Genomic DNA, 56,975 nt, shown 5'->3' with positions numbered 1-56,975 from the left:
TGCCGACGACCACCCCCTCTACCGAGACGCCCTGGCGACGACCCTGTCGCGACACTTCCCCGACTGCGAACTGCTGCAGAGCGAAGACCTGCAGTCCACCCTGAATCACCTGCAAAACACCCCTGTCGACCTGCTGCTGCTGGATCTGAATATGCCCGGCAGCGAGGGGCTAAACGGCCTGGCGCAGATACGCAGCGACTACCCGGCGGTGCCGGTGGTGGTCGTCTCCGGCAGCGACAAAAATGCCGTGGTACAACAGGCGGCCGGCTTCGGTGCCAGCGGTTTCCTGTCGAAGACCGCAGAGCCCGGGGAAATCGCCCTCTGCATCGAGCGGGTGCTTGCCGGGGAGCAGTGGTTCAGCGAGGAGGCGCTACAGGGCGGCGGGGAAGTCGCACTGGCCGAACGCCTCGGGCGACTCACCCCACAGCAGCTGCGCATCTTCCAGATGATTGCCCAGGGGCTGCTGAACAAACAGATCGCCTACGAGCTGGAAATCACCGAGCCCACGGTAAAGAGCCATGTGACCGCGATACTGCGCAAACTGGAGCTGCGCGACCGCAAGCAGTTGATACGCGAGGCCCAGTCGCTGCTGCCCTAGCAGGCTGTTGAAAAAGGTCAGGGATGGCCTTTTTCAACAACCTGCTAGGGAACCTCTGATTAATTCGCTCCGAGGCTTTAAAGGCGCTCTACACCTGGGGGAGAAGCTCAAGTGATGGGGTGGACATTTCGAAACCGTCGGATACAGGGAAGTACTCGTGCGTTTTCGAAATGTCCACCCCATTGCTTGAGCGTCCCTGAACCCGCAACAGCGCTCACGCGAGTTAATCAGAGATTCCCTGGAGACCCGCGAATCTCTCCCTATTCCCGCAAAAGATTATTCGACGGCGCGCACAAATTCCGCGGCGTGCCGGTAGAATTTTTCACAGGCATCCGGCACGAGAGATTCCAGGTTCAGGAAGGCGTGGATCATATCGCCGAAGTGCAGCGATTCCGCCGCGACACCCGCCTCGCGGAGCTTGTGCAGATAGGCGATACCCTCGTCGCGCAGCGGGCAGAATTCCGCGGTGACCACCAGGGTCGCGGGCAGGTTTGCGGTAAACTCCCCGTACAGCGCCGAGGCGTCGCGGCGGTTTTCCGCCCCGCGGAAATAGTTGTCGAAATACCAGCCGATCTTCTCCTTTTCCAGCAGGTAGCCGCTGCCGTTTTCCTCGATCGAGGGCAGCTGCATCGTGTAGTCCAGGCTCGGGTAGATCAGCACCTGGGCCGCGACGCAGTGGCGCCCGTGCTGCAGCAGGCGGCTGGCAGCGGCGCAGAGGGCGCCACCGCCGGAATCGCCCATCAGGATCCAGCGGCCGTCGCTGGCGATATTTTTCCGCGCCAGCGCCGCGTCGAGGCCTTTCACGACCGCAAGCAGATCGCACAGAGCGGCCGGGTAGGGATTTTCCGGTGCCAGGCGGTAGTCCACCGACACCACCGTGCGTCCACAGCGCGCCGCGATGCGGCGGCATATGGGATCGTAAACGCTGACGCTGCCGGCCATATGGCCGCCGCCGTGGCAGTAGACGATACCCGGGCCAGGTGCGCAGTCCTCCTCGGCGGGCATATAGATACGCACCGGCACCGCGTATTGATCGCCGGGCACCAGGGTTTCGCAAACCGTCATTTCCGGCCCCGGCGCGACGAAGGTGCGCGTCAGGTTGGCGAGGCTCTCCCGCGCGCTGATCGGCGTCGGCTCAAATCCCGACGCCTTCAGTTTCGCCAACTGTTCGTTGACGCCGACCAGCCACTCGACGAGGTTTGGATTAAGCCGTCGCATTTTCTACTCCGTTTTCTATCTCGGCGGATTTTCTGCCGCTCTCCGGCAACAGGAAGGAGAACACAAACAGCGACGCGGAGCAGGCCACGGCGAAATAGGCCGCATATGCCGGCTCACCGCTGACGTCCGCCAGCCAGCCGGCAGCGACCATCAAGGCCGTCTCCACGCCGTAGGAAATGGACCAAAACATCGCGAAGGTCACCGTGATACGCGCCGGCGTCATCCCCGGCAGCTCCTGCGGCAGCGTCACCAGCGCGGTCATCGGCAGGAACATAAAGAAGCCGGCCAGGGCCGCGGCTCCGTAGGCGACGACGGGATTGCGGCTGGCCACCATCAGCGCGGCGAAAAGCACCAGCGCCAGGCCCGCATAACGCAGCACCGGCAGACGCAGCGGGTAGCGCTTGGTCACCACAATGCCGGCGACGGTGCCAACCATGCCGGCGGCAATCATCACCGCGGAGAGATGATTGCTGGCAACCGCGAAGCCGTCGATCAGCGGAAACAGTGCGAACACGGCGATATAACAGAAGAGTACGCCGCAGTAGGCCAGCGGCAGCCACCAGTTGAAGCCCTCGCGAATACCGCGACGCAGGCCGTAGTTTTCCTCCGCAGCGCCCTGCCCGCCGGCCAGAGGGAAGTTTTCCGCCGACAGCCACCAGAGCAGCGCCAGCGCCGCCACCATAACGCCGTAGAGAGCCACCACCGACGGCCAGCCGCCCATCCACGCCGCCAGCGCGCCGGTAGTCAGCAGTGCCACCAGGTTGCCGGTGTTAAAGGCGGCCGCGTTGATGCCGTTGATCAGCGGGCGCTCGCGGGCGGAAAAATAGTGCAACACCACCGGGTTGAAATACACGATCGCCAGCGCGCCGCCGAGCCCCAGCGCCAGCCGCGACAGCAGCCAGCTGCTGTAGTCACCGGCCAGAGCGCCGAGGCCGCCGGTGGCGATCAGCAGCATCGCCAGGGTAAACGCGCGCTTGGCCCCGAGGCGCATCAGCAGCATGGCCGCGGCCAGGTTGCCGACGATCTTCGCCAGGGTAATCACGTTGCTGCCCCAGGTGGCGTTGGTGAAGCCCTGCTCGCCGAAGTCCGCCTGAACCGCCGGCGTCAGTATGGCGCCGGATACCCAGGAGGCGGCGAACAGCGCATAGGCGGTGAACATCAGGGCTTCGAGAAAATATTTTTTCATTTTTTTGCTTCGATATTTGAGCGATGGAACTGGCAGGCTGCTGAAAAATACTTTTTCAGCAGCCTGCTAGGGTGCGCGGGCGGGACCCAGACCGCTATACGACCTTGGTCGCAGACGCCTGCTGTCGCTGCTTTTGCTGCGCCTGCAACAGCGCGCGCAGCGCCGCCGGGCGCAGGGGTTTCTGCAGGAACTGCCAGCCTTCGCGCTGGGCGCGGTTCTTGACCAGGTCGGTGTTTTCCGCCGAGATGATCACGCAGGGCACCGCCGCGCCCCAGCGCTCCATCAGCGCCCGCGCCAGATCTATACCATCGCAGGCGTCGTCCAGGTGGAAATCCATCAACAGCAGGTCGGGCCTTGCCAGCCGCAGCGCCTCGTCCCGGCCACTCGCGCACTCGACACTGCAGCCCCAGCCGCCGAGCAGCGCGCGCATCGCCTCCCGAATCGAGGGTTCATTGTCGACGCACAGCACCCGCAGCCGCAGCGCCAGCTGCGCGGGCGACAGCCGCGCGGGCGCCGGGGTTTGCCCGGGCGCTTCCTGTGTGCGCGGCAGGCGCACGCGGAAGACGCTGCCGCGCCCGGGGCGCGACGCCAGGTCGATGGGCGAGTCCAGCAGGCGGCACAGCCGCTCCACGGTAGCCAGGCCGAGGCCGTAGCCGTGCTCGCGCTCGACACCGCCGAGGCGGCAGAACTCGCGGAAGATATTGCGCTGCTGCGACGCATCGATACCGCAGCCGGTATCCCAGATTTCCAGGGAAACCGCGCCCCCTCTTTTGCGCGCGCCGATCAGCACGCCGCCGCGGCGCGTGTATTTGATCGCGTTGTCGAGCAGGTTCTGCACCACCCTGCGCAGCATTTTTTCGTCGCTCATCACCCACAGCCCGCTGCGCCGGTAGCGCAGCTCCAGATTGCGCGCCGCGGCGGCGAGGCGCGCCTGGTCCACCACCTCGGCCAGCACCTTGTCCAGCGCCGTGGGCTGGATACTCGGGTGAATGTCGCCGGCGTCCATGCGCGCTATCTGCAGCATATCGGTGATCAGCTGCTCCGCCGCCGCCAGCGCGCTGTCGGCACGGCTCAGCAGGTTGCGGCTGTCGTCGTCCAGCTGTCGCGCGCTGAGGGCGTCCAGGAACAGGCGGCTGGCGTTCAGCGGCTGCACCAGATCGTGGCTGGCGGCGGCGAGAAAGCGCGTCTTGCCGATACTCGCCGCCTGCAGCTGCTCGTTCAGAGTCTGCAGCGCCGCGGTGCGCTCGGCGACCTTCTGCTCCAGGGAGGTTTTCACCTCGGTCAGCTCGGCCAGGGCGCGCTGGTAATCCGACACATCCGCATAGGTGGTCACGAAGCCGCCGCCGGGCAGCGGATTGCCGCGGATCTCCAGCACGGTGCCGTCGGTGCGGTGGCGCTGCACCCGGTAGGCGGTGCCGGCCTTCAGGTGTTCGATCCTTTTCTGTACGTGCATCTCCACCGCGCCCGGCCCGCACTCGCCGCGACTGGCGTTGTAGCGCACCAGCTCCGCCACCGGCTGGCCGACGTAGATCATCGACGGCGGATAGCGGAACAACTCCACATAGCGCCGGTTCCAGGCCACCAGGTTCAGATTGGCATCCACTACCGAGATGCCCTGGTCGATATTGTCGATGCTGCTCTGCAACAGCCCGCGCCCGAACTGGTAGATGGCCGAGGCCTGCTCCAGGGTATCGGCGCCGGCGCCGCTGTGCTGGCGCACCAGGCGGCGCGCGCTGGTGCTGCCGACGATACCGGCGAGGATTTTCTCCACCGCCTCCCGGTAATCCCGGCTCGACTCCTCCTCGAGGCTGGCAAAGGTGCGCGCGGCCGCGTCGCCGCCGACAAAGAGGGCCAGCAGTTCGCGCAGCTGCGCCCTGTCCACCGGCGTGTCATCGGCACCGGCGCCGTGCGGGCTCCGCAGGGCCGCCCACTTGGACACCAGCAGCAGGGCCGCGCAGTTCAGGCCCAGGCCGAACACACAGGTGATCGACAGGGCGCTCCAGCGCAGGCCGAGCCAGTGCGCCAGCAGGTCCGCCTCGCCGACCGCCGCCGGCAGCGCCGACAGGGCCCAGACCAGCGCGCCGGCGGCGAGCCCGGCGACGACCCCGGCGGCGCGCGGGCGCGGCCAATGTTTGGGCCAACAGGCGGCGGCGATCATGGCCGGCGCCAGCTGCGCCACCAGCGCCAACGACAGCAGGCCGAAGGTGCCCAGGCGCACGCCGGCGCCAATGGCCTCGTTGACCGCGAAGGCGGCCAGCATGATCAGCGCGATGATGGCGCGGCGCACGCGGCGCAGATCCGTCCCCAGCGCGCGTCCGCTGCGGCGCGACTGCAGCCGCTGCAGCCACAGGGGCACCACCATGGTGTTGGCGATCATCGTCGACAGGGCGATAGTCGCGATGATGACCATGCTGGAGCCGGCGGAGAGGCCGCCGATAAACGCCAGCAGCGACAGCCATTCGGAACCGCCGTGCAGCGGGATACCGAGCACGAAGCGCTCCGGGTTGCCGTAGGGGCCGCCGTCCCCCTGGGGCAGCCACACGAGGCCGCCGTAACCCACCACCAGTATCGCCACCGACAGTATGCCCAGATACAGGGGGATCAGCTTCCTGACCGGCCCTATATCCCGTTCGCCGTCGCTCTCGATCATCAGGATATGGAACTGCCGCGGCAGGCAGAACATGGCCGCCATACCCAGTACCACCACGGCGAAATAACCGGTATCCGCCGGGCGGGCTTCCGCGAGCTGCGCTACCCGCTCGCTGGCGAGCGCCGCGCGCGCCAGGTCCGCGGCGCCGTCGAAGGCGCTGCCGAGCACGAACCAGGCCACGGCGACGAAGGCCCCCATCTTGACCAGCGCCTCGAAGGCCACCGCCAGCAGCATGCCGTTGCGGTGCACACTGCTGTCGATATGGCGGGTGCCGAACAGCAGCGCGAACAGGCCCAGGGTCGCGCTGACGATCGCCGCGACCACCGACGAATCAATGTCTCCACTGTCGGCCAGAAACAGAAAACTGTCCGCTACCGCGCGCAGCTGCAGCGCCAGATAGGGCAATACCGCGACCAGGGCGAGCAGGGCGACCGCCGCCGCCAGCCACTGGGAACCGCCGAACTGGGCGCTGATAAAGTCGGCGATGGAGGTGGAGCCCTGGCGCTTGCACAGGCGCACGAAGCGGGCCAGAAGCGGCGCGCCGACAATCAGCATCAGGCTGGCGCCGACGAACGTCGGCGGCAGCAGCCAGCCCTCCTCCACCGCCTGGGCCGGGGTGCCGAAAAACATCCAGGCGCTGGTGTAGGTGCCGGCCAGGGCCAGCAGCAGCGGTTTGATCGGGCGCAGGCGCGCCGCCGGCAACCGGTCGCCCCAGAAGGCGATGGCAAACAGCAGCGTCAGGTAGCCCAGCGCGACGGCGGCCAGGGTGGTCAGGCTAAACAAGCGGGTACACCGTTTTTATCTGCGTTATTCTTGCCTGAGACCTTACCCCAGCGGCTGTTTTTTGTCCTCCATCCCGGCCCGTCTCTCCGTCATACCTTGGTCTAGCAGGCAAATGGACCAAGGCCCGATAGAGTGGCAGCTACGAGACTTATAAAAACCATAAATTTGGTGATTGGAGAGAGCCATGACCAGAACGATAAAGAGCGCAACCAAGTTCCACCCCCTGGCCGCAGGCATCATGCTCGCCTGCGGCGCCGGCCTGACCCACGCCGAAGCCGCCCTCGAGGAAGTCACCGTGACCGCACAGAAGCGCGAGCAGTCGCTGCAGGAGGTGCCGGTGGCGGTGACGGCTATCGGCGAGGATGCGTTGATGCAGAACGGCATCAGCGACCTGACCGATATTCAGAAGCTGTCCCCGAATACCACCCTGCAGGTCGGCCGCGGCACCAACTCCACCCTGACCGCATTTATTCGCGGTATCGGCCAGCAGGACCCGCTGTGGGGTTTCGAACCGGGTGTCGGTATCTATGTGGACGACATCTATATAGCCCGCCCGCAGGGCGCAGTACTGGATATTCTCGATGTGCAGCGGGTGGAAGTGCTGCGCGGTCCGCAGGGCACCCTGTACGGCAAGAACACCATCGGCGGCGCGGTGAAATATGTCACCAAGAAAATGTCCGGCGACACCCGCGTTTCCATCGGCGGCGCCCTCGGCAGCTACAACCAGCGCGACCTGAAAGTGGCCGCCTCCACCGAAATCGCCGACGGCATTTACATCGGCGGTGCCATCGCCAGCTTCCAGCGCGACGGCTACGGCGAGAATGTGATTACCGGCGATGAGCAGTACAACAAAGATATTTTCAGTGGCCGCGTGGCGCTGGAGTTCAACCCGAGCGACACCCTGTGGATTCGCCTGGCCGCAGACCAGACCCGAGACGACTCCGCCCCCAAACACGGCCACCGCTTCGCCCCGGGCCTGGGAGGCGAACCACTTCTCGACAGCGTCTACGATACCGAATCCAATATGCTCTACGACAACAGGGTGGAAACCAGTGGAGCCTCCCTGACCGCCGAGTGGCAGCTGTCGGACAGCGTAACGGTGAAATCCATCACCGCCCACCGTGAGGGCGAAACCGAAACCGCGATCGATTTCGACAGCGTCAACCGTCCCGATTTCGATGTGCCGGCCTTCTACGAGGACGACCAGACCACCCAGGAATTCCAGCTGAACTGGAGCGGCGACAATGCGGATCTGGTCAGCGGGCTCTACTATTACACTGGCACTGCGGCCGGCGCCTTCGATGCGGTGCTGGGATATCTGGAAAATGTCATCGGCTTCCCATTGACCCAGCAGGTGGCCGGCTCGGTGGACACCACCAGCCTGTCCGCCTATGCCCACTACAACTGGCGCTTCGCACCCGACTGGAACCTGAGCCTGGGCGGCCGCTACACTCGCGACGAAAAGGATGCGGAGGTCTTCAAGGGCAACTTTATCGGCGTCTACAGCCCGCTGTTTGCCGGCAAGTACAATCCCGGCCAGCCGGCAACGGTATTCGCCGGAGCGCTAACCGACTACGAGAACAGCAAAAGCTGGAGCGAGTTTACCCCTCACCTGGGTCTCGACTACCAAATCGACGACGAGACCATGGTGTACGCCAGCTACAGCGCCGGCTTCAAGAGCGGCGGCTTCGATATGCGCGGCGACGCGAGCACACTGCCATCCACCGTCGACGGCTTCGATCCGGAAACTGTGGATACCTACGAATTCGGTATCAAGACAGACCTGTTTGAAAACCGCCTGCGCCTGAATGCAGCCGCCTTCCGCGCCGACTACAAGGATATGCAGGTGACAGTGCAGGCATTTAATCCGGGCGGCGGATTTACCAGCGCCGTGCTGAACGCCGGTGAGGCGCGCATCCAGGGCCTGGAACTGGAGGCCAGCCTGGCAGTGACCGACAACCTGCTCGCCAACCTATCTCTCGGCTATGCGGACGCCGAGTTTCTGGAATTTATTACCGGTGGTGTCGACGTGGCGGACGAGCGCGACATGCAGAACACCCCGGATACCACCGCCATGTTCCAGCTGAATTACTCGCTGCCGATGTCGAACGGTGCAGAAATCGTCATCAACCCGACGGTTTCCTACCGCGCCGACACGCAGATCTTCGAGACGCCGAGCATCCTCGACCAGGAGGCCTATACGCTGGTCGACATGACCGCGACCTACTACAGCGCGGATGGAAACTGGAATCTTGGCTTGGTCGGCAAGAACCTGACCGACGAGGAATACCGCATCGCCGGCTACGCCTTTGGCGGCGCCTTCGATACCGGATTCTACGGCGCCCCGCGCACCATTGCGCTGTCGGCCAACTACAACTTCTAAAAGCGCGTATCAGTCAGCAGAGTACTGCATCTCCTTATCCGCGGAGTGGTTTTCGCGGAAGCTCAGTGAGCACAAGCTTGCCGCCGTCTCTACGGCGGCTTTTTTGTGCACGGACCAAACGTGTCGCCGCTTTACACAAATTGGCGCCAAATACCCCACTATGACGGCTGCTTCCTCTAGGCTGATACAGAGCGCGGACAAATTCCGCGCCTTTTTAAACGAGTCACGAGGTATCTGCGGTGCAGAAATTGCGTTGTATTCTGCTGGCCGTGGCCCTGGCGACAGGAGTCGCCGGTTGTTCGACAACCGCGCCCGAAGGAACCCCCACAGCACTGAACCTGAACGGTCAGAAATTTCACTGTGTCGAACAGGAGCTGGAAACCAAGATACTGGTGCGCTGCGTGCGCGCCTCGTAAAGCCCGCTCGACACGATCCCGCTCCTGCTGGCTTTCAGTCCACCCGCACTATGCGCAGCGTATCGGTATGGCCGCCGATATCCTGGTGGTAGCCGCGGGATACCAGCACGAAGTCGCCGGGCGCCAGCAGGTGGCGCTGCTTCAGGTGGTCTATGGCCTGGCGGTCCCGGGACGGGCCGTCCATCCCCTCCACGTCCATCAGCACCGGGTCCACGCCGCGGTACAGGGCCACGCGGCTGCAGCTGCTGCGGTGGCGGCAGAAGGCGAAGATGGGAATGTCCGAACGCACCCGCGACATCAGCAGCGCCGTGTTGCCGGTTTCCGTCTGGCAGATGATGGCCTTGATATCGCGGCAGTGATTGGCGATGACCATCGCGGCCATCGCGATACAGGCATCGCCGGCGGGGAATTCCCGCGGATAGGTGCCCTGCATGATTTTGGGCGGGCGGCGCCGGGCGCGGTGCTTCTCGGCGCCGACGATCACATCCGCCATATGCTCGACCGTCTCCACCGGGTAGTCGCCGGCGGCGGTCTCCGCCGACAGCATCACCGCGTCGGTGCCGTCCAGCACCGCGTTGGCCACGTCGCACACCTCGGCGCGGGTCGGCACCGGATTCGAGATCATCGACTCCATCATCTGCGTGGCGATGATGGACACCCGGTTCAGGCGCCGGGCGCGTCGGATCAGATGCTTCTGCACCCCCATCAGCTCCGCATCGCCGATCTCCACGGCCAGGTCCCCGCGCGCGACCATGATCGCGTCGCTGGCGAGTATCAGCGCCTCCAGCTGCGCCTCGTCCGCCACCGCCTCGGCGCGCTCAATCTTGGCGACGACATGCGCGCCGCCGCCGGCTTCGCGCAACAGCCGGCGCGCCGTTTCGATATCCGCGGCATCCCGGGGGAAGGACACCGCCAGGTAGTCCAGCGCCAGTTCCGCGGCCACCGCTATGTCTGCGCGGTCTTTCCGCGTCAGCGCCGGCGCCGTGAGGCCGCCGCCGAGCTTGTTGATGCCCTTGTTGTTGGACAGCCAGCCGCCCACCTCCACCCGCGTGTGCAGCGCGCGGCCGTCGATGCGCTCCACCTGCAGGCGCAGGCGGCCATCGTCCAGCAGCAGTATGTCGCCGGCGGCGCAATCGTCGGCCAGAGCCGCGTAGTCCACCGATACCCCCCGCACATTGCCGCCGCCCGCGGGCCAGTCCGGGTCCAGCGTGAACGCGGCGTCCTTTTCCAACCGCACGCGGCCCTCGCTGAACCTGCCCACGCGTATCTTGGGCCCCTGCAGATCGCCCAGCACCGCCACATGGCGGCCCTGGCGCGCGGCCTCCTCGCGCACCTCCGCGGCGCGGCGGCGGTGGTCCGCGGCCAGGCCGTGGGAGAAATTGAGGCGCACTGTGTCCACGCCGGCCGCGATCAGCTTGCGCAGAATGCCGGCCTTGTCGGTTGCGGGCCCCAGGGTGGCGACGATCTTGGTGCGTCTTGGCATATCGGTCACTTCCGTGTGCTTGCCGGCTCGCGCTCCGGCGCTATTGCAAGCATAGCTTGGCGCCGTGCTCCTCTCCCCGCGGCACACAGCGACTAAGCTCTAAGGGCTGGAAAACCGGACAGGCGGCCGGCGGATGCCGGCGCGCGGGGACTGACAGGGAGCGGCGAGTCGATGAGCAGATTTATGCAACTGTGGCTGCTGGGCGCGGTGCTGGTTGCGGGCGGCTGTCTGGGTATCGGCACCGAGACGGCCCCGGTGATCCAGTCCGCCGGCAACCTCAATGCCGTGTGCGGCAACAAGTGGGAGCTGAAGCGCCTGCGCATCAACGGCGAGGCGGTCCCCATCGAGGAGACCAGCCGCTTCACCTTCCTGTGCAACCGCGAGGGCAATGTGATGGGCAAGAGCGGTATCAACACCTATCGCGGGGCCATGCAGATCACCGACAACGGCCAGCTGCTGTGGGATACCAGCACTTTCGCGTCGACCAAAATGGCCGGCCCGGAAGCACTGATGCAGCAGGAAAACGCCTACCTGCGCGCCCTGGCCGGCACCCGCCAGGCCTTTACCAAATCCGGCGGTGCCCGGCTGATCCTGCGCGATGCCTCGGGCGATATCTACATAGAGTATGTCAAGGTCGGACCTTGAACGCGGCCACAGACGGTCCGGCCTTTTTAGGGTTAAATATCACAAAAATAACGAGACCTGCCTCATGCCGCGTATCCGCACACGCCTGCTGTCATTGATTCCGCTTGCACTGTTGCTGCCCCTGGCGGGCTGCGCCAGCCTGGACGATTCCGGGCTGGCCGAGGGCGATGCGGAGTCGTCGGTGTGTGAACACCAGTGGCTGCTGGAGAGCCTGTCAGTGGACGGGCGCGAGCACCGCTCGCGGCTGCTGTGGAAGAAACTGTGGCGCGACCGCCCCTATTTCACCTGCGATAAACTCGGCTATGTGCGCGGCAGCGCCGGCTCCAACCCCTACCTGGGCCGCTTTTCGCTCTCCGCAAGCGGGGAGATCTCCTGGCCCCAGGTTCCGGCCATTTCGCGCATGAGCGACCTCCGCGACAGTAGCGAACTGGAGCGGGACTATCTGAAGGCGCTGCCGCAGACCGACAGCCTGAGAGTCGAAGGCGATTTCCTGATACTGCAGAGTGCAGGCGGGGAGACGCGGCTCGAATTCAAACGCGCCGAGGCCGTTGCCGAGTAAATTCGCACTGCGGGATCGCGTCACGCGCCAAACCGCAATAGCGGACGCAGGCGGCGGGAAGTGAATAAAAAACGGCGGCCGGAGCGGCCGCCAGGAATGCACAATCACAATCAAGAAGGGTCAGGGTTCGCGCCGGGCGAACAAGAGAGAAGACAACGCCGCGCCAAATCGCTACAAGTATCTCGCGGGGCCCTGTGATTGCATCCTAATAGGCGGGTGTGACAAAAAGATGACAGGCCGCAAGGGAACCTCTGAATAACGCCATGGCCTCTCTGGCTTTCAGAGCGGTTCACAATCAAGGCGCGACTTTGCAAGAATGTCTAGACCTTTCAAAAAGTCGCAACGCAGAGTGTGGATCGCTCTGAAAGCCCCGCAGGGCGGGCCCTGAAGCATGCATCTGCGGCGTTGCCGCTCTTGCAAAGGACCGGGCCATTCGCTGCGAGCCGCGCCTTGCATCTGCACGCTTCAGGGCCCGCAGAGAGGCTATGGCGTTATTCAGAGGTTCCCAAGGCTATTTGCGCCGCTGGTGCCGCTCCAGGTTTTCCTGGCGCCTGCGCTCGCTCTTGCGCAACAGCACATAGGTTGCACCCAGGCCGCCGTGCTGTTTCTGCGCGCTGTGGAAAGCGAGCACCTCGTGCAGCTGCGGCAGCCAGTGATTGACGCAGCTCTTCAGCAGTGCCGGCTGCTTGCGCCCCTCGCCCTTGCCGTGGGTGATCAGCGCGCAGCGCACATCCGCCTCGACACAGTCGCGCACGAATTCCAGCACCGCGCGGCGCGCCAGTTCCACCGTGTGGCGGTGCAGGTCGAGGCGCGCATCCACCGGGTATTTGCCCAGGCGCAGGTTGCGGTAGACGCCGTTCTGCACGCCATCGCGCTTGAATTCGAGCGGATCCCAGGGATCCACCGGTTCGACGAACTCACCGGAGAGCGGATTCAGTTCGCGCGCGGTCTCCTGCACCGCCGCCTCGCGGCGCGCGCGCTGGCTCAGGCCCGCATTGCGCGGCGCCTTCTTCAACGCCACGCGGGGCTCCTGCGCCAGGGGCTTTACGTCGCCCAACAGGCCCAGGGCCTGGTGAAAAACTTCGCTGTCGCTGGACATACTACCCCCCAGCCCAATTACGGTTCGAGAAAGAGATCCACCGCCAGTTGATCGGCCTTGGCCGGATTGTGCGCATATCCGGTAAAGTCGCTGACGCCGCGCTCGCCCAGCAGCTCTTCGTCGATCAACTGGCGCCCACTGAGCGCGTTGTTCTCGGTGATCAGCACTTCGTAGGCGGCATCGGCCATCACCGCCGGCTTGCGGCTCTGCTCGAACATCTCGCGGTTGCCCACCGCAAACTCGATAGCCGCGGTGGCGACCAAGGTGCGCGGCCACAGGGTGGCGACACTGACGCCCGCCTCGCGCAGCTCCTCCGCCAGGCCCATGCTCAGGATGGTCATGCCAAACTTCGACAGCGCGTAGGGCGCAAAAGGTCCGAGCCACTTGGGCTGTAGGTTCAGCGGCGGCGACAGGCTGAGGATATGGCCGTTGCCCGACTGCTTCAGGTAGGGCATCGCCAGGTGCGCGGTCAGGTAGACGGCGCGGCTGTTGATGCTCTGCATCAGATCGTAGCGCTTCGGCGGGGTGGACTCGACATTGGTCAGGTTGATCGCGCCGGCGTTGTTCACCACCGCATCGATACCGCCGAACGCCTCCGCGGCCCGCTGCATCGCCTCGGCGACCCGCTTCTCGTCGCGCACATCCACCTGCAGCGGCAGCGCCCTGCCGCCGGCGGCCTCCACCTCCTCCGCCACCGAGTGGATGGTGCCGGGCAGCTTCGGGTGCGGCTCGGCGGACTTGGCGGCGATGACGATATTGGCCCCGTCCGCGGCGCATTTGAGCGCTATCGCGCGGCCTATGCCGCGGCTGGCGCCGGTGATGAAAATCGTGCGCCCCTTCAGGGCGCCGGTATTCTCGGTCAGGGTGATAAATGTTTCACTCACTATCGGCCTCCGGGACAATGACTGCCGGGCTGTAAATGTCCTTGAACTCTTTCGGCATCCGCTTCGGTTTGCCGCTGGACAGCTCGATACACACCATCTGCCACTGGGCGCGCAGCAGCAGCGCCTCGTCGGAGGCGCGGAACACCTGGAAGCGGCGGGTTATATTCAGGCGCCCGTCCACCCGGGTGAGCCAGGTGCCGAACAGCAGTTCGTCGCCCTCCCTGGCCGCCAGTATATAGTCGTACTCGGCGTGACGGATGGCCATACCGCGGTCGAGACCCTGGTAACTGCTGACATCCAGCCCCAGCGCCACGCTGTGGGCCCAGGCGGCGCGCTCGCACCAGCGCACATACTCGGCGTTGTTGGCGTGGTGCAGGCCGTCCACGTGTTGCGGCTCCACGGTGACTCTCCACACGAAGGGCCGCGGCAAATCCCACTGCATTGGCGTTCAATCCCAACCGCTTGAATGCCTGGGAGACTATGGGATAGCGAGGTCCGGGGCAAGGTCGGGACTCGGGACACGAAGGAATCACACAGCCAGATGCGAAGGCCCAGCCGCCACCAAACTCGATCTAATCACCCAAACGCAACAAAACGGCAGGGATTGCCGTTTTGCACAGCCGAAGACTGCCCACAGGGTGAGGGCCGGGGACGGCCCAAATGAAAAAGGCCCCGACTGGGGCCTTTTCGATTCAGAGCGGCGAAGCGATCAGGCTTCGGCCTGCGCTTCCTTGGCGCCTTCCGCCTGCTTCTGCGCCTGGGCCAGGGCCGCGGCGAAGAGGGCGTCGAAGTTGATCGGCGGCAGCATCAGGGCCGGGAAGGAGCCCTTGGTCACCACGTTGTCCACGACCTCGCGGGCGTAGGGGAAGAGGATCTGCGGGCAGGCGGTGTTCAGCGCCTGGGCCAGCTGCTGGCCCTCCAGCCCCTTGATGGTGAAGAGGCCGGCCTGCTTCACTTCCACCAGGAAGGCGGTCTCTTCTTCCAGCTTGACGGTGATGGTCAGGGTCAGCGCCACTTCATACAGATCTTCGTCGATCTTGGCGGTCTTGGTGTTCAGTTCCTGGTTGACCTGGGGCTTCCACTGCTTCTTGAAGACCTCGGCACCCATCGGGGTCTCGAAGGAGAGGTCTTTCAGGTAGATGCGCTGCATCGCGAATTGTACTTGCGGGGCCTCTGAGTTTGCCGCTGCGCCGTTTTGTTCTTCAGCCATGTCAATGCCTGTTCTCGATATAAGTGGTTTATTTCTGCCTTCCGTGAGAAAGACTCCCTGTATGAGTCTCTCAAATGGGGCCTTCGAATACCGTTTCAAGGCCGGAATAATGAATTTATCGCGCGATTCTTCCCCGCGTCTTCAGCCGCTCAACAGCCTGTCCAACTGGCCGCCGCGCGCCAGGGCCATCACCTCGTCGCAGCCGCCCACATGGTGGTCGCCGATCCAGATCTGCGGCACCGTGTGGCGGCCCGCCTTGGCGGCCATCTGCGCGCGCAGATCCGGGTTGCCGTCCACCGCTATCTCCCGGTATTGCGCCCCTTTGCTGTCGAGCAGTTGCTTGGCGCGGATGCAGTAGGGGCAGAAACGGGTGGTGTAGATAACGACTTCTTTCACAACGCCTTCTCTTTCAACACCGGCGCGGCACGGGCCGCGCCCTCGGTCAGCTCTTTACCAACGGCAGATTCTGGTTGGCCCACTCGGTCATGCCGCCCTGCAGGCGCCGCACCTGAAAGCCCTGCTGCTTCAGCAGCCGGCCCACCGCGCCCGCGTGCTGGCCCAGCTTATCGGCCACGATCAGCGGCTTGTCCTTGAACGGCGCCAGCTCGCCGATGCGGGCGGCCACCTCGCCGTGTGGAATGTGCACCGCATCGACGATATGGCCGGCGCTGAACTCGCTGCGGTCGCGCACATCCAGCACCCGCGCACCCTCGCTGTTGATCAGCTTGGTGACCTCGTGCACCGAGGCCGGAGTGCCGGCCCTGTGGCGCTCACTCAGCGCAAAGGCGTACAGCAGTACCACCAGCAGGCTGACCAGCAGCCACTGCTCGCTCATAAAGACGAAAAAGTCCACTTCTTTTCCTTCTACCTAGCAATCCAATGGATAATCCCGATCTAGCGGATTGGCGCCCGCAAACGGCCGGCACGGCTGTGCGCCATCCGCGGGCTCGCGCCGGCGCATCCCTGCGCCATATTCCCGTATTGTTGTGAGCGGCGCCATCCGGCGCCCAATGCGGCGGGAGTATACACGATCGTGGCCAAATCTTAATCAGCAAAATTGTGCACTGGGTAGCGCCGGCCGCAGCGGCCGGCGTGGTTAATCGCTACACAATTAGGTTAAAATCCGCGTCCCTATTTCTCCCACCGGCAGAGGAACATCATCGCAATGGCCGCCGAGCAACAATCGCCCAGCCCCTCGTCCCAAGGTCCCCTGATCCTGCTGATCCTGGACGGCTTCGGCCACAGCGACAATCCCGAGCACAACGCGATACACGCGGCCCATTCGCCGGTGTGGGACCAGATCTGGGCCAGCCGCCCCAAGACCCTGATTAAGACCTCCGGCATGGCGGTGGGCCTGCCCGAGGGGCAGATGGGCAACTCGGAAGTGGGGCATATGACCCTCGGCGCCGGCCGGGTCGTCTACCAGAACTACACCCGCATCAACAAGGCGATCGAGGACGGCGACTTCTTCCGCAACCCGGCCTATACCGCCGCGGTGGACAAGGCGATCGCCAACAACGGCGCGGTACATATCATGGGGCTGCTGTCCGAGGGCGGTGTGCACAGCCACGAGGACCATATAGTCGCGATGGTGACCCTGGCGGCCCAGCGCGGCGCCGGAGAAATCTACGTACACGCCTTCCTGGACGGCCGCGACACGCCGCCGCGCAGCGCCGAGCCGTCGCTGGCGCGCCTGATGCAGGTGTGCGACTCGGTCGGCAATGCGCGCATCGCCAGCCTGGCCGGGCGCTACTTCGCGATGGACCGGGACCAGCGCTGGGAGCGCACCCAGTCGGTCTACGACCTGCTGACCCGGGGCGAGGCGGAGTACCAGGCCGTCGACGCCCTGGCCGGCCTGGCCGCGGCCTACGAGCGCGGCGAGAACGACGAATTCGTGGCCCCGACTCTGATAGGCCCGGCGGCGCCGATACAGGACGGCGACGCACTCATCTATATGAACTTCCGCCCGGACCGCGCGCGCCAGCTGACCCGCGCCTTCACCGAATCCGCTTTCGACGGCTTCCAGCGCGCGGTCGCGCCGAAACTGGCGGACTTCGTGATGACCACCGAGTATGCGGCCGATATCCAGGCCAGCTGCGCCTTCCCGCCGGAGCAGCTGGTAAATTCCTTCGGCGAATACCTGGCGGCCCAGGGCAAGACCCAACTGCGCATCGCCGAGACCGAGAAGTACGCCCATGTGACCTTCTTTTTCAGCGGCGGCCGCGAGGAGCCCTATCCCGGCGAGACCCGCGAGCTGATTAAGTCACCGAATGTGGCCACCTACGACCTGCAGCCGGAGATGAGCGCGCCGGAGGTGACCGACAAGCTGGTCGCGGCCATCGAGAGCGGCGCATACGACGCCATCATCTGCAACTACGCCAACGGCGATATGGTCGGCCATACCGGCGTCTTCGAGGCCGCGGTGAAGGCGGTCGAGGCCCTGGACAAGTGCGTGGGCCGCGTCGTGGACGCCGCACTGGCGGCCGGCGGCGAGGTGCTGATCACCGCCGATCACGGCAATGTCGAGGAGATGTTCGACGCCGACTCCGGCCAGGTCAGCACCCAGCACTCCACCCTGCCGGTGCCCTTCGTCTACGTGGGTGAGCGCAAACTCAGCCTGCGCGACGGCGGCAGTCTGGCGGACGTGGCGCCGACCATGCTAGCGTTAATGGGCCTGCCGCAGCCGGCAGAGATGACGGGTAAAAGTCTGGTGCAATTCGACTCATGACTCACACGATGAGAGCCCTGGCGGCAATCCTTTTCGCGCTCCTGTCCCTGCCCGCCGCGGCGCAGACCGACGAAGCGCAACAGGCGCGCCTGGCCGAGATCAAGCAGCGCATAGAGGCGCTGCAACAGGAACTCAACCAGGTCAGGAGCCAGCGCGACCAGCTGCTCAAAGACCTGGAGGCGAACGAGAAGAATATCTCCGAGCTGCACCAGCGCATCGACCAGATCAAGCGCGATATGCACAGTCGCGGGGAAAAGCTGCGGGAGCTGCGCGAGGAACAGCAGCAGCTGGAGGAATCGCGGCGAAGTATGCAGCGGCGGGTCGAGCAGGAAGTCGCCGCCGCTTACCGACTCGGCAGACAGGAGCAGATCAAACTGCTCCTGAACCAGCAGGACCCGCAACACATCGCCCGCCAACTCCGCTACCACCAATACTTCCTCCAAGAACGCAGCCGCGTCATCGACGACTACCTCGCCACCCTAAACACCCTGCAGACGGTCAGCACCAGCATCCAGCGCGAGCGCGACACCCTGGACGCCGAGCGCCGCCAGCTGCAGCAGCGCCAGGACCAGTTGCAGAGCGCCCAGCGGCGGCGCCAGTCCACCCTGGACCAGCTGGCCGCGCGCCTGGCGGACAAGAGCGGCGAGCTGCAGCAGCTAAAGGGCGACAGATCCCGCCTGCAGAAACTGGTGGACGAGGTGGGCCGCGCCATCGCCTCGCTGGTGAACCCGAAGGACCAGCGCCCCTTCGCCAGGCAGCGCGGCCGCATGCAGTGGCCGGTGAAGGGGCGCCGCACCAACGCCTACGGGAAGCCGCGCGCCAACGGCATCCCCTGGAAGGGCATCACCATCGCCGCCGCCGAGGGCGAACCGGTGCGCGCGATTCACCGCGGCCGCGTGGTCTTCTCCGACTATTTGCGCGGCCAGGGCATGCTGATCATCCTCGATCACGGCGACGGCTATATGAGCCTCTACGCCCACAACCAGTCCCTGACCCGCAGCCTCGGCGAGTGGGTCGAGAGCGGCGACACCATCGCCCGCGTCGGCAACACGGGCGGCCAGGCCAGGAGCGGCGTCTATTTCGAGATACGCCACCGCGGCCGGCCACAGGACCCGACCATCTGGTGCCGCTCCTAAGAGAGACCGCTCGAATACGGATGCGAAGGCCCTGAGCCCGCGAGAGAGCGGGCGCAGCGGATACATCGCCGCACAAGGGCGAATAGGAGGTTCGCTCCAGCCACGCCAGGTATTCGCGGCGCCTTCGGCCCCTGGGGAACCTCTGAATAACTCCATAGCCTCTCTGGCTTTCAGAGCGGTTCACAATCAAGGCGCGACTTTGCAGGAATGTCTAGACCTTTCAAAAAGTCGCAACGCGGAGTGTGAATCGCTCTGAAAGCCCCGTAGGGCGGGCCCTGAAGCATGCATCTGCGGCGTTGCAGCTCTTGCAAAGGGCTGGGCCATTCGCTGCGAGCTGCGCCTTGCATCTGCACGCTTCAGGGCCCGCAGAAAGGCTATGGAGTTATTCAGAGGTTCCCTAGATGTCAATTTCCGGAAAAATCCGCCCGCCGTTGACCACCGGCCACCGCTCACGACACGGTGGACACAGCCGCCAACTTGAGAACCCTGCCCGTCCCCGGGTCTACACTTTCGCAAAGAAGCGAAGAAATAAGGCAGAGGTTTCAACGATATGTTCACCGCCAAAGCGCTGACCACATTTATCGGCGCAGCCGCCCTCACCGCCCTGCCCCTGATGGGCCTCAGCGAAGGCGGTTCCACCCCAAAACTGCTCCCCGAAACCGCCACGCGCCTGCCGCTGGAAGACCTGCGCAGCTTCGCCAAGGTGTTCGAACAGATCCGCCAGGGCTATATCGAGGAGGTGGACGACAGCACGCTGCTCGAGTACGCGATCAAAGGCATGCTGCAGGGCCTGGACCCACACTCCTCCTATCTGGACCGCGAATCCTTCGACGACCTGCAGGCCAACACCACCGGCGAATTCGCCGGCCTCGGCATCGAAGTGGGCATAGAGAACGAGCACATCACCGTGGTCACGCCGATGGACGACACCCCGGCGTCCCGCGCCGGCCTGAAGGCCGGCGATATCATTCTGCGCCTCTCCGGCAAATCCATGAAAGGGGTCAGCCTGGACGAGGCGGTGGAGCGCATGCGCGGCCCCAAGGGCAGCAGCGTGACTCTGACCATAGCGCGCAAGGGCTACAAGCAGCCGTTTGAAGTCACCCTGAAGCGCGACACGGTGCGCGTGCGCAGCGTGCGCAGCAAAGTGCTCGACGAGGGCTACGGCTACCTGCGCATCAGCCAGTTCCAGCTGGACACCGGCAATGACGTGGCGCGGGAAATCCGCAAACTGCAGAAGCGCGGCAAGCTGAAGGGCCTGATCGTCGATCTGCGCAACAACCCCGGCGGCGTGCTGCAGTCCTCGGTGGAAGTGGCCGACGCCTTCCTCGAGGAGGGCCTGGTGGTCTACACCGAGGGCCGCACCGAGTCCGCCAACCTGAGCTACTCCGCCGAGCCCGGCGACCTGACCGAGGGCGCACCGCTCGTTGTACTGATCAACGAGGGCTCCGCCTCCGCCGCGGAGATAGTGGCCGGCGCGCTGCAGGATCACCGCCGCGCGGTGGTCATGGGCACCGACAGCTTCGGCAAGGGCTCGGTGCAGACGGTGATTCCAATCAACAACGAGCGCGCGATCAAGCTGACCACCGCGCTCTACTACACGCCGAATGGCCGCTCGATCCAGGCCCAGGGCATCACACCGGATATCGTCGTGGAGCGGGTCAAGATCACCCGCCTGAACGAGCGCGCGCGCACCACCGAAGCCGATCTGGCCGGCCATCTGGGCAACGGCAACGGCGGCGAGGAGCGCAACTCCGAAGACCGCGCGCGGGAGAAGGGGCAGCGCGACGACTGGCTCGACCGCGACAACCAGATTTTCGAGGCGCTCAATGTGCTCAAGGGGCTGAACCTCTACGCCCAGAGGGACAGGGGGCTGCGCGCGAAAGTCGCCCGCGCCGACTGAGTCCGCCACGGAAATGCGGGGGCGAACCCAGTGTTCGCCCACAGGCCCACAGGGATGTACCGGCGAATCCCGTATTCGCCCGCAAACCAGACCGCGCGATTTGTGTTCGTGCACGGTTTTGGAAGGTGGTTATGCAACAGCATCGCGCCGGCGAAGAGGGCCAGCCCATTCCCCCGCGCTCGGACCGCTTCTACAAGCTGGGAGACGACTGGTACTTCCAGATACGCGGCGGCGCCTGTTTCGGGCCCTACCCCTGCCGGGCCGAGGCGGAGCGCACCGCGCGGCTATTCTTTTCCCCACCGAAGGATAGCGACGGCAATCTGCGCGGTGCGGTGATCCATCCCTTCGGCAGCCAGCGCGCCAGGCACTGGCACAAAAACCACAGACTCTGATCCCTCCCGGAATTCGGCAAAGCGCATCCGGCGGCTGCGCTTACAGGCGCATCTCGATACCCGCATCCCGCATAAAGGCCTTGGCCTCGGCGATGGTGTATTCGCCGAAGTGAAAGATACTCGCCGCCAGCACCGCATCGGCGCCGCCCTGCAGTACCCCGTCCGCCAGGTGCTGCAGATTGCCGACGCCGCCGGAGGCGATGACCGGCACCGGCACCGCGTCCGCCACGGCGCGGGTCAGCGCCAGATCGAAACCGTTCTTGGTGCCGTCGCGGTCCATACTGGTCAGCAGAATCTCGCCGGCACCCAGATCCGCCATCTGCACCGCCCACCGGACCGCGTCTATGCCGGTGGGCTTGCGCCCGCCGTGGGTGAAGATCTCCCAGCGGCCCTCGCTCACCTGCTTCGCATCTATCGCGACGACGATGCACTGGCTGCCGAAGCGCTCGGCGGCCTCGCGCACGAAGTCGGGATTCTTCACCGCGGCGGAATTGATCGCGGTCTTGTCGGCGCCGGCGTTCAACAGGTTGCGGATATCCTGCAGGCTGCGCACGCCGCCGCCGACGGTCAGCGGAATAAACACCTCGCCGGCCATCTTCTCCACCGTGTGCAGCGTGGTGTCACGGCCCTCGTGGGTGGCGGTGATATCGAGGAAGGTGATCTCGTCCGCGCCGGCCTCGTTGTAGCGCCGCGCTATCTCCACCGGGTCGCCGGCATCGCGGATATCGACGAAATTGACTCCCTTGACCACGCGGCCGGCGTCGACATCCAGGCAGGGAATAATTCTCTTGGCCAGTCCCATTTTATTGGTTCCAGTCGTCGCAGAGCCGCTGCGCCTCGCGCAGATTCAGCTTGTTTTCGTAGATGGCTCGGCCGGTGATGGCGCCGGCTATCTGACCCGCCTCCAGCAGTTGGCGGATATCCTCGATACTGCTGACACCGCCGGAGGCGATGATCGGCACATCCACCGCGCGCGCCATTTCCAGCGTGGCCGGGATATTCACGCCCTGCATCATGCCGTCGCGGGCGATATCGGTATAGACGATCGAACTCACACCGCAGTCGGCAAAGCGCTTCGCCAGCTCGGTGGCCTGCAGTTCGGACACCTCGGCCCAGCCCTCGGTGGCCACCAGACCGTCCTTCGCATCCAGGCCGACGATGATATGGCCCTCGAACTCGCGGCAGGCCTCTTTCACCAGCTGCGGATTCTTGACCGCGGCGGTGCCGATAATGGTCCAGGTCACGCCGGCGTCCAGGTATTTTTCGACGGTGTGCAGATCGCGGATACCGCCGCCTATCTGTATCGGCAGCTCCGGAAACTGTTTCGCGATCGCGGTGACCGCCTCACCGTTGACCGGATTGCCGGCGAAGGCGCCGTTCAGATCCACCAGGTGCAGCCGCCTGGCCCCCTCGTCGACCCAGTGCTGCGCGGTGGCCAGCGGATCGTCGGAAAATACGGTGGCGTCGTCCATCTCGCCCTGGCGCAGGCGCACACACTGGCCGTCTTTCAGATCTATTGCGGGTATCACTAGCATTTTTCTTTCCACGTTAATTGATGGGCACGCTGCACTTTGCCCATCCTACGGAAATTGGTGGGGATTGTAGGATGGGCAAAACGCAGCGTGCCCATCATCAGATGCGGCCGTTCCAGCCGACAAAGTTCTTCAGTAGCTGCAGGCCGGCGTCGGCACTTTTTTCCGGGTGAAACTGGGTGGCGAAAATATTTTCCCGCGCCACCGCGGCGGCCAGCGACACGCCGTAGTCGGTCTGCCCGGCCAGATCCGCGTTGTCTTCGGCCGGCACATAGTAGCTGTGCACGAAATAGAAGCGGCTGCCGTCCTCGATATTGTTCCACAGCGGGTGCGACCGCTTCTGCGCGACCCGGTTCCAGCCCATATGGGGGACCTTCAATCTCTCTCCCCCTTCCTGCAGATCACTGCCGAAAAACTTTACCGGTTGCGGGAATATATCCAGGCAGTCGACGCCGTTGTTCTCCTCGCTGTGGCGCATCATGATCTGCATGCCGACGCAGATACCCAGCACCGGCAGGCCGGATTCAATCGCATCTTTCAGCAGGGGTGCGAAGCCGGCCTCGGTAAAGCCCGCCATACAGTCGCGGATGGCGCCGACACCCGGCACCAGCAGCCGCTCGGCGCCCTCGGCCTGATCCGGTGTTGTGGCCAGAACCACCTCGTCGCCCGGCGCAACCTTCAGCAGCGCGCTGGCCACCGAGTGCAGGTTGCCCATGCCGTAGTCGAGAACCGCTATTTTCTGCATCAGAGCACACCTTTGGTGGACGGCATGGTACCGGCCATACGCGGATCCGGCGTCAGCGCCATGCGCAGCGCGCGGCCGAAGGCCTTGAATACCGTCTCCACCTGGTGGTGGGCATTGTGGCCGCGCAGGCAGTCGATATGCAGAGTCACCAGGGCGTGATTGACGAAGCCCTGGAAGAATTCGTAGAAGAGCTCGGTGTCGAAGTTGCCGATACGCTTCTGGGTGAAGGGCACGTCCATAACCAGGCCCGGGCGGCCGGAGAAGTCCACCACCACCCGCGACAGGGCCTCGTCCAGCGGCACATAGGCGTGGCCGTAGCGGGTCATGCCCTTCTTGTCCCCGACCGCCTCGTTGATCGCCTTGCCCAGCGTGATGCCGATATCCTCCACCGTGTGGTGATCGTCGATATGCACATCGCCGTCGCAGGTGATATCCAGGTCGATCATGCCGTGGCGGGCTATCTGATCGAGCATATGCTCGAGAAACGGCACCCCGGTATCGAACTGGCCACGGCCGTCGCCGTCCAGGTTGACGCTGACGGCGATCTTGGTTTCCAGGGTGTCGCGTTTGACGCTGGCCTTGCGCATTGAGGGGCAATCCTTCCTTCGGGCGAAATAAGATAGAAGGCGCGGATTATAGGACGAATGACCGCCCCTGTGGCCGGTTGGTGACAGATGAAACTTGATTAGTGGCCGGGAGCACATATCATACCGCCCATGGTCAATCACTCCCGCCAAAGATCCCGTTTCTGGGCCAGCCTGTTGCTGCTGCTTGCACTGCTCGCAGCCCAGCCGCTGTGGGCGGAACATATCCACCTGAACGACGGCCAGGTGGAGTTGTGCGACCTCTGCTTCAACCATATGCCGGGCGCCATCGGCAGCGCTTTCCAGCTCGCGCAGCCGGCGCCTGCGGTCATCTACGATACCCGGTCCGCGCCGGTTCCGCGCGACTGCCAGCCGGAGCGCCAGAGCGCCCGCGCGCCGCCCCTATTCCTGTCACTCCGCTAAATGGCGCCGAGCGGCTCCGCCCCTCGCCCGCCATCCGCAACCCGACAAAGCCAAAACACCGATAAGTTTTTAGCGGCGACGCCTGCCTGTTCACATATGCGGGCCCGCCGCCCGTGTGACAGGAATAAAAACCGATGAACAAGACCAGCAAACTGGCCCTGGCGATCGCCGGCGCCCTGACTCTGCCCGCCGCCAACGCAAGCGAAGCCCTGGAAGAGGTCAATGTCACCGTTTCGCCGCTGGACAAGCCCGCCGACGCGGTGGCCGCGCCGGTATCCGTGCTGTCCGGCGAGACGCTGCGCGACGCGGCCGCCGCCACCCTGGGTCAGACCCTGAACAGCCAGCCGGGCGTGGCCAACGCCTCCTTCGGCAGCGGCGTGGGCCTGCCGGTGATCCGCGGCCAGAGCGCCAACCGCGTGCGCGTGCTGAACGACAACCTGGACGTGTCCGACGCCTCCAACACCTCCTCCGACCACGCGGCCAGCATCGAGCCGCTGCTGGCCGAGCGTATCGAGATACTGCGCGGCCCGGCCGCGCTGCGTTACGGCAGCGGCGCCATCGGTGGCGTGGTGAATGTGATCGACGGCCGCATCCCGACGCAGGTGCCGGAGAAGCTCGAGGGCGCGCTGGAGATGCGCCACAACAGCGGCAACAGCCAGGACGCCGGCGTCTTCCGCCTGAACGGCGGCACCGGCCAGCTCGCCTGGTACCTGGACGGGGTATACCGCGAAAACGGCGATACCGAAATCCCCGGGCTCGCCATCATCCACCGCGACGAAGAGCACCACGGCGAGGAACACGCTGGCGAGGAGCACGGCCACGAAGAGGAATTCAACACCGACGGCTACGTGGGCAACAGCAACAACCGCGCCCACAGCTACAGCGGCGGCCTGTCCTGGATCACCGACAGCGGTTTTATCGGCTTCTCCGTAAACCAGCTCGAAAACAACTACGGCATTCCGCTGGGTGCCCATGTGCACCACCATGAGGAGCACGGGGAACACGAGGAGCACCACGAGGAGCACGAGGAAGAGCACGCCGGCGAGGGGCATGAAGAGCACGAGGAACACGAAGAGCACGGAGAACTGGCCCCAGGCGAGGACACTGTGCGCATCGCCATGCAGCAGACCCGCTACGACCTCAAGGGCGAGCACCGCTTCGACGACGAATACTGGGACAAACTGAGCCTGCGCCTGGGCCACAATGATTACGAGCACGTGGAGCTGGACGCAGGTGAACCGGGCACCCGCTTCACCAACAAGGCGTGGGAAGGCCGCGTGGAACTGACCCACGACAACGGCGGCCCCTGGCGCGGCGCCTACGGCCTGCAGCTGACCGACAAGGACTTCGCGGCCATCGGCGACGAGGCCTTCGTCCAGCCCTCGAAGACCCGCAGCGCGGGCCTGTTCACGATGAAGGAGCGCACCTGGGGCGACTGGCACCTGGACCTGGGCGGCCGCCTGGAGCGCGTCAGCGTGGATCCGCAACTGGGCGGCAAACAGGATTACGACCTGTTCGGCGCCAGCGCCGCGCTGCAGTACTTCCTCGCCGAACACCAGCACGTCAGCCTCGGCCTGACCCACGCCGAGCGCGCCCCGGTGGCGGAGGAGCTCTTTGCCGATGGCGCCCACCTGGCGGAAGCCCGCTACCTGGAGGGCGAGGAGGATCTCGACAAGGAGAAGTCCCTCAACCTGGAGCTGGGATACCACCATCACAACGAGGCGGCCTCCGGCTGGCACGCCGCCCGCGTCGAGGCCAACCTGTTCTACAACCGCGTCACCGACTACATCTACGCGGCCAACACCGGCGAGGAACACCCCGAGGAAGAGCTGGCTATCTACGGCTACACCAACCGCGATGCGGTCTTCTACGGCGCCGAAGTGTCAGTACGCCTCCCCTTCGCCGGCGGGCACTATGTGGAGCTCTTCGGTGACAGCGTGCGCGCCAGCTTCACCAGCGACCTCCACCTGCACCACGAGGAAGAGGAAGAAGGCGAGGAGCACCACGACCATGAGCACGAGGAAGGCGAGGGCCGTGCATACAGCCGCGACGTGCCGCGCATGCCGCCGCTGCGTGTCGGCCTGGCCCTCGGCGGCATCTACGACCAGTGGAACTGGGAGTGGCGCACCACCAGGGCTTCCGCACAGGAGCGCGCCGGCGCCTTTGAGGCGGAAACCGACGGCTACACCCGCATGGACCTGACCGCCCGCTACAACTTCAAGCTCGGCGGCACCGACGCGGTACTCTTCGCCAGTGCCCGCAACCTGCTGGACGAGGAGATCCGCCACTCCACTTCCCTGCTGCGCGACTTCGCCCCGGAAGCCGGCCGCAGCGTCGAGGCCGGCGTGCGCTTTATTTTCTAGAGCGCAACTGCTTCAATGTGCCGGCCCCCGCCCGTCGGGGGCCGGATCTCCTACAATACCCGGATGACCGCCCCGCCGGGAACGCCGGGCCCGGTCCGGCATCTTAGATTGGGCAATCCCGCCTTCTACAGATAACAGGGATATTTCACTCCATGGCCTGGATCAAGCGCACCCTTGTCGTACTGCTCGTCGTCTTCCTGCTGCTCGCCGGCGCCGTCGCCTGGCTGCTGGCCGGTCTCGACGTCAACAAATACAAACCGCAACTGGAGCAGCTGGCCGCCAAGCAGGGTATAGCCCTGAAACTGGACGGCGATATCGGCTGGCAGCTGTGGCCGAATATCGCCCTCAAGCTCGAGGGCGTGCAGCTGGCGCCGCTGCCGCAGCCCGAGCAGCCGCTGGTGCGCGCGGACACCATCTCCGTCGGCGTGGCGCTGATGCCGCTGCTGAAGAAGCGCATAGAGGCGCAGGAAATCCTGTTGATGGCGCCGCAAATAGACCTGAGCGTCGACGAACAGGGGCGCGGCAACTGGGCGCTGATCACCGACGCGATGGAAGCACAGAGAAAGCAGGCCGAACAGCAGCCACCCGAGCTGGACCTGCCGGCGGACAAACCCGCCCAGGACCTGCACTTGGCGCTGGAAAAGCTGCGCATCGAGGACGGCCGCATCCGCTACCGGGATGCGGGCAACGAGACCGAATACACGCTGGAACAGCTGCGCGTCGCCGCCGACAACCTGGTGCCCGGCGGTGAACCTGGCCAGGTGGAGGCCGGCGCCCTGATCAGCGGCAGCGCCCTGAAGCAGCCGGTGCGGATCGATATCGACAGCACCCTGGCCCTGGACGAGGGCCTCAACGGCCTGCGCCTGCAGCCGCTGCAGCTGGCCCTGAGCAGCGGCGAGGCCGCGGCCAAAATCCACCTGCGCGGCCATATCCGCCGCAGCGGCACCGACCAGCCCTGGCAGATACAGATGGCCGTCAACGCCGGCGCCGAGCCGCTGCGCCCCTGGCTCGCCGTCACCGGCACCGAACTGGCCACCCAGAGCGGCGCCGTGCTGCAGAAACTGAGCCTCGAGACCAGCGTCGAGGGCACCGACAAGAAACTCGACCTGACGCCGCTGCAGCTGCAGCTGGACGACACCGTCTTCACCGGCAGCGCCCAGCTGCGCAACGCCGATATGCCGGGGCTGGACCTGACCCTGCGTGGCGGCACCCTGGTGCTGGACGACTACCTGCCGCCGCCGGCGCCGGAAACCGAGCAGCTGCAGGCCGAAACACCCGCCGCTCCGGCGGCGCCCGCGCCGCTGCCGCTGACCGCGATGCGCGGCTTCAACGCCAACCTGGACCTGTCCCTGGAGCGGCTGCAGGCCGTCGACCTGCAGCTGGACAGACCGCAGCTGCAGCTGACCGTCGACAACGGCCTCTACCAGCTGCAGAAGCTCTCCGCCGATCTGTACGGCGGCGAGCTCAGCAGCAACGGCCAGTTCAACGCCCGCGGCCAGTCCGCCGAGGCCGAGATCAGCGGCGGCCTCGCCAATGTGGAGATCTCCAAAGTGCAGCAGGCGCTCTTCCCCAGCGACCGGGTGCAGCTGTCCGGCAAGACCAGCATCAACTGGGCCGCGCAGACCCGCGGCACCGACACCGCGCAACTGCAGAAACAGCTGCGCGCCGCGGTGCAGCTGTCCAGCGACCAGCTGGCCCTGGCGCCCTTCAACCTGGAAAAGGGCATGTGCCAACTGGTCAGCTACGCCGAGAAGACCCCGCTGCCGGAACGCGACTGGCCCGCCAGCACCCGCCTGCAGGACCTGCGCGTGAATATCGCGATCGAGGGCGACAAGGCCAAGATCCAGGAGGTGCTCGCCGGCGTGGAGAATATCGCGATGACCGGCGACGGCGAGATCGACCTGGAAAAGCAGGAGTTCGACTTCGCCCTCGGCCTGGCCCTGGTCGGAAGCCGCACCTCCGCCGACGGCTGCACCGTCAAGAACGACCGCTGGCGCAACCGCCCGCTGCCGCTGCGCTGCAAGGACAGCTTCAAAGACGCCGGCGTCGGCAGCTGCAAACCCGACAGCCGCCGCCTGGACGACCTGCTGCGCGACGAGCTCAAATACAAGGCCGAAAAGAAGTACGGCGAGAAGGTGGAGAAAAAAGTCGAAGAGCTGAAAGAGAAATTCAAGGGCCTGTTCAAGCGCGACTAGCCCCGGGAGCGCCGAGCCCCAGCTCGGCAAGCGGCCGCACGGCCGCCAAGCCACCAGACCGACAGCAAACCCAATGACCCCAAAGCAGTTTCAACAGGCCGTCCTCACCTGGTTCGACCAACACGGCCGCAAGGACCTCCCCTGGCAGCGGGATATCAGCCCCTACCGCGTCTGGATCTCGGAGATTATGCTGCAGCAGACCCAGGTGTCTGCGGTCATCCCCTACTTCGAGCGCTTTATGGCCAGCTTTCCGACCCTCGAGCGCCTCGCCAGCGCGCCGCTCGACGAGGTACTGGCGCACTGGAGCGGCCTCGGCTACTACGCCCGCGCGCGCAACCTGCACAAGTGCGCACAGACACTGGTGAGTGATTACTGCGGCGAATTCCCCCGCGATGTCGAGGCCCTGGCAGGGCTTCCGGGTATCGGCCGCTCCACCGCCGGCGCCATCGCCAGCATCAGCATGGGCCTGAAGGCGCCGATACTGGACGGCAACGTCAAGCGGGTGCTGGCCCGCGTTCACGCCGTCGACGGCTGGCCCGGCCAGACCGCGGTGGCCAACAGGCTCTGGCAGCTGGCCGAGACCTATACGCCGGATATGCGCACCAACCACTACACCCAGGCGATGATGGATCTGGGCGCCACCCTCTGCACCCGCACCAGGCCCCGCTGCGACGACTGCCCGCTGGCGGCAGCCTGCGCCGCCCGCGCCCAGGGCAACCCGCAGGACTACCCGGGCAGGAAACCGCGCAAAGAGAAACCGGTGCGCAGCGCCACCCTGCTGCTGCTCGAGCACGGCGGGGAGATCTATCTGGAACAGCGCCCGCCCAGCGGCATCTGGGGCGGCCTCTGGTGCCCGCCGCAACTGGACGGGGACGACGGCGGCGAGGCCAGCGCACAGGAGTGGCTGGCGGTGCGGGAGCTGCACGCCCAACAGATCTGTACGCTGCCGCAGCTGCGCCACACCTTCACCCACTTCCACCTGGAGATAGCGCCGGTGTGGATACAGCTGGCAAAAGCGCCCGCCCTGGTGGCGGAGAGCGGCGGCGGCTGGTATAAACTGCGCCAAATCAACCGCCCCCGCGCGGCACAGGAGCTGGGGCTGCCGGCGCCCATCGTCAAGCTGGCCAAACAGCTGCTGGCGCTGCAGGCGCCGCTGCTGGCCCCCTGCACCGCCGACTGAACCGAGGAGATGTCCATGTCCAGAATCGTATTCTGCCGCAAGTATCAACAGGAACTGGAAGGCCTGGACGCGCCCCCCTTCCCCGGCCCCAAGGGCCAGGACATCTTCGAAAACGTGTCCAAGAAGGCCTGGCAGGAGTGGCTGGCGCACCAGACGATGCTGATCAACGAAAAGCGCCTCAACATGATGGAACCCTCCAGCCGCGCCTACCTGAGCGAGCAGATGCAGAAGTTCCTGAACGGCGAGGCCTACGACGAAGCCGAGGGCTATGTGCCCCAGAGCGGCGATGGCGATAAAGAGCGTACAGACGACTAAAAAGTGAGCGCCCACTAACACAAAAACTATTTAGCAATCAAAGGCTTGACTCAGCCCCGGGGAGCGGGTTTAATACGCGCCTCGCGACGCCGGGCAAGCCCGGAAATTCGCAAGGCCCAGATAGCTCAGTCGGTAGAGCAGGGGATTGAAAATCCCCGTGTCGGTGGTTCGATTCCGCCTCTGGGCACCATTTTTCCCTTCTAAATCAAAGGGTTAGAAGTTCCAATTCTGACACTTTGGCCGCAAGCAATCCCAGAGTGTCCACAAAGTGTCTACGCAGATTTAAATGCGCGGCACTTTTTCACGGAAGAAAATAAACAGGACAGGGATTAAAGGAATGTTTCCCACACCACACCCTCTTGCCACTCGTGTCGAGCGACTGCTGGCTGACTTCGCCAAGAAGGACAAGCCTACAGTAGCCGACTTCGCGGCACTTCGCTGCTTCGGCCACCTCTACGATTCACTTGATCGATACCGGGCCAAAGCCCAAGACATGAGCACGAGGGAATTACAGCGAGAGAAGCACAACTCTCGCCGATTGGCCCGCAATCTAACCAGGTGTGGGGAACCACGCCCATCCTCTCGCTGTGACGCCCACGCCATAGTGTCCGGGCAGCATCGACTTTCCATGGAGGTTCGCGGAGTGCTCGCCTGGTTGAAGATGCGTATTGACGACCCTCACAATGGCTGCTGGCTCCCTCGGGACTGGGACGACAGAGGCCACATGCCCAACCACCTGCGCAAGGCTGTACCGCACAGGCGTATCCACCATGAAGGATACTACCGGTGGCTAGGTGACAGGGTTCGCCCGCAAATGATCAGAACTTCAGATCAATTGATCCAGGCACTTCGGCTGATCCGAGTAATGCTACAGAGTGGCAATGTTCCGACTTATGTGATGCCTCAGACGGGGAGGTAACCATGATCTACAACCTTCTGTTTGCTCGCGGTTATCTGATGATGCTCTGGGACACCGATCAGATAGACGCCCTTGCCGGAAGCGACGATATCGATCGCCGCATTGACTTTAATGGAGCCCCGATCCGGCAAAAGGAGTTTTTCCGCGAACCATTGAAAGTTAGCTTTACTCCCGAGTTTCCTGGCGATAAAGGGCTAGTCGTTCCGGACCTCTGTGTTTCAGCTGGCAGACTCTACCTCAATGCAAAAGCTTACGACGTACTCCACGATCTAATTCAGGAAGACGGTGAATTTTTGGATCTGATCGACGACCGTGGACAGCCAGGTTATCTCTTTAACCCGCTACGCATTGCGGAAGAGATTAATGCGCTGGACACCAAGCTCAGCCGAAAGAACGAGTGGGGCGATGTGGAGAATATCGCCTTTCATGAGGAAAAGACTAAAGATTGGCAGGTGTTCCGCTGTGAATTCAACGGCTATATGCGGCTTTACTGTCAGGAGCCAGTTAAGGAGGCCATTGAGAAAGCAGGTCTAACAGGTCTATACATAACCACTGATCTCACCTCTCCCTTTCCCGCCTCTCAAGATACATCGACCAACCTTAACTAATCTTCTATTAGTTGCACCCCACCATCATAATAAAACTTCCGCAAAGGCGGACAAACAAGTTGGGCTTAAGGGCGCCAGCCTTATAAAGACTGAAATGAATGATGTTAATTTTGTAATGAGGGCATTTTAATATTTGAAGCACCGTTGCCTATTAGGCAACGGTGTACATGGTTATGCTGCCTTACTTCTGTTTTGAATGCAGTTTAGAACTGACCACTTTATCAATTCAATAGTGGAAATGTTATCCATTCGCAAACATGAAGCTACCACTAGGGCTTGTGAGCAAGCTATGACAAAATTATCTCCAAAACTTAATTTCCTACCTATTGCCTCAAGTCGCCCGGCATAGTCGTTGAATCTTGATATTATCTCCTTTTCTGGATGATCAATTTTTGGAGGGCTTGCATCCTTTTTGCAAACCAAAATGGCATCCAAATTTATAGGGTCTTTGGCTGCACTTTTTGGGCTCGCAACTGACATTTCAGCCTTGATGGGATGCGCAGCGACGATATCAAAACCTGCTCCAGTAACAGATTTGTAAATTGCCATCCAGCCGTCAATAGTTGAATGATGATAACTGAAACATAAAAGACCATCGTCTTTTAGGACTCGATTACATTCATTGAAAATGCTGCAAATCTTTCTTGTAAAACTTTCCTTATCTCGGTCTTGAACTTCATTTTCATGAGATGAATCTTCTTTGCTCAAGTAGTCATATTCACTGCCAAGGGAGTTTGACAACCATGAATAGAAGAAGTCACTCAATTCACTGTAATGAACAAAATCAAAGTATGGTGGATCGGTAACAACAGCATCAACAGATGAATCAGGAATGGGAAGTGAAGAACTATCACCATTCAACACTAACGCACCATGCGTTGCATTGCGAAAGTCATCCCATGAGGAGGTAACGCTAACTTTTATTGGGTCGCTACATACTATTTTCCTTGATGAACGTTTTGTGCCGTTTCTTTCAATTGCAATTTCAAAAGGCTCATCAAGATAGATCTTCGCTTTAATCAAGCGGCTTTTAAACATAGTGGAAAATGTCCCACTGCTTTTTCCCGGCGTCCCCCATACTGTGTTTTCCAAGGGCGTTCGTTCAGGCTTTAGTATGTGATTTGAAAACATGTGGCGAACAGCCCCAGTCCCCTCACCTTTAAAACTACAAAAGAGATTGTTAAATTCAAGTATCCCACTGAAAAGACAAACAAAGTGATCGCGAATCACTCTGTCTTCAATCTTCATAATTCTTTGAAGTAATAATCCAAGGCATAATAATTGGCGGTTATTGAAGAAATCACGCCAACAATTGTAATTATAGCCACGAGCTTGGTTCGTGTTGTAGCCGGGTCGAACTTCCATTGTGGGCAATGGAAGTTCACTTTCTATCGAAGCGAGCTTTGCCTTTGCTCTATTTAGAAGATCGTGATCATATTGTGTCGGCTTGATATAAACCTTTTGACCATCTTCGTTTAGCGCCATAATTGCATAAAGTTTATGCTCTGGTGCTTTATTTCTTGCAGCTACCAAGTCTTTAATTTTGTATTCATTTCCTCGACTATCGATCACCTTTGCGCCACTAACTGGCCCGCTCTGAGGGTTAAAGGTATGTGCGCAGCAAGGGCATTCAACTTCAGTTGCATTGTATTTTTCTACAAATATAGATTCGCATGATGGGCACCATATTTGAGAGCTTGGCTTTTTGCTTGGATAGGCGTTCTTGCTAAATACATAGCTAGAAAACAGAGGTATCTCTTCACCGTTAGGTGTGGTTACAATTTTCACCCAAAAATAATAAAGAGCCGCAGTCGGTTTTGACGCGCCAGGAACTATAGTTGTGTAGTATGAAAGTATCTCTTCTTTTACATCACGTTCAATTGATTTATATTCCGCTTTCAGTGCATTTAAGTTTACATTCGTCAATGCTTGGGTAACTAAGAAGGTGCTGACTGGGTTTACATCACATCCAATGACATTGGCACCAAGTTTTGCAGCTTCACCCAACGTGGTTCCTGACCCCATAAATGGATCGAGAACGATCTTGCCTGCATGGTTCTGGTATTCATGAAAGTTCTTCCAACTTCCTTCTGTCAATGCACCTGAAACGATTGAGCGAAATACACTTCCCAATCGCTTTGCCCACCATTTGTGGATATGATAGATAGGACGATTGATTTCCTTTCGGTAGCTTTCAATTTCAGCTATTTCATCAATTTCTTCAAAAGGAAAATCTTTTTCTATTACATGCTTCATGCTATTCACTTAATACTGGCATGGACCCATTAACCCGCTGTCGTGCTGCTCTTGTTTTGCAAGCGGCGAAAATATCTTCAACTAGTTTTGGTTCGGCAGCATGGTCTTTTTTACCATTATCCACAACACTGTATAAAAAGTTATTTTCGTAAATATCACGCCGGGAAATCTCTTCCGTCACCAAGTGAGAAATTTGGAGATTTTCACAATCGTGCTTCTTTGGCACAAAAACTTTTCTGGTATGAAAGCACGTTAACTTGTGATTAAGCGGGTTTGGATATGTGTACATTGCCCGGTGGCGAACTGAGCCTTCACCGTAAGGGCCATGATTATATTCTGTTTGGTTGGCAACTTTTGCTTCTTTGTGAAGATTGAAGTCGTAGTTGATAAAGTCGCCGTGCATCAAAATAAGTGTAACGATACTGGCACTATCGTTACTTAATAGCGCGTACAGATAGTAGCAGGGAATGTCTACCGTCGCCTTGCCAACCTTAATCAGTGCAGTTCCACATGGCAAGCAACTATTGTAGTCCATAGTAAGACCACGTGAGTCTGCACCATTTTTTTGTTGAATTAATTTCTTAACTTCAATGCCTACAATAACTCCCGTTTTCTTGTCACGGATGATAATGTCCGGAGTCGTTAGCTTGCCGGAACTTACAACTTCCAGACCAGGGAATGCTTGACGTAATTCTTGCCCAATTAGGCAGTCAAAAGGGTCATCTTGAACTGTGCCGACTAGAGAGGGTGCACGAAGATCAATGGGGATGACGCCGCTGCCGGAAATCTGACTATAAAAGTGATCGTAAACAGCCTTCATTATTTGGTGTTCGTTATGGTACATACTAATTTCTTATTTAAGAGTTACGGATTTGGTTGTTTCCGACTTCAATCTATATGCTTTGAATTCATGAACTTTGCCAGCATTAGGATTTGGTTTTTTTGTTGCTGCCAAAGTGTTTTTGATTAGATCAAATTTATAGCCAACGATTAGATGCTTGGCTTCAACCCTGTTTAATTGCCCGACTTCAATAAAATTGTCAGGAGCCTTGTATTCTTTTGGTACAATAAGCGTTCTGGTGCCAATCAAGCCAGCAGCAATTGAAAATGGTGTCGGAACCACATACATTTTTCTATCGCGAATCTTAATGTCGCCATATGTACCGAATCCATTTACACTTTTGTTTTTATGTTGATACTTGCTATCAGCGTTTAAAAAATCACCATGCGCAACAACTAGATCGATCACGGCGTATTCATCACCCGCTTCATCTCCTTTTGGGTAGCGTCCGAATACATAGTAAATCTGCCTTCCGTTGTAAAAACCACTTGGTGATTTACTATTACAGTCAAAATCCGACGACCGTCCCGGAGTGGCTAACCCCTTGACTTCGAATCCTTCGGCTGAATGAACTAAAGTAAAATCAGGGAATGAGTTTCTGCCATTTTCATCAAAATTTAGTTTTGATTCGGATAGGCAGTCTCTGAACCAATTTTGGAAATGAAATTCTTTATCAGTTTCGCTAACTCGATTGATAAGTCGCCCTTCATTGATGGCTTTCACACACGTTTGAAAAATGTGAAAAACTTTATAGTCAGTCATTAGGTATACTTCTATTGTCTATCGACCATGATTCAATGGCGCGTCGTATAAACTCGGTCTTGCTGATGCCTTCAGATATGCATATATCTTCCAGTTTTTCAGCCTCATCCCGATCTATCACCACCTGAAGACGTTTCTTTTTTCCGTCAATGATCTGTTCGCGGAATCGTTGTTGCCGCTGCCCTGCAGTTTTGTCCATAATGAACTCGTCCGATGCGATAAAGCCAAACCGTTATACTGTAACGCAATTCGCTACAAAAGTCGACGAGGTAAAAAGGCAGCTTGCTCAGCGTTTACTTCTTCGCCACTTGCTAGTGGTCAAGTTTTTTTGGCCACTACAGTAGGTAAAGATTTGGCTTAAACAGGTATTGGCGTGAACCGCGTTTCAACCCACGGCAGCAGAGTTCAATTCCGAGCAACGAAGGTTCTGTATTCGCTGTTTGAATTTCGGGTCGATTTGACCTGCCGCGCACATCGACCCACAGAGTTTACGCACGAGCGTTTCCCGTTGCGCATCCTCTCCGGCGGCCCATAACTTTCCGAACAGTTCGTGAATGGACTTGTGGTGCTTATGCATGACCTTCATGCCAACCGTCCCAACGGCAACACCCGTAATTGCCTTGGTGGTACCGGAATCATATAGCCGTGTCTTCTCCGGATGGACCAGAAGCCCAGCGCGTTCCACAATACTTGCCACTTGATGCTGAAAACCAACGTCTACCCGATCTCCGGAAAAGGTCAAATCATCGACGTAACACGTGACTGTAACACTCCGAGCCGCACAGAACTCATTAAGCAGATCAAACATCTGGTGGTTCGCCCAGAACGCAAGGGACATGCTGATCTGACTGCCAGTTGGCAGGTGATCATGGTAGGTACAGAGTTCTGCCAGAATTCCAGCCACATCCGGCGCGGCATTCATTGTGTCACGAAAGAAGTGAAAAACTGACTTCTTGGTTACGGATGGGAAGAAGCCTTTGATGTCCAGCGTGAGTACAGGATGCTCACCGACGTGTGACTTAGCATTTGTAATATTGGAACGCCCCTTTACACCTGAGTGGACGTAACCCGGCATCGCAATCCTTGCCAGAAGACTGGCGATCCGAGCGTGCACCCATTGAAGCGTACCTTTCGGGACTTGGATTTCTCGATACCCGCCGTTCGCCTTTTCGACACGCGAAACCCAGTAGTTTTCATCTGAAACCAAGCGTTCCAGCTTGCCAATCGAAAATCCCAGTACTTTCGCAAGTCGTCGTTTTGTGGATAGGTTGTAGAGTGCGGAGTCTTTTAAAGTGTAAGCCTTACCCTTGGTATTCAACTTAGGCTTGTTTCTTCGCCTTTTCTTCTGACTCGCTTTTTGCACTGATCCACTCCATGGTCTTCACAATTGTCTTCGCACACGATAACCGTAACTTGTCCGACCGTTTTGCAGCCTCCAAATTTTCAGAAAACAAAAGCAATGAAGAAACCGGCACGGAAAATGCCACGGAATACTTCTCCAGCAACTCCAGTGACACAGTCTTCTTACTCGCTTCAATTTCCGACAGGTAGGACTTCGATATATCTAATTCAGATGCAAGTTCCACCTGCTTTTTCTGGTGGAACAGTCTGATTTGTTTCAACGCTTCATTCAAAAGCATTTCTGGCACCTCGTAATTGGGGAAGCACTAAAGACCATCTGGGAGTCACCATCAGCTTCTATTCGTCGCCGAAAAGGTCGATCAGCTTGCAAGCCAGCTTCAACAATGCGAGAAGCAACTTGATCACTGTCCATCCGACCTTACGTGAACGACGCTTCCGCTGACTCGTCCCAGATGTCCGCCATTCGTCACTTGGTGGCTCAATTGAATTACTCATGAGCAGTTTCTCCATGTAATAGGTGGTTCCGGATGAACCACCCTCTCGCCGTACATGAAGAACAACGTGAATGGCAATAAACTCCGTGCTGGTCCACCTTGCGTCGCCGCAAGGTGGACCACCTCACCGGCGGTGCGCAGTTCCGGTACATCGCGATATGCGACGGACGGGTGCCGCGCGTGCCGTGAAGTCGGTAGGGGCATGCCCCCGCGGGAAGGGTACAACCCAACCCAGTGCTTAGTAGGCGAGATTTTTCGTTTCAACCAAGGACAGTTGCAGAATAGGTTTCAGTTCGCCACATGTCAACAAAATTCGCTGACAGCGAACTTGCGCGCCGCCGCACTTGGCTGTTTATTGTACAGCTTTCCGGTTTTTGACTTCGATACAAGGTGCGATACAATCTGGGCACCATCGGCAAAAAGCCAATGATTTCAAGGGGTTCCAGGGACAGGTTACCCAGTCCGCCTCTGGGCACCATCTCCAAGCCCGCGTCAGCGCCAGCTTTCGCGGGTTTTTCTTCCTTGAAAATCATCCCCGCTTGACGCCCAGCACCCAGCAGAGTATCGACGCGAAATAAGCGAAAGCGTTTCTCTTCCGGGCAGTCCCGTGGCTCGCATTTTTTGGCTGCGATTATTTAGTTCAGATCTCTTCCTATGCACCCGGTCACCGGACTCCTTTTAAAGTAGCTTTTAGCTCGCTGAAATGGCGGACTCAGCAGCGCTCGATCAGCAGTGCGGTGCCCGTTCCGGCGGCGCCGCTGGCGGCCACTATGCCCAATTGCCGGTCGCGGCGCTCGAGTTCGTCCAGCAGGCTTCCCGCCATCATCGCGCCGGTGGCGCCCATTGGGTGCCCCAGCGCAATCACGCCGCCGTTCACATTCAGCTTGTCACCGCCGATATCCAGGTCGCGCTGGCACTTCACCACGGTTGCCGCAAAGGCCTCGTGCAGCTCGAACAGGTCCACGTCGGCCGGGGTGATACCCTGCTGCCGCATCAGTTTGCCGGCCGCCGCCGCACAGCCGGAGATCACCGTCAGCGGGTCGTCACACAGGCTCGCGGCGGCCCTGATTTTTGCCCTGGGCTTTATGCCGCAGCTTCGTCCGACGGATGCATCCCCCACCAGCAGCAGCGCGGCGCCGTCGGCCATGGCCGGGGAGTTGCCGGCGGTGTGGATATGGCGTATTTCGCGGAGGTCGCTATTGGCGCGCAGCTGGAATTCATCGACGCCCGCGGCGCCGAGATCGGCAAAGGCTGGCGGCAATTGCGCCAGGGATTCCGGGGTGGTCTGGTCGCGAATGCACTCGTCCGCGCTGACCGTGATGCCCTTGACCGGGTTGGCGACCGGAACGATCGATTTGAACCAGCCGTTGTCCCTGGCTCGCGCCGCGCGCCGCTGACTGGACAGGGCAATGCGATCGGCCTCCTGCCGGGATACACCGTACTGGGTGGCGATCAAGTCGGCGCCGCTGCCCATCATCAGCATGCGGCAGTGCAGGGCCAGCTCCGCATCGGTGAACACCGAGGCCTTATCCGACAACATCGGCACCCGCGACATCATCTCCACCCCGCCGGCCAGCACCGCAGAGGCCTGACCCGCGTTTACCTTGAGCGCGGCGAAATTGATCGCATCGAGGCCGGACGAGCAGAAGCGGTTGAGCGTAATACCGGGGATATGCGCCGGCCAGCCGGCGTAGAGCAGCGAGGTCTTGGCGATATTGGCAGCCTGGTCGCCGGCCTGGGTCACGCACCCCAGGATCACGTCGTCGACGCTTTTCCTGTCCAGCCCGGTGCGTTGCTCCAGGGCCAGATACAGAGTCTGCATCAGCTCCAGTGGCGACAGATCATGAAGTCCGCCGGACTCCTTGGCGCGCCCCCGCGGCGTGCGGATAGCGTCGTAGATATAGGCCCGGTTCATCAGTTGACTCCCACTATAAAGCTGGCACAGGTGGTGGCGCTGCCACCCAGGTTAAAGGTGCCCATATTTTCCGCGCCGCGAATCTGGTAATCGCCGGCGCGCCCGGTCACCTGCCGGAAGCAGTCCAACAGCATGCGCACGCCGGTCGCCCCCACCGGATGGCCCAGGCCGATCAGGCCGCCGCTGGCATTGATCGGCAGGTCGCCGTCCAGCGCGATGCGCCCGTCCGCCACCGCCTTCCAGCTTTCCCCCGGCGCGGTGAGACCACAGTGGTCGATCACCATATACTCGGTAATCGAAAAGCAGTCGTGTACTTCCAGGCCGTCCAGCTCGGTGACGCTCGCCATGCCCGCGCGGGCAAGGGTGTCGGCCATCAGCCGTCGCACATGGGGAAACAGTAGCGGCTGGCCCGCACTGAGGCGGAGCTTTTCATCCAGCTCGATAGCCGCGGAGGTGTGCCCCCAACCTTTGATGCGGGGAATATCACTCAACCGCAGGCCGTGTTTCTGCGCGTACTCCGCCGCCATTTTTTCGCTCGCGAGAAACACACAGGCCGCCCCGTCGGTAATCTGCCCGCAGTCGGACTTGCGGATGCGCCCCTCGATGGGCGGGTTCTCGTCGTCGCAGTCGGTGAAGAAGCCGGGCTCAAAGTGCCAGTGGCGCGACTGCGCCGCGGGGTTCTTTTTCGCGTTGCGGTAATTGATTTCCGAGATAGCTTTCAGGTAATCGGTGTCGATTCCGTGGCGCCGGTCGTACTCGTCGATGATCCGGTTGAACATATACGGCCAGGGATACTCGCAGTTCCCGGCCTCCCGCCCCCTCCAGGTCGCCGCCCCCAGATATTCGGCGCCGGTCCTGCCCGGCACGTTGCGCATATACTCCAGGCCCATTACACAGGCGAGGTCGCAGTCACCACAGCGGATATCCCGCATAGCGCCCAGCAGGGCCATGGAACCCGAGGCACAGGCCGCTTCGTGGCGCGTGCTGGGTATACCGTTCAACTCCGGATAGGCCTGAGCGAAGAATCCGCCCAACAGCCCCTGGCCGGTAAACAGGTCTCCGACAAAATTGCCGATATGCCCAACCTCAATCCGATCCGGGGGCAGGCCGCACTCGGACAGGGCCGCGTCGAAGCAGGATTTGAACATCTGGAAGATATCCAGGCCCTCGCGGGCCCAGTTGCGGGCAAAGTCCGTCTGGCTGCCTCCCAGCAGGTAAACCGGTGCAGACATTATCAGCCCCTCCCGCGATCGGGCCGCGTGGACGCGTCCTCTGCGGAGCGCACGGCAACCTGTTCCTGCAGCACGAAGCGCTGCACCTTGCCCAGTGCGTTTCGCGGCAACTGCGCAAACAGCTCCAGGCGCTCCGGCAGTTTGAACTTGGCGATGCCCTTGCCCTCCAGGTAGCGAACGATATCCTCTAACGCCGGCGCTTTTTCCGGGTCGCCGGGCACCACGCAGGCGCAGACCCGCTCGCCCAGATTTGGGTCTGCATAGGCGCACACAGCGGCTTCGCGCGCACCGGAAAACCCTTCCAGCAATACATCGATTTCGGACGGGGACAGTTTCATTCCGCCTCGATTGATGATGTCCTTGCAACGCCCGGCAATGCGATAAAAACGGTTGCCCTCGCCGCAGATCTCCACCAGATCACCTGTCAGGAAGTAGCCGTCATCGGTAAAGACCTCGCGGCTGTCCGCACCCCAGTAGCCGTCGAACACCGTGGGGCCCTTTACCACCAGCTCGCCGGCGGTACCCGGCTCGGTAATTTCCGTGCCGGTTTCCGGATCTATCACTTTGGTCCAGATGGTTTTACTGGCGTGGGACTGCCACTCGAGACCGGCCGCCCCAAAGCGCGGGAACATGTAGGCCCTGACGGCCGGATCGGGCACGTCCTTGGGCCTGGACAGCAAATTGATCCCCTCGTTGGAGCCGTAATAATTCACCACGCTGACTCCGTAATCGCGGTCGAATTTTTCCATCATCCACGGGGCCAGCGGTGCGGAGCCCGAGCCTATGGCGTGCAGCGCGGAAAAATCAAACTGTTTCCACAGCGCCTCGTTTTTGGCCAGCTGGTTCAGCATCGCCGGCGGAATAATGGTGAAATTTACTTTTTCATCCTGCACCTGTTGCAGGAAGACTTCGGGCTCGAACGGCTGGTGCAACACCAGTGTGCAGCCCACCAGTACAAATGCGTACAGGAAGGCACTGACCGACGCCATATTGACCAGCGGAAAGGGGTTCAGCAGGACATGGCCGGTCTGGTAGTCCCCCGCCTCGACGCAATTGCGCGCAACCGTCATCCACATATTGTGGGAGCGCGGCACCCCCTTGGGCACCCCGGTGGTGCCCGAGGTCCAGCACAGGGTGATAGTCTGGTTGGCATCCTGCGGATTGGCTGTCCAATGTGCCCGCAGGCGCTCTCCGGCAGTGCAGCTCTCGCCAGGGTCCATTTGCAGATTGTCGTCCCAAACCAGTATCGCCATCCGGCTGGCCAGGGGCTCCGCCCGCAGGCCGCCGAAGGGTTTGCCCTTCAGCGTCTTCACGGAAATATACGCCCGGGCATCCAGGGTTCCGGCAATATGGCGCAGCTCGTGTTCAGCGTATTGCACTGGCACCGGGGAAATGATCGCGCCTATTTGGCTGATGGCCATATAACAGACGACCAGCTCGGCGATATTCGGCATCTGCACTATGACCCGGTCATCAACACCAATCCCCTGCGCCAACAGCTGCGCGGCCAGGTTGGTGCTGGCATTTTGCACCTCGGCAAACGTCAGTCGCCGGGGCTCTGAACCCACCAGCTCCCACCGGTTGGGCTGATCCACGAGCGCCAGCATATCCGGCTGCTCTGCCGCCCTCTCGGCCAGCAGCTGGTGCAGGCAGACCCCCTCCCAGAGACCGCTCTTTTCGTACTCATCGATTCGCTGTTTCGAAGAAGTGATCATAATTTTCTCTTATTATTGTGAGTTGAGCGTGATTCCCGGGCCGTGTTAACCCCGACGGAAATTCAACAGAGCCGGTCGGGCCGCTTTATTACGCAGTCAACAACGGGATACGGCCTCGCGATATTCTTTCTCCAACTGCGCCACCACCTCGGCGATGGACTGCCGCCGGGTGACGGCGCCAACGCCCTGACCCGCCGCCCAGATATCCCGCCAGCGCCTGACATCGCCAGCGGCCTTCAGGAAGTCGATCTCCGCCGCCCCCGGCATATTGTCTGGATCGTAGCCGCCGCGGATCAGGCTGTCGCGCAACCAGTTGGCTTTGACCCCGGTGATGGCATCGCTGGTGACAATGTCGGCGCCGGAAGCATCGATCACCATCTGCTTGTAGGCTTCCTGGGCGCGGCTCTCATGGGTGGGGATAAAGCGGGTGCCCATGTAGACATAATCGGCGCCAAGCACCTGCGCAGCGCGCACTGCGCGGCCGCTGCTGATGGCACCGGAGAGAATGATTTCCCCGTCAAAAAAGCTGCGCACTTCCTCTACAAATGCAAAGGGCGAAATCTGCCCGGTGTGCCCGCCAGCGCCGCTGCAAACCAGTGCCAGCCCGTCCGCGCCCGACGCCGCAGCCTTGCGGGCATACTCCAGTGAAACTACATCGGCGTAGATTTTGCCTCCATAGCTATGCACCTGGTCCACGGCATCCCTGGGGCTGCCGAGCGCGGTGATTACGATCGGGGCGCGGTATTTGACCGCCAGGGCCAGCTCGTCGCGGCAGCGGCTGTTGCTGCGGTGCATCACCAGGTTCATCGCCCAGGGGGCGGCGCCGGGCCTGTCCGCCAGTGCTGCGGTTATCTCCCGCAGCCAGTTTTCCAGATCTTCCGCTGTGCGCGCATTGGGCGCCGGAAACGATCCGACAATGCCCGCCTCGCAACTGGCCACCACCATTTCCGGGCCAGACAACAGGAACATGGGGGCCTGTATGACCGGCAGCTTGAGGTTCCCTGCACCTTTCACAGTGGCCAAAGGCCCGATACCAGTTGCTTTATCCATCGAGCACCATATAGCTTTTATTATTAGACTTTATGCTATATCAAATAATAGTTGGCAGGCAATACAGGATAACCGCACAAGAAAAAATGAAACTATTAGCCTGAAAAATCCTACCAGTTTCAAAAATAACAGATGGATGCAGCGCCAAACTATACTTGCATTAATAGACTTAACTACTTCAAAACAATAGACTTGAATCCACAAGAATAATCACACACGCCAACCGCCAGCCCGCGAATAGGCCACAAACACCAGAGGCGAACCATGCCCACAGACCTACATGATCAAAACCGCTTCCCGATAACGGAGAAATGCCTGGGGGCAATCCCCCGGCTGAAGGATGCCCCGCAGTGGATTTACGAGATAGACAACCCCTATCTGCACGGCGTCTACGCCCCGAGCGAAAACATCGACCTCTGCGCAGCGGAACTGGAAATAGAGGGCGAGATCCCCCGGGATATGTACGGTGCCTATCTGCGCAATGGCCCCAACCCGCGCCAGAAACCGAAAAATCTCTATCACCCGTTTGACGGCGACGGCCTGGTGCACGGCATTTATTTCAAGGATGGAGAAGTGGTCTACCGCAACAGCCAGATACAAACCGCTGCCCTGCTGCGCGAGCAGGCGCAACATCAGGCCATCTGGCCCGGCGTTATGGGACCTTTCGACTTCACACTGCCGGATTTCCCGATCAAGGATACGTCCAACACGGATATCATCTGGCACAACGGCCGCCTGATCAGCCTGTGGTACAACTCCGGCATTCCTTACACTCTGGACCCGGTGACTCTGGAAAACCTCGGCCCGCTGGAATCCCCGAGCAAACTGACGCGCAAGATGTCCGCGCACTCACGGGTCGACTGGGAAACCGGGGAGATGTTTTTCTTCGATTACGGCGATACCCCGCCCTATATGACCTACGGCGTGCTCAATCCCGACGGCACCCTGAAGCACGAGTGCCCTATCGACCTGCCGGGCCCGCGCCTGCCCCACGAAATCACCTTCACGAGCAACTACGCGGTACTGCACGATCACCCGCTGTTCCACGACGTGGATGTCCTGCAGCGGCACGGCATGCGGGTGATCCGCTTCCACCGCGATATGCCCACCCGTTTCGGCCTGATCCCGCGGCTGGGCACTAAGGTCACCTGGTTTGAATGCGAACCCTGCTATGTACTGCACACCTCCAACGCCTGGGAGGAGGGCGACTGGGTCGTGATCGACGGCTGCCGCTCCACCAACCCGATGCCGGATGCCGATCCCGGCGAAGGCGCGCTGTCACATATGCTTGCCTATATGCGCCTGGAGGCGAACAACTATCGCTGGCGCCTGAACCTGCGCACCGGCGAGGTAAGGGAAGCGCCGATAGACGACCTGAATTCGGAATTCAACAAATCAAACCAAATCTTCCACGGCGTGAAAACCCGCTACGCCTATCACCAGAAAATTCCTCTTTTGGCCGACGGCGGGCACACACTGCGTTTTACCGGGCTGATCAAATACGACAACGAAACCGGACAGCGCCAGGAGTGGAACTACGGCCCCGGCGTTTTCGGCAGCGAAACGCCGTTTGTGCCCAGGGAAGGCGCGGACCGCAACAGTGGAGAGGACGACGGCTACCTGACCAGTTTCGTAACGGACACTAGCGACTGGACATCCCACTGCCTGATCTTCGACGCGCGGGATATCACCATAGGTCCGATTGCAAGAATCAGGCTGCCACACCGCGTACCTTACGGATTCCACGGCTGGTGGGCGCGGGGGGAGGATATCTTCCGCTGATCGCGCGCTCCCAGACAGTCGGCGCCAAAAAAACGGCAAGTAACGGAAATATTTGCTGTTAAGGAACCTCTGAATAATTCCGCGATACCTCTGGCTTGCAGAGGCATTGCGGAATTATTCAGAGGTTCCTTAACTGATGTGCATATCCCGACACTGACAAGAGCCCGTTGCAAGCACAATTTAACGCGGTACCCGTCCCAGCAGTAAAACAACAATAAATATCCCGGAGATACGCGATGAAAACCACAATAAAAACATTTCCGCTCACCCTTCTGGCCAGTGTTGTGGCCACCTCGGCCAACGCAGCCACCATCGAGGAGGTGATAGTTACCGCCGAGAAGAAGTCCTCCAGCGTTCAGGATGTCCCGATGTCCGTCGCCGCTATCGGCGGCGACGACATCGGCATCGGCAAAGTCACGGATATGAACGACGTGGCCCTCAAGACTCCCGGGGTCGCCTTCAAGCAGTTCAACCTGGGGGAGCCGCGCCTGTACATCCGCGGTATCGGCAACAGCTCCGACTCCGCCGCCAGCGACTCCGCAGTCGGTATCTTTATCGACGAAGTGTATATCGGCCGCACCGGCGGCAGCGGCTTTGATCTGATCGATCTGGAGCGCGTGGAAATCCTGAAAGGCCCCCAGGGAACCCTGTATGGAAAGAATACCAACGGCGGTGCGGTGAACTTTATTACCACCCGCCCCAGCGGGGAGCGCTCCACCGAGCTCAGCTTTACCGCCGGTAACGGAGGCCTGTTCCACACCCAGGCGCTGCTCAACGGCGCCATGACCGAATCGGTGGCCGGCAAACTGACCATCGCCCACAAGTTGCGCGACGGCTTCGAGAAAAATGTCATTCGCGAATCCGATATCACTGCCGACACCGGCCTCACCAACAGCCCCATTGTGGGAAATTCCCAGGGCGCGGCCGGAGCGGGAGATAAACTCGGCGATATCAAGAGTCTGCACATGCGCGGCCAGCTGCTGTTCGACCTCAGCGACCAGACGACGGTGCTGTTGAGCGGCGACTACTCCAAAGACGAGACCAACGGCAGCTGCAGCCACCTGCAGAATATAGCCGCCGGCGCCCTCGGCACCGGTGCCCTGTGGCAGAATGCGGTCGACGGCCTGTCCTCAGAGTACAGGCGGAACAAGCGCAGTTGCGCCTCCCAGTTCGACACCTCGCAGGAGCGCGAAATTAAGGGCCTGAGCGCTCGTATTGAACAGGGCCTCGCCTGGGCCGACCTGTTGTCCATTACCGCCTGGCGCGCCAGCGAACTCGCCTACCTGGACGACCTGACCGGTATACCACTGACCGATATCAGCCTGCCCTACTCGGCACCGGAAAATGTCATCGACGGCGCCGAGGAAGAGGCGGCACAGTTCTCGCAGGAATTCCGCCTGAGCGGCAGTTACGACAGTGTCGACTGGATTGCCGGCATCTTCTATATGCAGGAGGAGGTCGAGCGCGCGGAGGAATTCTATACCCGCTACAACGCCGCCCTGAGCGGCGGCCTGGGTCTCGCGGCGGAAGGGGATGTCATCTTCCTGCAGGACAACACGACCACCAGCACCGCAGTCTATGCCCAGGCGGACTGGAACCTCGACGACAGCTGGACCCTTACCTACGGTGTGCGCTGGAGCAGGGATGAAAAGGAAATCACCCAGGATGCCCAAGACCTGCTGGGCACAGGGTTTCCCACCGGTGTGCCGCTGATCCTGCCGGAGTTTGACCAGCCGGTTGAAGGCTCGGCGGACTGGCAGGAGGTTACGCACAGGGCATCGGTCAATTACCGCTTTGATGAAGATGCGATGCTATACCTCACCTACTCAGAGGGTTTCAAGAGCGGGGCCTTTCCGTCGCAGACCAACCTGGCTGCCAACGCCACCGAGACGGTCGATCCGGAATTTGTGGAAAACATCGAACTGGGCCTGAAATCCACCTGGTTCGACAATCGCCTGCAATTCAATATTGCCTATTACGACCTCGACTATGACAACCTGCAGGTGTTTGAGCTGAGCCCCACCCTGCTGCTGGTACTGAATAATGCCCAGGCGTATTCCAGGGGCTTCGAGACCAGTGTCGCCTTTGCCGCAAGCGACCACCTGACCATCAGCGCCAGCTACAACGACGGCGAGGCGCGCTTCGAGGAGTTTGTCAACGCCAGCGGCACCGACCTGTCCGGTAAGCGGCTGCCCCTGTCATCGGACAAGTCCGGCACCCTGGATATTGACTACCGCCTGCCCCTGGCCGGCGGCAGCGCGCTGGCCCTCAACCTGAACTACGCGTGGAAGGACGACTTCTACACCGAAGCGACGAATGCCGCGGTGACACGCCAGGACGCCTACGGCGATCTGGGGGCCTCCGCCTCCTGGAGCAGCGCGGACGAGTCCCTCACGCTGCGCGCCTGGGGCAAGAATCTGAACGACGGGGACCGGGTGGCCTCGGTGACGGTGGACCCGACAGGTATTACGTCCGAGAAATATATGGCTCCCAGGACCTACGGCGTGACGCTGTCCAAGCGTTTCTAGAAGCTGTTTCACAACGTAGCGAGCGAGTGACTGGTGGTGGCCGCCGGAGCGGAGGCACCGCAGTGTACAAGTAGTACATGAGGATGCCGAGCACCGCCGGACGCCTGGCGCCCGTTTAGTAATTGTGAAACAGCTTTTAGCGGAAACGCACCTCGTCCGCCCGGGGTACCTCGCGGCAGGTCCGGCAGATCACATCGGTCGCCAGCTCGTTGCCGCAGGGCTTGTGCACCAGCGTCAGGGGATGCCTGACCTTGGGCAGCCACTCGAGCACCCACTGTCGCAGTGCCATGGTCAGCGGGTAGAGTGCCTTGCCCTTTTCGGTCAGGTGATATTCGTAGCGCGGCGGGTTGCTCTGGTACTCGCGGCGACTGAAAATGCCGGCATCCACCAGCAACCTGAGGCGGTCTGCCAGGATATTCGTGGCCGCCCCCAGTTGCTGGCGAAAATCGTCGTAACGCCGCAAACCCACAAATGCCATCGCCATCAGCAGCAGGGTCCAGCGGTCGCCGATAATATCGATGATATGCCCCAGCAACTGGGTGTCGGCACCGGCGCCGCGTGTGCGGCGCTGGCTGCCAAATTCGCTCAGTTTTTTCGGCGGCTCGCCCTGTGGCGACGCCTTGAAGACACGCTCTACATCGTCGTAGTGGAGCGCTTCGCGGCAGTGGCGACATATCGCCAGCGGCTCGAAAGGATGTCCCTTGCCGGCGGTATGAAACAACCTGCTGGGCAGCTGCGCATCTGCGACATCGGCCCACTCGGTTTCCCACTGCCAGATCAGCAGCGCCCAGGGGTAGAGCGCCAGGCCCTTGCCGGTGAGCCGATACTCATAGCGCAGGGGCGCTTCCTGGTAGGGGTTCTTGTACAGGATGCCATTCTGCACCAGGGTTTCCAGGCGCTTGGAAAGGGTGCCTCGGGAGGCGCCAGTTCCGGAGCGAAAGTCTTCAAACCGGTGCTGGCCGAGAAATACCTCGCGCAGAACGAGAAGGGTCCAGCGATCCCCGAGCAGATTCAGCCCCCGGGCGACCGGGTTGGACAGTATTTGTTGAGCGGCTTGCATGGGGCGAATCCTACTGGAAACGGGTTGCGGATAAAACCACACGCAGAAACCCCGCTTGCCGCCCGCACTTTTCGCCTGTTAGTCTAACAATAAAAGTAATATCGATGCCCGCCGATCACTTTCAGAAAAGGCTCGTCGCGCGACACCCCAGGTCGCGCCCGGTTCAGCCAACGGATAAAAATCATGAACACCTGGTTTGAGCAGCACAGAGTCACTCTCGACAAAGCCCTGGATGCCTGCGCGAAACGCTATGCCTGGACGGCCTATATCGAGAGCCCCAGCCGCAAAATTCACGGCAGCGCAATTCCCGCCGCCGGCAAGGCGCGTTTCGAGGCACTGCTGAACCGGGACTACCCGCTGCAACTGCCCGGCGAGACCGGCCGCACCGGTGCCGAGGTGTCGCCCTATACGCGGGCGCCGCTGGGCATTACCTACCCCAGGGTGGATATTCCCCGACTCTTTTCCGCGGTTGAACAGGCGATGCCGGCCTGGCGGGACGCCGCGGTGGAAACCCGCGTGGGTATCTGCCTGGAAATCCTGCACCGCTGCGCACAGCAGCTGTTTGCAAACGCCCACGCCACCATGCACACCTCCGGCCAGAGTTTTGTCATGGCCTTTGCCGGCAGCGGCGCCAATGCGCTCGACCGCGGGCTGGAGGCGCTGGCCTATGCCTACAAGGCCATGCGGGACATCCCCGCGGACGCCACCTGGGAGCGGGGTTTCGGTGCCGGCGGCACCGTCAAACTGCAGAAACAGTACCGGCTGGTGCCGCGCGGTATCAGCGTCAACATCTGCTGCGCGACCTTTCCGCTGTGGAACGGCTATCCGGCCCTTTGCGCCAGCCTGGCCACCGGCAACCCGGTGGTCTTCAAGCCCCACCCCAGCGCCATACTGCCGGTGGCCCTGGTGGTTTCCGTGTGTCGCCAGGTACTGGAGGAAGCCGGCTTCGATCCCAACCTGGTCAGCATGGTTGCGGACACCCGCGAGGCGCCGGCCACCATCGCACTGCTGGAGCAGCCGGCGACCGCCATTGTCGACTTCACCGGCAGCCCCGGCTTCGGCCGCTGGATCGAAAACAACTGCCGCAACGCGCAGGTGTATACCGAAACCGCGGGCTGCAACTCGGTGGTGATCGAATCCACCGACGACTTTGAAGGCATGTGCCGGGCCATAGCCCAGTCCCTGTGCCAGGCCTCGGCACAGATGTGCACCAGTGTGCAGAACATCTACATTCCCGCCGACGGCATAGGAGTCCGGGGCACGCGTGTCGGCTTTGACGAGGTGGCGCGGGGCCTGGTGCAGGCGGTGGACGAGCAGCTGGCCGATCCCCGAAATGCCGCCTTCCTGTGCGGCGCGCTGGTCAGCGACGATATCTACCGCGCGCTTGAAAAACTGCGCACACAGGGGCGCGCGCACGGCCGCTTGCTGCGGGATACCGCCCCCTATCAGCATCCGGAGTTCCCCGATGCGCGCACGGCCACACCACTGATGATCGAAGTCACCGAGGCGCAGAGCCACCTGTACCGCGGTGAATTTTTCGGGCCTGTGTCCTTCCTGATCAGGGGCGGGTCCGCCGACAGCTGCCTGTCCGATGCCACCCGCAATGCCAGAGAGTGCGGCGCCATTGCATCCCACGTCTACTCGGTAAACCCGGAATTTCTACAGGCCGCACAGGATGCCTACAACAACGCCGGCGCCTCGGTAGCCTGCAACCTGATGAATATGCCGATCAATTTTGCCGCGGCCTACAGCGACTTTCACGTAACCGGGCTGAACCCGGCGGGCAATGCCTGCCTCACGGATCTGGCCTTTGTCGCCAGTCGCTTCCGCATAGTGCAGCGCAAAGTCATGGCCTGCTAAAGCCGGAACAGGATCGAGAATACAGCCGTGGACGATCTATTTATCCCCGCTATCGGCATGACCCAGCTGGGCAAGTTTGCCCAGTGCAGCGTCAAGGCCCCGAGCGGAAAGGCCGGGGCGCTGGCCCTGAAAAGAGCCGAAACCACAAAGGCAGCGCTATGAGCCACTGGATGCCCGACAGAAACCTCTCCGGCATGGAGCGCGTCAGAAGCCTCGAAGCCCGTGAACAGCGCTCCGGTATGGCGGAAAATCTGGGCTATAGCATCCAGTCTATCGCCGACGGCACCGTGGTTTACCGCTACGAGCCGAAAGAGCGCCACCAAAACCTGATCGGCTCCCTGCACGGCGGCATTCTCGCTTCACTGTTGGATAGCGCCATGGGTGCCGCAGTGATGACCCAGCTGGCGCCGGGCGAGTCGCACACCATGACGGACCTGACAGTGAAATTTATTGACGCGGTGCGGGATCGAGAGGCGCTACTGGTGATCGAGGGTCGCGTCAATCGAGCCGGCAGGCGCATGTTTTCCACCGAAGGCGCCATACGGGATCAACAGGGGCGCCTGATTGCCCGCGCCCTGGCAAGCGCAATCCGGCTGTAACCCCGGCGGTCGGGAGAGTAGAAGCGGAAGCAAACCGAGTGGCCGCAAATCAGGCACATAAATGCTTGATTTTTCGTGGAGGGTTTGCGGACCCGAGCCGCACACCCGGATTGAAAAAAGCCTGGATAGCTTTTTTCAACAAACTGTTAACTCAGATCGCCGGAAAATACAGCCGGTGCAATTGCAGTGAAGGGCCTGGATCGGACTCACCTGTCACCCAATGACAAGGAACTGCCGACACAGAAACTGCCGTAGCTGTCTTCACGGGAAAATCAGCCAGTCTTTCTGTTTGCTCACCGGCGCAAGGTGGTGATAAAAATGTGACACACATCGCATTGGTTTCGGCAAGCTGGGCTCCAGTGGCCCAACGTTTGTCTTGGCGAGATGACCACTCAGTTGGAAGCAATAACCACCATGAAACCAGACACCCAGCTTCTGAAGTCCGTATGGGCGGAATCGCAAGAACACATCAGTACCAGCAAGATGGAGATGCAGAGGCTGGAACTGGACAGGCTGGTATCGGCGATATTCAGCAACGGTCCCTTTTATTTCTATATCGTCGACTTCGCCGATATGTCGCTGAGCTATGTCAGTCCGTCGATTGAGGAGATACACGGTCTGGATCCGCAGCGGGTCACCTTTCAGGACATACTCGAGCAGATACATCCGGACGATATGGATTTCGTCTCCCGCGCCGAGGCGGCGGCCTTTGATCTGGTCTACGGCAGAATAGCCGCGGAAAAACGCACCAAGTACAAGATTTCCTACTGTTTCAGATTCAGGACTGCGGACGGTTCCTATCAGCTGTTCAACCACCAGGCCGTGATCCTGAATACCGATGCGGAGGGCAGGCTGGCGAAGGCGCTCAATATCCACACCAATATCAGCCACCTGACGGATCAGAACAATCACCGCGTTTCGGCCATCGGCATGCTCGGGGAGCCGTCGTTTCTGGATATCGCCGCGCGCACGCCGGGCGGGGCGCGAGTCGCCGCGCCATTTAGCGGGCGCGAGCTGGAAATCATCAGGCTGATGTCGAATGGACTCACCAGTGCGGAAATCGCCGAGGAGCTGTGCATTTCTCCCAACACGGTCAAGAACCACCGGAAAAATATTCTAAAAAAATCCGACTGCAAGAACTCTGGTCAGTTGATCAGCAAGTGTATTGGCGAGGGTCTTCTCTGACGTCGCCGCGCGCGGAGAGGCGAAATGACTCCAAAGGGCTATTGATAGAAAGGTGCTATAAGGGCATTTTGGTCGGGAGTCTCGAATCCCCGAAAAATTCGAGGCTCAGCGGAACAGGGACGTACCGCTTACTGACGGACTGTAGAAAAATTCTTTTTCAACAACCCGCTATGCGGCTTTATGGAGCGGCTGTCAGGAAGACCCCACGCGCATAGGCTCTGCAACGGACCTCGCCGCCTCTTCTCCGTACAGGCAGGTGACCAGCTGCAGCGCAAAGTCCATCGCGGTGCCCGGCGCCTGGCTGGTGATCAGGTTGCGATCCACCACCAGCGCAGCGTCGCTCGCCTCTTTGGCCTGGCCGCGCAGCTCGTCGCGGAAAGACGCGTGGCAGGTAGCCCTGTAGTCTCCGATCAATCCGTGCCTGCCCAGCACCACTGCCGGCGCTGCGCAGATAGCAGCGAGCCAGCGGCCGGAATGCAACTGCTCGGCGAGCCACTCTATCAGGCGTTCACTGTTGTGCAGATGCTCCGCGCCGGGCATGCCGCCCGGCAGCGCGATCAGATCCCAGCCAGCATGCTCGCAATCCCGCAGCAGGCAGTCCGCCTCTATCGCGACACCGCGCGACGCGGTGATGCGCCTGTGCGGCATCGCCGAGGCCAGGGTGACCTCGGCGCCGGCGCGGCGCAGCACATCGACGATGGTGACGGCCTCGATTTCCTCGGATCCGTCGGCTATCGGAACCAGCACTCTCGCCATACTCCAGCTCCTTTCTGATGTATTGAGCGTGACTTCACGGCTTCAAACGCTGGGCATATCGCGCCGCTCCCAGCCTACAGCCACACGGACCAGAAGAGGCGTATCACATTGGCGCCGAAGCTGTAGGCCGGCTCCTCGCCCGGATTGATGTCGGTGCCGTCGCCGTGCACCGTTACATCGCGGAAGTTTTCGTAGTCGAACAGTATATGGTCCCAGTAGAGGTTGAGGGTATTCTTGCGCTGGAACAGGGACCAGCGGTCCGGCAGCACATAGGCGACGCCGATACCGATCGAGGCGCTGGTGAAATCGCTCAGCTCCTTGTCCCGCGCGCGGAAGTTGGTGGCGTTGCGGTAGGGGAAGAGGTCGCTGTAGAAATCGGCCCCGCTCTGCTGGTAGAAGCGCAACTTGCCCTCGAAGATCCACTGGTCCTTTTCCTCCAGCGGATGGGTGTAGCGGAACTCGATATTGTCGGCGCGAATACCCCAGCTGTCGACATAGTAGCGGTATTCCCCCTTCACCGCGGCGCGATACGGCAGCCGGTATTTCGCGCGCAGGGCCACCGCGTCGCTGTTGCGGGTGCGCGGGTACTCCTCCGGCTGGTAGCTGAAACCGAGCGGCTTGCTCGGATCGACGTAGCGCACGCTGCGGTAGGGGTTGTTCAGGAAGCCCTCGTCGGACACCGTCTCGACGCTCAATTCGGCAATCAGTTTCTGGGTCAGAATCTGATTCCACGACAGCGCGTAGCGGCGGTGCTCGGCGAAGTCGGCGAAGGTGTCGTCGTCGTTGCGGTAGACGTCGTCGCTGCCGTAGCTGAAGCGCAGGTCCAGAGTGCTGAGATCGCCGAAGAAAGTCTGGCTGACACCGAGAGAGACGGTCTCCGCCTGGTAGTCGTTTTCGGAACTGTTGGTGTAGCCGAGACTCAGCGTGGTCTTGTCCACCAGGTAGTCGGCGCCGAGGGAGTATTCGTCGCGCTGTTCCGAATAGCGGCTGGCCGTGGCCTCCACATCGATGGAGGCGCCGGAGATCATGTCCACATAGTAGTTGGCGGACAGGGACAGGTTGCTGCCGACATTCTTGCGCACCAGCACAGACGGGCCGTCGATGGTGACACCGCCGCCGCTGTAGGAGTGGTACATGGTGTCGGCGCGCTCCTCCGGCAACACTGCGGCGTCGGCGAGTATAGGGCAGAGCGCCAGTAGGCAGGCCAGGAGGTATTCGCCTGCAAACAGGCTCCTACAGACGCGGCCTATAGACGGTCTTTTAGTTACAGCCACAACCACCTCCACTGCCGCCCTCGGCGCCGCGGGCCGCCTCGCGGGCCTCGTAGACGTGATTCATATAGCCTGCCGCGACCGGATCCCGCTCGAAACCCATAATCGGGTCGGCCAGGTAGTGGCGCTCGTAGGGGGCCACCCAGGGGGTTGCGGTGCAGCCGGTAACACAGAGTGCTGCGCAGAGCAGGATCAGCAGGCGGGCCATCGGTTTACTCCCGGATCAGTTCCTTGATGATTTTCTTGTAGGCGGCCTCGTCGCCGTCGCGGTAGCCGCGGTGGATCTGGCGCACCTTGCCGTCGCGGTCGATAAATACCGAGCTCGGCATGGCGTCAATGCCGTATTTCTTGCTCACTTCACCGGCGCTGTCGAACAGGATCGGGAAATCCACCGGGATCTTCGCCAGCATCTTCTCCGCGTCGGCGCGCTCGGAATCCACGTTCACGCCCCACACCTGGAAGCCGGCGGCCTGGTAGCGCGCGTGCAACTCGTCCAAAAGCGGCATCTCCTTGCGGCAGGGGCCGCACCAGGAGGCCCAGAAATTCAGCATGATCACGTCGCCGCGCTGTTCCGCCAGGCGCAGGTTGTCGCCCTTGTTGGAGGCGAGGGTGAAGTCGAACGAGGGTTCGGCGGCGAGGGCCAAATGGGAGGACAGGATCAGAGCCAAACCGGCCAGGAAACGAAACATCGCTAGCATCCTTTTTGTTGTCATGCAGGTTATTGTCAATCAGAAAAAGAAGGAGACACCCAGCTGCGCGGACAGGTTGTTGGTGGTCTGCGCCTCGCCGAAAATCTCGTGTTCGAAGACGTGGTCGCGGAAGTCGAGGCGCAGCGCCAGCCAGTCGCTGGCCAGCACCCGCGCGCCGACGCCGAAATTGTAGGTAAAGTGCGACTCGTCGGCGAAGGCGGTGTTGCCGACGCCGCCGATCAAATAGAGGCTGCTGTTCAGCGCCCAGTCGTCGAAAATAAAATACTCGCCCGGAAACAGGTTCCAGGCCAGAGACAGGTTGTAGTAGCTGAGCTGGCGCTGCTCGTCGGTCAGAAGCGGCGCGGCGCCGCTCAAGCGCTCAAAGCTGGATTCACCCAGCTCCGTCTCGCCGTAGGCGGCCTCCATAAAGATATCTTCATTGATATGGTAGGCCAGCGCAGCGCCGTACACGGTGTTGGAGCCGAAGTCCTCCACATTGATCACACCGCCAAAGGTCGTGAACTCTATATTCTCGCTGTCGATGCGCGCCTCGCGGATCTCGCGCCGCTCCAGGTCCGGGGAGACGATTTCGCCCAGGGGGTCATCGCCCTGCGCGTATGCGCCGGCGCTCGCCAGCAGCGCGGCGGCCGTTACAGATATACGTCGAAACCAAGCTTCCACTCGACTATCTCCTGATTTTCCTCCCGCGACGTGAGCAGGTAGTGATTGGCGTATTCCGCCCTGAACGCAAAGCGGCGGGACAGATAGGTCTTCACCCCCAGGCCGGTCAACATGGTGGTGTCGCGGCGGTCTTCGGTCGCGACTATGGTGGCGTTGGGGGAAGTGATATTGATACCGGTGCCGAGCATAAAGTAGGGCGACAGCCTCCAGCGCGGAAACGGCTGGTGCAGCACCGCCGCCTGGTAGGTCTGGCTGTCCGAGAAGCTGCCCACGGCCTGGGTCGCGCGCAACTCGACGGACAGGTTGCGGGTGAAGCGGTAGCCGAGCGTCGCGCCCATGGAACTGGCACCGGCGAAGTCGCCGTAGCTGAAACCTAAGTGAAAGTGCTGCGCGTCCACGTCGCTGAAGTCCGGCAGCGGCACCCGCACCAGTGCGCCGTCCTCGCCGTAGACTTCCTGCAAGTCGGCGATGCGCACCCAGCCGTTCACGCCGCGATGGGTGGCGACCTTGACCCAGTCGGTGCGCCTTTTCAGCAACCAGATTTTTTCGCCGTACTCGGCCACGTGAAAAATCGGGTAGCCGCGCCCGGGGCCCGTGTAGATATTCACATAGGGGCTGCCAACGGTGACTGGCTCGGCATCCGCCGGCAGTGTCTCCGGCGGCGCCCCGGCGCGCGCCGCGCTGCCGATCAGCAGCAGCGCCGCGCAGAAAAATCGAAGGCGAGCAAGAAAGCCAGACATGGATCAGTTTTCCGGTACCGCAAAGGGGTCGTTATAGTACTGCGCGCCGATATCCAGCCACTC

General features: G+C 61.2%; 54 protein-coding genes, 1 tRNA gene and 1 other RNA gene (2 of these 56 only partly in view). 23 read left to right on the top strand and 33 right to left on the bottom strand.

The window, feature by feature from the left end:
• Positions 1-598, top strand: partial view of a response regulator transcription factor gene (locus tag ACXAF3_RS09220; RefSeq protein WP_475112005.1) — the 3' portion only. It extends 20 nt beyond the left edge of the window; 598 of the gene's 618 nt are visible here — the last part of the coding sequence; the start codon falls outside the window, past its left edge; it ends in the stop codon at positions 596-598.
• A 276-nt stretch (positions 599-874) separates the two neighbouring features.
• Here the strand turns inward: ACXAF3_RS09220 and ACXAF3_RS09215 are convergent, their stop codons facing one another.
• The 3 genes from ACXAF3_RS09215 to ACXAF3_RS09205 all read right to left on the bottom strand — a co-directional run bounded on the left by ACXAF3_RS09215 (position 875) and on the right by ACXAF3_RS09205 (position 6,435).
• Positions 875-1,816 carry an alpha/beta hydrolase gene (locus ACXAF3_RS09215; protein ID WP_475112004.1) on the bottom strand — a complete coding sequence of 314 codons (942 nt, stop codon included), beginning with the start codon at positions 1,814-1,816 and terminating at the stop codon, positions 875-877.
• Entirely contained in the window at positions 1,803-3,002 is a 1,200-nt protein-coding gene (locus ACXAF3_RS09210) for an MFS transporter (RefSeq protein ID WP_475112003.1), read from the bottom strand. The genes ACXAF3_RS09215 and ACXAF3_RS09210 overlap by 14 nt, the downstream gene beginning before the upstream one ends.
• 94 nt (positions 3,003-3,096) lie before the next feature.
• Positions 3,097-6,435, bottom strand: a complete 3,339-nt coding sequence (locus tag ACXAF3_RS09205) for a hybrid sensor histidine kinase/response regulator (protein ID WP_475112002.1) — start codon at positions 6,433-6,435, stop codon at positions 3,097-3,099.
• A gap of 184 nt (positions 6,436-6,619) precedes the next feature.
• Here ACXAF3_RS09205 and ACXAF3_RS09200 point away from each other — a divergent pair, with 184 nt between their 5' ends.
• Positions 6,620-8,818: a TonB-dependent receptor gene (locus ACXAF3_RS09200; protein WP_475112001.1), complete on the top strand. Its 2,199-nt coding sequence runs from the start codon at positions 6,620-6,622 to the stop codon at positions 8,816-8,818.
• Positions 8,819-9,057: 239 nt separating this feature from the next.
• Positions 9,058-9,234 (top strand): hypothetical protein, encoded by a 177-nt coding sequence (locus ACXAF3_RS09195; protein WP_475112000.1) that lies wholly within the window; start codon positions 9,058-9,060, stop codon positions 9,232-9,234.
• Between the two features lie 34 nt (positions 9,235-9,268).
• Here the strand turns inward: ACXAF3_RS09195 and pyk are convergent, their stop codons facing one another.
• On the bottom strand, positions 9,269-10,717 hold the full coding sequence (gene pyk, locus ACXAF3_RS09190; RefSeq protein ID WP_475111999.1) for a pyruvate kinase: 1,449 nt from the start codon (positions 10,715-10,717) through the stop codon (positions 9,269-9,271).
• A 171-nt stretch (positions 10,718-10,888) separates the two neighbouring features.
• Here pyk and ACXAF3_RS09185 point away from each other — a divergent pair, with 171 nt between their 5' ends.
• Both ACXAF3_RS09185 and ACXAF3_RS09180 read left to right on the top strand, forming a co-directional pair.
• A complete protein-coding gene (locus ACXAF3_RS09185) occupies positions 10,889-11,362 on the top strand; it encodes an META domain-containing protein (RefSeq protein ID WP_475111998.1) in 474 nt (157 codons plus the stop codon).
• Positions 11,363-11,426: 64 nt separating this feature from the next.
• Complete coding sequence (locus ACXAF3_RS09180; RefSeq protein ID WP_475111997.1) at positions 11,427-11,921, top strand: META domain-containing protein; 495 nt, start codon at positions 11,427-11,429, stop codon at positions 11,919-11,921.
• A 511-nt stretch (positions 11,922-12,432) separates the two neighbouring features.
• On the opposite strand, the gene smrA is transcribed toward ACXAF3_RS09180, so the two are convergent.
• The 6 genes from smrA to ACXAF3_RS09150 form a co-directional block, all read right to left on the bottom strand.
• A complete protein-coding gene (gene smrA, locus ACXAF3_RS09175; protein ID WP_475111996.1) occupies positions 12,433-13,020 on the bottom strand; it encodes a DNA endonuclease SmrA in 588 nt (195 codons plus the stop codon).
• A gap of 17 nt (positions 13,021-13,037) precedes the next feature.
• Positions 13,038-13,904, bottom strand: coding sequence for an SDR family oxidoreductase (locus tag ACXAF3_RS09170; RefSeq protein WP_475111995.1), 867 nt, complete (start codon positions 13,902-13,904; stop codon positions 13,038-13,040).
• Positions 13,897-14,346, bottom strand: coding sequence for an acyl-CoA thioesterase (locus ACXAF3_RS09165; protein WP_475111994.1), 450 nt, complete (start codon positions 14,344-14,346; stop codon positions 13,897-13,899). Before ACXAF3_RS09165 ends, ACXAF3_RS09170 begins: the two co-directional genes overlap by 8 nt.
• 267 nt (positions 14,347-14,613) lie before the next feature.
• Positions 14,614-15,114: a protein-export chaperone SecB gene (gene secB / locus ACXAF3_RS09160; RefSeq protein WP_475111993.1), complete on the bottom strand. Its 501-nt coding sequence runs from the start codon at positions 15,112-15,114 to the stop codon at positions 14,614-14,616.
• 141 nt (positions 15,115-15,255) lie between these two features.
• The gene (gene grxC, locus ACXAF3_RS09155; protein ID WP_475111992.1) at positions 15,256-15,510 is read right to left on the bottom strand and encodes a glutaredoxin 3; all 255 of its coding nucleotides are present in this window, start codon (positions 15,508-15,510) and stop codon (positions 15,256-15,258) included.
• A 46-nt stretch (positions 15,511-15,556) separates the two neighbouring features.
• Entirely contained in the window at positions 15,557-15,967 is a 411-nt protein-coding gene (locus tag ACXAF3_RS09150; protein ID WP_475111991.1) for a rhodanese-like domain-containing protein, read from the bottom strand.
• A gap of 312 nt (positions 15,968-16,279) precedes the next feature.
• Here ACXAF3_RS09150 and gpmI point away from each other — a divergent pair, with 312 nt between their 5' ends.
• From gpmI to ACXAF3_RS09130, 4 genes are all read left to right on the top strand, one after another.
• On the top strand, positions 16,280-17,842 hold the full coding sequence (gpmI, locus tag ACXAF3_RS09145) for a 2,3-bisphosphoglycerate-independent phosphoglycerate mutase (protein WP_475111990.1): 1,563 nt from the start codon (positions 16,280-16,282) through the stop codon (positions 17,840-17,842).
• Positions 17,839-18,978, top strand: a complete 1,140-nt coding sequence (locus ACXAF3_RS09140) for a murein hydrolase activator EnvC family protein (protein WP_475111989.1) — start codon at positions 17,839-17,841, stop codon at positions 18,976-18,978. The genes gpmI and ACXAF3_RS09140 overlap by 4 nt, the downstream gene beginning before the upstream one ends.
• Before the next feature lie 550 nt (positions 18,979-19,528).
• On the top strand, positions 19,529-20,878 hold the full coding sequence (locus ACXAF3_RS09135; protein ID WP_475111988.1) for a S41 family peptidase: 1,350 nt from the start codon (positions 19,529-19,531) through the stop codon (positions 20,876-20,878).
• A gap of 131 nt (positions 20,879-21,009) precedes the next feature.
• Positions 21,010-21,270, top strand: a complete 261-nt coding sequence (locus ACXAF3_RS09130) for a DUF6316 family protein (protein ID WP_475111987.1) — start codon at positions 21,010-21,012, stop codon at positions 21,268-21,270.
• Positions 21,271-21,310: 40 nt separating this feature from the next.
• On the opposite strand, the gene hisF is transcribed toward ACXAF3_RS09130, so the two are convergent.
• The 4 genes from hisF to hisB all read right to left on the bottom strand — a co-directional run bounded on the left by hisF (position 21,311) and on the right by hisB (position 24,134).
• On the bottom strand, positions 21,311-22,072 hold the full coding sequence (gene hisF, locus ACXAF3_RS09125) for an imidazole glycerol phosphate synthase subunit HisF (RefSeq protein ID WP_475111986.1): 762 nt from the start codon (positions 22,070-22,072) through the stop codon (positions 21,311-21,313).
• Position 22,073: 1 nt separating this feature from the next.
• Positions 22,074-22,805, bottom strand: coding sequence for a 1-(5-phosphoribosyl)-5-[(5-phosphoribosylamino)methylideneamino]imidazole-4-carboxamide isomerase (gene hisA, locus ACXAF3_RS09120; RefSeq protein ID WP_475111985.1), 732 nt, complete (start codon positions 22,803-22,805; stop codon positions 22,074-22,076).
• A gap of 97 nt (positions 22,806-22,902) precedes the next feature.
• Positions 22,903-23,547 (bottom strand): imidazole glycerol phosphate synthase subunit HisH, encoded by a 645-nt coding sequence (gene hisH, locus ACXAF3_RS09115; RefSeq protein WP_475111984.1) that lies wholly within the window; start codon positions 23,545-23,547, stop codon positions 22,903-22,905.
• Positions 23,547-24,134, bottom strand: a complete 588-nt coding sequence (gene hisB / locus ACXAF3_RS09110; protein ID WP_475111983.1) for an imidazoleglycerol-phosphate dehydratase HisB — start codon at positions 24,132-24,134, stop codon at positions 23,547-23,549. The genes hisH and hisB overlap by 1 nt, the downstream gene beginning before the upstream one ends.
• Before the next feature lie 129 nt (positions 24,135-24,263).
• Between hisB and ACXAF3_RS09105 the strand changes: the two genes are divergently transcribed.
• From ACXAF3_RS09105 to ACXAF3_RS09070, 8 genes are all read left to right on the top strand, one after another.
• The gene (locus ACXAF3_RS09105; RefSeq protein ID WP_475111982.1) at positions 24,264-24,554 is read left to right on the top strand and encodes a hypothetical protein; all 291 of its coding nucleotides are present in this window, start codon (positions 24,264-24,266) and stop codon (positions 24,552-24,554) included.
• A 134-nt stretch (positions 24,555-24,688) separates the two neighbouring features.
• On the top strand, positions 24,689-26,917 hold the full coding sequence (locus ACXAF3_RS09100) for a TonB-dependent receptor (protein ID WP_475111981.1): 2,229 nt from the start codon (positions 24,689-24,691) through the stop codon (positions 26,915-26,917).
• Between the two features lie 152 nt (positions 26,918-27,069).
• Positions 27,070-29,112, top strand: a complete 2,043-nt coding sequence (locus tag ACXAF3_RS09095) for an AsmA family protein (RefSeq protein ID WP_475111980.1) — start codon at positions 27,070-27,072, stop codon at positions 29,110-29,112.
• A 73-nt stretch (positions 29,113-29,185) separates the two neighbouring features.
• Positions 29,186-30,292: an A/G-specific adenine glycosylase gene (mutY, locus tag ACXAF3_RS09090; RefSeq protein ID WP_475111979.1), complete on the top strand. Its 1,107-nt coding sequence runs from the start codon at positions 29,186-29,188 to the stop codon at positions 30,290-30,292.
• Between the two features lie 15 nt (positions 30,293-30,307).
• Entirely contained in the window at positions 30,308-30,607 is a 300-nt protein-coding gene (locus ACXAF3_RS09085) for an oxidative damage protection protein (RefSeq protein WP_475111978.1), read from the top strand.
• 114 nt (positions 30,608-30,721) lie between these two features.
• Positions 30,722-30,797 (top strand) — tRNA-Phe (locus tag ACXAF3_RS09080).
• Positions 30,798-30,893: 96 nt separating this feature from the next.
• Entirely contained in the window at positions 30,894-31,526 is a 633-nt protein-coding gene (locus ACXAF3_RS09075; RefSeq protein ID WP_475111977.1) for an AHH domain-containing protein, read from the top strand.
• A gap of 2 nt (positions 31,527-31,528) precedes the next feature.
• A complete protein-coding gene (locus ACXAF3_RS09070) occupies positions 31,529-32,134 on the top strand; it encodes a hypothetical protein (RefSeq protein ID WP_475111976.1) in 606 nt (201 codons plus the stop codon).
• A gap of 171 nt (positions 32,135-32,305) precedes the next feature.
• Here ACXAF3_RS09070 and ACXAF3_RS09065 read toward each other — a convergent pair whose 3' ends face one another.
• The 10 genes from ACXAF3_RS09065 to ACXAF3_RS09020 form a co-directional block, all read right to left on the bottom strand.
• Entirely contained in the window at positions 32,306-34,390 is a 2,085-nt protein-coding gene (locus ACXAF3_RS09065; RefSeq protein ID WP_475111975.1) for a DNA methyltransferase, read from the bottom strand.
• 1 nt (position 34,391) lies between these two features.
• A complete protein-coding gene (locus ACXAF3_RS09060) occupies positions 34,392-35,234 on the bottom strand; it encodes a hypothetical protein (protein ID WP_475111974.1) in 843 nt (280 codons plus the stop codon).
• Between the two features lie 9 nt (positions 35,235-35,243).
• Positions 35,244-35,993, bottom strand: a complete 750-nt coding sequence (locus ACXAF3_RS09055; protein WP_475111973.1) for a hypothetical protein — start codon at positions 35,991-35,993, stop codon at positions 35,244-35,246.
• On the bottom strand, positions 35,986-36,192 hold the full coding sequence (locus ACXAF3_RS09050; RefSeq protein WP_475111972.1) for a ribbon-helix-helix domain-containing protein: 207 nt from the start codon (positions 36,190-36,192) through the stop codon (positions 35,986-35,988). The genes ACXAF3_RS09055 and ACXAF3_RS09050 overlap by 8 nt, the downstream gene beginning before the upstream one ends.
• Before the next feature lie 186 nt (positions 36,193-36,378).
• Entirely contained in the window at positions 36,379-37,356 is a 978-nt protein-coding gene (locus ACXAF3_RS09045; RefSeq protein WP_475111971.1) for a reverse transcriptase family protein, read from the bottom strand.
• Positions 37,313-37,633 carry a helix-turn-helix domain-containing protein gene (locus ACXAF3_RS09040; RefSeq protein WP_475111970.1) on the bottom strand — a complete coding sequence of 107 codons (321 nt, stop codon included), beginning with the start codon at positions 37,631-37,633 and terminating at the stop codon, positions 37,313-37,315. Before ACXAF3_RS09040 ends, ACXAF3_RS09045 begins: the two co-directional genes overlap by 44 nt.
• Positions 37,634-38,561: 928 nt before the next feature.
• Complete coding sequence (locus ACXAF3_RS09035) at positions 38,562-39,764, bottom strand: acetyl-CoA C-acyltransferase (RefSeq protein ID WP_475111969.1); 1,203 nt, start codon at positions 39,762-39,764, stop codon at positions 38,562-38,564.
• On the bottom strand, positions 39,764-40,996 hold the full coding sequence (locus tag ACXAF3_RS09030; RefSeq protein ID WP_475111968.1) for an acetyl-CoA acetyltransferase: 1,233 nt from the start codon (positions 40,994-40,996) through the stop codon (positions 39,764-39,766). The genes ACXAF3_RS09035 and ACXAF3_RS09030 overlap by 1 nt, the downstream gene beginning before the upstream one ends.
• A gap of 2 nt (positions 40,997-40,998) precedes the next feature.
• Positions 40,999-42,711: a class I adenylate-forming enzyme family protein gene (locus tag ACXAF3_RS09025; protein ID WP_475111967.1), complete on the bottom strand. Its 1,713-nt coding sequence runs from the start codon at positions 42,709-42,711 to the stop codon at positions 40,999-41,001.
• A 96-nt stretch (positions 42,712-42,807) separates the two neighbouring features.
• Positions 42,808-43,761 carry an NAD(P)H-dependent flavin oxidoreductase gene (locus ACXAF3_RS09020; RefSeq protein ID WP_475111966.1) on the bottom strand — a complete coding sequence of 318 codons (954 nt, stop codon included), beginning with the start codon at positions 43,759-43,761 and terminating at the stop codon, positions 42,808-42,810.
• A gap of 264 nt (positions 43,762-44,025) precedes the next feature.
• Here ACXAF3_RS09020 and ACXAF3_RS09015 point away from each other — a divergent pair, with 264 nt between their 5' ends.
• Entirely contained in the window at positions 44,026-45,543 is a 1,518-nt protein-coding gene (locus ACXAF3_RS09015; protein ID WP_475111965.1) for a carotenoid oxygenase family protein, read from the top strand.
• 236 nt (positions 45,544-45,779) lie between these two features.
• A complete protein-coding gene (locus ACXAF3_RS09010; RefSeq protein ID WP_475111964.1) occupies positions 45,780-48,071 on the top strand; it encodes a TonB-dependent receptor in 2,292 nt (763 codons plus the stop codon).
• A 1-nt stretch (position 48,072) separates the two neighbouring features.
• Here ACXAF3_RS09010 and ACXAF3_RS09005 read toward each other — a convergent pair.
• A non-coding RNA gene (locus ACXAF3_RS09005) (sX9 sRNA) lies at positions 48,073-48,150 on the bottom strand.
• Positions 48,151-48,207: 57 nt separating this feature from the next.
• Positions 48,208-49,131, bottom strand: coding sequence for a winged helix-turn-helix transcriptional regulator (locus ACXAF3_RS09000; RefSeq protein WP_475111963.1), 924 nt, complete (start codon positions 49,129-49,131; stop codon positions 48,208-48,210).
• A gap of 183 nt (positions 49,132-49,314) precedes the next feature.
• On the opposite strand from ACXAF3_RS09000, the gene paaN reads away from it, so the two are divergent.
• The 4 genes from paaN (at position 49,315) to ACXAF3_RS08980 (ending at position 52,775) form a co-directional block, all read left to right on the top strand.
• On the top strand, positions 49,315-50,991 hold the full coding sequence (paaN, locus tag ACXAF3_RS08995) for a phenylacetic acid degradation protein PaaN (protein WP_475111962.1): 1,677 nt from the start codon (positions 49,315-49,317) through the stop codon (positions 50,989-50,991).
• A 27-nt stretch (positions 50,992-51,018) separates the two neighbouring features.
• Positions 51,019-51,153: a hypothetical protein gene (locus ACXAF3_RS08990; protein ID WP_475111961.1), complete on the top strand. Its 135-nt coding sequence runs from the start codon at positions 51,019-51,021 to the stop codon at positions 51,151-51,153.
• On the top strand, positions 51,150-51,590 hold the full coding sequence (locus ACXAF3_RS08985) for a PaaI family thioesterase (protein ID WP_475111960.1): 441 nt from the start codon (positions 51,150-51,152) through the stop codon (positions 51,588-51,590). The genes ACXAF3_RS08990 and ACXAF3_RS08985 overlap by 4 nt, the downstream gene beginning before the upstream one ends.
• Positions 51,591-52,004: 414 nt before the next feature.
• Positions 52,005-52,775, top strand: coding sequence for a helix-turn-helix transcriptional regulator (locus ACXAF3_RS08980; RefSeq protein WP_475111959.1), 771 nt, complete (start codon positions 52,005-52,007; stop codon positions 52,773-52,775).
• A 192-nt stretch (positions 52,776-52,967) separates the two neighbouring features.
• Here ACXAF3_RS08980 and ACXAF3_RS08975 read toward each other — a convergent pair whose 3' ends face one another.
• The 7 genes from ACXAF3_RS08975 to ACXAF3_RS08945 all read right to left on the bottom strand — a co-directional run.
• Entirely contained in the window at positions 52,968-53,531 is a 564-nt protein-coding gene (locus ACXAF3_RS08975) for a DJ-1 family glyoxalase III (RefSeq protein ID WP_475111958.1), read from the bottom strand.
• Between the two features lie 74 nt (positions 53,532-53,605).
• A complete protein-coding gene (locus ACXAF3_RS08970; RefSeq protein WP_475111957.1) occupies positions 53,606-54,667 on the bottom strand; it encodes a DUF3570 domain-containing protein in 1,062 nt (353 codons plus the stop codon).
• Positions 54,668-54,791: 124 nt separating this feature from the next.
• The gene (locus ACXAF3_RS08965) at positions 54,792-55,010 is read right to left on the bottom strand and encodes a DUF4266 domain-containing protein (protein WP_475111956.1); all 219 of its coding nucleotides are present in this window, start codon (positions 55,008-55,010) and stop codon (positions 54,792-54,794) included.
• Positions 55,011-55,014: 4 nt separating this feature from the next.
• A complete protein-coding gene (locus ACXAF3_RS08960; RefSeq protein ID WP_475111955.1) occupies positions 55,015-55,491 on the bottom strand; it encodes a TlpA disulfide reductase family protein in 477 nt (158 codons plus the stop codon).
• A 39-nt stretch (positions 55,492-55,530) separates the two neighbouring features.
• Positions 55,531-56,172, bottom strand: a complete 642-nt coding sequence (locus ACXAF3_RS08955; RefSeq protein ID WP_475111954.1) for an outer membrane beta-barrel domain-containing protein — start codon at positions 56,170-56,172, stop codon at positions 55,531-55,533.
• The gene (locus ACXAF3_RS08950) at positions 56,142-56,912 is read right to left on the bottom strand and encodes an outer membrane beta-barrel protein (RefSeq protein WP_475111953.1); all 771 of its coding nucleotides are present in this window, start codon (positions 56,910-56,912) and stop codon (positions 56,142-56,144) included. Before ACXAF3_RS08950 ends, ACXAF3_RS08955 begins: the two co-directional genes overlap by 31 nt.
• A 3-nt stretch (positions 56,913-56,915) precedes the next feature.
• On the bottom strand, positions 56,916-56,975 hold the end of the coding sequence (locus tag ACXAF3_RS08945) for an HzsA-related protein (RefSeq protein ID WP_475111952.1). 2,586 nt of this gene lie beyond the right edge of the window; only the last 60 of its 2,646 coding nucleotides appear in the window; its start codon lies beyond the right edge, outside the window; it ends in the stop codon at positions 56,916-56,918.

It is taken from the genome of Microbulbifer sp. ABF4_143 (assembly GCF_056160225.1).
This window is presented reverse-complemented; position numbering and strand designations above follow the sequence as displayed.

Coding starts and splice junctions, on each gene's coding strand:
- ACXAF3_RS09215 (WP_475112004.1), bottom strand. CDS start 1,816: ATGCGACGGCTTAATCCAAACCTCGTCGAGTGGCTGGTCGGCGTCAAC.
- ACXAF3_RS09210 (WP_475112003.1), bottom strand. CDS start 3,002: ATGAAAAAATATTTTCTCGAAGCCCTGATGTTCACCGCCTATGCGCTG.
- ACXAF3_RS09200 (WP_475112001.1), top strand. CDS start 6,620: ATGACCAGAACGATAAAGAGCGCAACCAAGTTCCACCCCCTGGCCGCA.
- pyk (WP_475111999.1), bottom strand. CDS start 10,717: ATGCCAAGACGCACCAAGATCGTCGCCACCCTGGGGCCCGCAACCGAC.
- ACXAF3_RS09185 (WP_475111998.1), top strand. CDS start 10,889: ATGAGCAGATTTATGCAACTGTGGCTGCTGGGCGCGGTGCTGGTTGCG.
- ACXAF3_RS09180 (WP_475111997.1), top strand. CDS start 11,427: ATGCCGCGTATCCGCACACGCCTGCTGTCATTGATTCCGCTTGCACTG.
- smrA (WP_475111996.1), bottom strand. CDS start 13,020: ATGTCCAGCGACAGCGAAGTTTTTCACCAGGCCCTGGGCCTGTTGGGC.
- ACXAF3_RS09165 (WP_475111994.1), bottom strand. CDS start 14,346: ATGCAGTGGGATTTGCCGCGGCCCTTCGTGTGGAGAGTCACCGTGGAG.
- secB (WP_475111993.1), bottom strand. CDS start 15,114: ATGGCTGAAGAACAAAACGGCGCAGCGGCAAACTCAGAGGCCCCGCAA.
- gpmI (WP_475111990.1), top strand. CDS start 16,280: ATGGCCGCCGAGCAACAATCGCCCAGCCCCTCGTCCCAAGGTCCCCTG.
- ACXAF3_RS09140 (WP_475111989.1), top strand. CDS start 17,839: ATGACTCACACGATGAGAGCCCTGGCGGCAATCCTTTTCGCGCTCCTG.
- ACXAF3_RS09135 (WP_475111988.1), top strand. CDS start 19,529: ATGTTCACCGCCAAAGCGCTGACCACATTTATCGGCGCAGCCGCCCTC.
- ACXAF3_RS09130 (WP_475111987.1), top strand. CDS start 21,010: ATGCAACAGCATCGCGCCGGCGAAGAGGGCCAGCCCATTCCCCCGCGC.
- hisF (WP_475111986.1), bottom strand. CDS start 22,072: ATGGGACTGGCCAAGAGAATTATTCCCTGCCTGGATGTCGACGCCGGC.
- hisA (WP_475111985.1), bottom strand. CDS start 22,805: ATGCTAGTGATACCCGCAATAGATCTGAAAGACGGCCAGTGTGTGCGC.
- hisH (WP_475111984.1), bottom strand. CDS start 23,547: ATGCAGAAAATAGCGGTTCTCGACTACGGCATGGGCAACCTGCACTCG.
- hisB (WP_475111983.1), bottom strand. CDS start 24,134: ATGCGCAAGGCCAGCGTCAAACGCGACACCCTGGAAACCAAGATCGCC.
- ACXAF3_RS09105 (WP_475111982.1), top strand. CDS start 24,264: ATGGTCAATCACTCCCGCCAAAGATCCCGTTTCTGGGCCAGCCTGTTG.
- ACXAF3_RS09100 (WP_475111981.1), top strand. CDS start 24,689: ATGAACAAGACCAGCAAACTGGCCCTGGCGATCGCCGGCGCCCTGACT.
- ACXAF3_RS09095 (WP_475111980.1), top strand. CDS start 27,070: ATGGCCTGGATCAAGCGCACCCTTGTCGTACTGCTCGTCGTCTTCCTG.
- mutY (WP_475111979.1), top strand. CDS start 29,186: ATGACCCCAAAGCAGTTTCAACAGGCCGTCCTCACCTGGTTCGACCAA.
- ACXAF3_RS09085 (WP_475111978.1), top strand. CDS start 30,308: ATGTCCAGAATCGTATTCTGCCGCAAGTATCAACAGGAACTGGAAGGC.
- ACXAF3_RS09075 (WP_475111977.1), top strand. CDS start 30,894: ATGCGCGGCACTTTTTCACGGAAGAAAATAAACAGGACAGGGATTAAA.
- ACXAF3_RS09070 (WP_475111976.1), top strand. CDS start 31,529: ATGATCTACAACCTTCTGTTTGCTCGCGGTTATCTGATGATGCTCTGG.
- ACXAF3_RS09065 (WP_475111975.1), bottom strand. CDS start 34,390: ATGAAGCATGTAATAGAAAAAGATTTTCCTTTTGAAGAAATTGATGAA.
- ACXAF3_RS09060 (WP_475111974.1), bottom strand. CDS start 35,234: ATGTACCATAACGAACACCAAATAATGAAGGCTGTTTACGATCACTTT.
- ACXAF3_RS09055 (WP_475111973.1), bottom strand. CDS start 35,993: ATGACTGACTATAAAGTTTTTCACATTTTTCAAACGTGTGTGAAAGCC.
- ACXAF3_RS09050 (WP_475111972.1), bottom strand. CDS start 36,192: ATGGACAAAACTGCAGGGCAGCGGCAACAACGATTCCGCGAACAGATC.
- ACXAF3_RS09040 (WP_475111970.1), bottom strand. CDS start 37,633: ATGCTTTTGAATGAAGCGTTGAAACAAATCAGACTGTTCCACCAGAAA.
- ACXAF3_RS09035 (WP_475111969.1), bottom strand. CDS start 39,764: ATGAACCGGGCCTATATCTACGACGCTATCCGCACGCCGCGGGGGCGC.
- ACXAF3_RS09030 (WP_475111968.1), bottom strand. CDS start 40,996: ATGTCTGCACCGGTTTACCTGCTGGGAGGCAGCCAGACGGACTTTGCC.
- ACXAF3_RS09025 (WP_475111967.1), bottom strand. CDS start 42,711: ATGATCACTTCTTCGAAACAGCGAATCGATGAGTACGAAAAGAGCGGT.
- ACXAF3_RS09020 (WP_475111966.1), bottom strand. CDS start 43,761: ATGGATAAAGCAACTGGTATCGGGCCTTTGGCCACTGTGAAAGGTGCA.
- ACXAF3_RS09015 (WP_475111965.1), top strand. CDS start 44,026: ATGCCCACAGACCTACATGATCAAAACCGCTTCCCGATAACGGAGAAA.
- ACXAF3_RS09010 (WP_475111964.1), top strand. CDS start 45,780: ATGAAAACCACAATAAAAACATTTCCGCTCACCCTTCTGGCCAGTGTT.
- ACXAF3_RS09000 (WP_475111963.1), bottom strand. CDS start 49,131: ATGCAAGCCGCTCAACAAATACTGTCCAACCCGGTCGCCCGGGGGCTG.
- paaN (WP_475111962.1), top strand. CDS start 49,315: ATGAACACCTGGTTTGAGCAGCACAGAGTCACTCTCGACAAAGCCCTG.
- ACXAF3_RS08985 (WP_475111960.1), top strand. CDS start 51,150: ATGAGCCACTGGATGCCCGACAGAAACCTCTCCGGCATGGAGCGCGTC.
- ACXAF3_RS08980 (WP_475111959.1), top strand. CDS start 52,005: ATGAAACCAGACACCCAGCTTCTGAAGTCCGTATGGGCGGAATCGCAA.
- ACXAF3_RS08975 (WP_475111958.1), bottom strand. CDS start 53,531: ATGGCGAGAGTGCTGGTTCCGATAGCCGACGGATCCGAGGAAATCGAG.
- ACXAF3_RS08970 (WP_475111957.1), bottom strand. CDS start 54,667: ATGTACCACTCCTACAGCGGCGGCGGTGTCACCATCGACGGCCCGTCT.
- ACXAF3_RS08965 (WP_475111956.1), bottom strand. CDS start 55,010: ATGGCCCGCCTGCTGATCCTGCTCTGCGCAGCACTCTGTGTTACCGGC.
- ACXAF3_RS08960 (WP_475111955.1), bottom strand. CDS start 55,491: ATGTTTCGTTTCCTGGCCGGTTTGGCTCTGATCCTGTCCTCCCATTTG.
- ACXAF3_RS08950 (WP_475111953.1), bottom strand. CDS start 56,912: ATGTCTGGCTTTCTTGCTCGCCTTCGATTTTTCTGCGCGGCGCTGCTG.